Here is a 56,543-nt window from a genome sequence, read left to right as displayed (position 1 = left end):
TGCTTGTCCAGCGCCGGCGTTCGCGCGAACTGGGTGCGGCCGAAGCGGAGGCGGTCGGCGCCGGGCGCATCGGGTGCGAACCATTCCGGATTGACATAGAGCACGAAGAAGACCGCGCCGCCGTCGAGGTCGGTGGGAAGGAAATTATGCGGCTCCCATGGATTGACCGCGACGACGGAGCCTTCGGTGAGGTCGTAGCGTCCGTCGTTGACATCGATGCATGCGGAACGCCCGCCGACATGGAAGATCAAATGACCTTCGCGATGCGCGTGGATATTGAAGGGGCGGTTCAACTGATAGACCGTCGCCCGGCCGAAACGGCCATGGAAGACGGCGAGCGCCCGGCTCATGCCTTCCCTCCCGGAAGCCTTTGACTTTTTTTGATAGCGTTCAACAACCGGGGAGAGAATGCAAGGGCGTGCGTGTCGCGCGCTTTGCAAATCTCTCCCCGGTCAGTCATCACATCGCTGATGCGACTACGTCAGTACTTCTTACATTCCGGTACTGTACGACTGGGCAAACCGATCTTGGCGAACACGGCGGGGTCGTAGCCCAGCGTCTGGTTCACGTTCGGGATCACCTTCACGACCTTCGAGAACAGCGCACCCTTGCCGTCATCCACCACTTCGGTGACGAAATTGGTGCCGATCGCCTGACGGTTGGAGTCGAGCTTGATCTTGCCGTTGGGCGCATCGAGCTCGATCTTGGCGAGCGCAGCCTTGTACTTCGACTGATTGTCGCTGAGATCGCCATTGACCTGACGCAGCGCCAGGATCAGCGCCATGGTCGAGCCGTAATAGTTGGTGGCGAGCAGCGACGGGCTCGGGAAGCGCTTGGCCGGCGGGAAGGCGTCCTGATAGTCCTTCACGAATTTTTGCCAACCCGGATCCTCCCAGGTGTCGGCCTGGCCGCTGGCGGCCAGCGTGCCGACAAGCGCGTTCTTGGCGTTGCCCTTGGACGACAGGATGGTCTGGTCGATCATGATCGAGCCGCCCATCAGATGCGCCTTGCCGCCAGCCTGCTGGTACTGGTTGAGGAAGTTGACGGCGTCGGCACCGCCGAGGCCCAGATAAATCGCGTCGACATCGTCGGGCAGGGCGGCGATGACCGAGGCAAAATCCTTGGTGCCGAGCGGCACCCATTGCCGGTTGGTGACTTGCCCGCCGGCGCCGCAGAACTCGAGCACGAGGCCGAACACCTGGGTGTAGATGAAGGAATAGTCCTCGCCGACGGTCGCGATCTTGCGATAACCCTTGGTCTCATAGGCGTACTTGCCGAGGCCGACCTGCCACTGCGCGCCGTCCATGTTGTAACGGAAGAAGTTCGGGGCCGGATCGACATAGGTCGTTTCCTGCGCGCCGGAGGCTGCGTTGATGAAGGTCAGCTCCGGATGAGTCTTCGCGAAGTTCTTGACCGCGATGCCCTCGTCGCCCGAGAGCGGGGACAGCAGAATCTGCACCTTGTCCTGCTCGATCAGCTTCCGTACCGCGCGCACCGCGGAGTCCGGTGTCGCGTCGGTCGAGGCGATGACGAATTCGAGCTCCTTGTCGCCGACCTTCTTGCCGAGCACGTTCAACGCGGTCTGGAAGCCACGGATGCCGTCCTCGCCGAGCACGGTGTAGGTGCCTTCGAGGGTGGCGGTGACGCCGACCTTGATCTTCTCCTGTGCAAATGCGGTGCCCGACATTAGCAGGCTGCTCAATGCAATCAGTCCTAGACTGCCTTTCAACATTGCTCTCCTCCCTGTGCGTTTTGTCGCTGTTTTTTCACTGCGCCTCACGCGTCCGCCGCGCGGTGCGACGTTCTTGCAAAGCTCAACGGGTCTTCGACGATTTCTTGGGATGAAAGCTAGCCGAACTCGCATGCGGCGCACGCGTCGGAGCTGCGCGCGGCTTAACAGGCAGTCTCATTTTGAATGGTGCGTCGCAATTCGTCCCGCGGTGCAATAGGCGCGGGCCCACGCGCCGTGGTTGTCGCTGAAACCCGGCCTCGGGATAGCGCGAGGTCGTGAAGTTCCCAGCTTGACACTGTCTGGCGAAAAGAACAGAAGTCGAACATGGACTCCAGGGAATCACGGGAAACTTCGACCAGAGCGGGGTCGCGCTGCGTCGAGGGCGACGCACGGATGACGCTGCCTGTCCTGCCGGTCTACTATTATCACGACCACTTCACGGAGATGCTGAGCTTCGTTTGCGAGACCTACGGTCCGGTGCTGGCCGAGAGGCATCATGGCTTTGTCGCTCGCTTCTCGTCGCTGTCGAAGGACGCCCAGTGCCTGTTCATCCGGATGGTCAACCGGAACGGCACGGTCTTCAATCCCTCCACGTTCAAATACGCTGAGATCGCTGACCCCGTCGGTGCGCTGGGGGAGCTTGGCATCGCCGGTTACGTCCGAGGCCTGACCGAACAGGACTACGCTGCGTTCCTGGCGTGCCTTGCAAAGCCTGACCTGTTCGACGGCGCCAAGGCAGCCGGCATGAGCGATGTCAGGGCGTCGTGGCCCAAGGCCAAGCTATCGGAGTACTATCTCGCCAATCTGTCGTTCGGCACGGCCTTCCGGCTTTGCGGTGGTGATGCCTTCATCGCGCTGGGCGACACCGAGCCGCTGGAGTTCCTGCTCTATCTTTATTTCGGCAAGACCGAGAACAACCTCAAGAATTTCGCGCTACGCGATCTCGGCATCCTGCGCACCAACGACCAGGCGGATTTCAGCGCCCGGTTTGCCGATGCGGACGAGGCGAGGGCCTGCTTCCACTACGCGCGCCTGCTGCGCCGCCTCGAGGCCAAATCTGACGAGGTGTATCGCAGGTCCGTTGCCGACATTCTCGGCGGTCCTGTCTGCCCGACGGATTACGCCATCGATCTGCGCAGCCGCGCGGCCCACAAAGCGGGTCTGCACTTCGAGAAGAAGGGCGAAGCCGCACTCGCGGTGCAGCTCTATGGCGCCGGCTCCTCGGCCGAATGCCGCGAACGGCTCGCACGGCTTCTCTATGCCGAAGGCGACAAGGACGCCGCCGAGGAACTGCTGCGGCGTATGATCGACGATCCCGCCAGCGACGACGAGTTCGTCTTCGCGAGCGACTTTTATGCCCGGAAGTTCGACGGGCGCCGGACGGGATTATGCACCGAGCTGCTGCGGGCCGGACGAACGCTTCGGGTCGACGATACCTGGCGCGGCAGCCCGGAGGCCGGGATCGCGGGCGTCCTGCGCCGGCAGGGCCTTGAGGTCTTCCACGCCGAAAACACGCTCTGGCACTGCCTGTTCGGATTGCTGTTCTGGGACGAGCTGTTCGAATCCGGACAGCTGCACAGCGGCTTCGACTGGATGCCGCATTGCCTGAAGGACAGAACCTTTGCGCAGATGTTCTCGTCCCAGATCGAGACGAAGCTGGCGGCCGTCGCCTCCAGCTCCGCGCTGCCCCAGATCCTGCGGATCGTTGCCGCGAAATGGGGCAAGCCGAACGGCGTGTTCGCCTGGGACCATGTCGATATCGACGCGATCCGCGCGCTGCTTGCGGGCGCAAGTGCCGATGGTCTCGCCACGATCCTCCGCCTGATGTGTGAGGACTATCGCGCGATGCGCGATGGCTTCCCCGATCTCATGCTTGTGGCTGATGGCGCCGTCTCGTTCATGGAAGTGAAGGCCGAGGGCGACGTCATCAGGCGCAACCAGCTGACGCGGCTTCGCCAGCTCGGCAACGCCGGCATCCCTTCGGAGATCGGCCGCGCCGATTTCCGCTTCGATCCGGACCAGGATTATGTGGTCGTGGACATCGAGACCACCGGCGGCTGGACCGGCGGGGATCGCATCACCGAGATTGGCGCGGTCAAGATCCGCAACCACGAGGTCGTGGCGGAGTGGCATTCGCTGATCAACCCGCAGCGGTCGATCCCCGCCAAGATCGTCGCGTTGACCGGCATCACCAACGAGATGGTGCGCAACGCGCCGTTGTTCGCGGAGGTCGCGGACAGCTTCATGCAGTTCATGGGTGACGGCGTCTTCGTCGCTCACAACGTCAATTTCGACTACGGCTTCATCACTGCGGAATACGAGCGCCTCGAACGCCGTTTCCGCTTTCCAAAACTCTGCACCTGCGCGAGCATGCGCCGGCATTACCCAGGTCACAAGTCTTACGGGCTCGGCAATCTCACCCGGGCCTACAATATCGAGCTGAAGGACCACCACCGCGCCCTGTGCGACGCCCGCGCCGCCGCGCATCTGCTCAATTTGATCAACGCGAAGCGCGACGAGCTCGAGAGCAGGGCGGAAGAGATCGCGGCGTAATCCTTCGAATCCTGGCGACTGGATCAAATTTCGAAAGTGAGTTGCGGCTCCGCATCGTCTCCGACCTGGAGCGATGACAGCGAGACGCCCAGAAGCCTGACCCGTTTGGGCAGGGGCATCTCGAGCTCGAGCAGGCCGCAGGCGAGGCGAACGAGCTCGTCCCGGCCTGCGACCGGTGTGGCCACGGACCTGCTCCGCGTGATGATCTCGAAGTCGGCAAACTTGATCTTCAAGGTCACGGTGCGGCCCCGGCTGCCTGATGTCTCGCAATGGCGCCAGACCTTGTCGACGAGCGGGCGCAGCTCGACGGCCAGCGCCTCGAAATCGGAAAGGTCGGTCGAGAACGTGGTCTCGGCGCCGATCGACTTGCGGATCCGGTTGGCCCGCACCGGCCTTTCGTCGACGCCGCGCGAGATCCAGTAATAATAGGCGCCCGACTTGCCGAAATTCACGTTCATGAACTCGAGCGTCTGGTTGCGGATGTCGAGACCGGTGAACAGGCCGAGCGCATTCATCTTTGCACTCGTTGCCGGTCCGATCCCGTGGAACTTGCCGACGGGCAGCGTCTCCACGAAGGCGGCCCCCATCTCGGGCGAGATCACGAACTGGCCGTTCGGCTTGCGGTGATCGGAAGCGAGCTTCGCTAGGAACTTGTTGTAGGAGATGCCCGCCGACGCATTGAGGCCGGTCTCGGCCTTGATCTTCTCACGGATCCGCAGCGCGACATCACGGGCAAGCGGGATGCCTTGCAGGTTTTCCGTCACGTCGAGATAGGCCTCGTCGAGGGACAGGGGCTCGATGATCTCGGTGTGCTCGGCAAAAATCTCGCGGATCTGCCGGCTGATCGCCTTGTAGACCTCAAAGCGGGGCTTCACGAAAATCAGGTCGGGACATTGCCGCTTCGCGGTCACAGACGCCATCGCGGACCGAACGCCGAATTTGCGCGCCTCATAGCTCGCCGCCGCGACCACGCCGCGCTCGGCCGAACCACCGACAGCAACGGGCTTGCCGCGCAGGTCGGGATTGTCGCGCTGTTCCACGGATGCGTAGAAGGCATCCATGTCGATATGGATGATCTTGCGAACGCGCGGCGCGTCGCCGTCCACGGCATCGGACTCGCTCATGCCTCGATGATACAATCGGCCCGCAGGAATCGCGAGGGAGTATGCGGATACGAGACCGTCACCGAACGAGAGCAATATATTGTTGGGCGAATGACAGCCTGATCGCGGCACCTTCAGCCGGAATCTCATCGGTTTGCCGGCTGACGACAAAAAGCTCGCCGATCGGCGTCGAGACGATCATCTCGACGTGATCGCCGAGGTAGGAGGATTTTCTGACGGTTCCGGCGAGGTCATCGCCGAGCATGATGCCGTGGGGCCGGATGGCGGCTTTTGCCGGCCCAGGCGTGAGGCCGCGCGCCGGAAGCGTCAGGCGGAGAGGCCCCAGCATGACCTGTGCCTGCCCGTCATGCACCGCTTCGATCATCACTTCCACGAGATTGGCATCGCCGATGAAATCGGCAACGAAGCCGTTCGCAGGGGCCTCATAAAGCTCGCGCGGCGAACCCTGCTGCGCGATCTTCGCATTCGACATCACGATGATGCGGTCGGAGACCGCAAGGGCCTCCTCCTGGTCATGCGTGACATAGGCGACGGTGAGCTTCAGCGACTGCTGGAGTTCGCGGATCTCCTGCCGCACCCGGCGCCTGAGCTTGGCGTCGAGATTGGACAGCGGCTCGTCGAACAGCAGCACCTGCGGCTCCAGCACGAGGGCGCGTGCCACGGCAACGCGCTGCTGCTGACCGCCGGACAGCTCGGCCGGATAGCGCTTCTCGAAGCCTTTCAGCCCGACCAGGGCGAGCTTCTCCTGCGCCATCGCCTCGGCCCGCGCCTTGCCCAGCCCCTTCACCGTCGGCCCATACGCCGCGTTCTCCAGCACATTCATGTGCGGGAACAGCGCGTAGGACTGGAACACCATGCTGACGTCGCGATCCGCCGCCGAGAGCCGCGTCACATCCTTGCCGCCGATCAGGATCTGCCCTTCGCTCGCGATCTCGAGTCCGGCGATCATGCGCAAGGTCGTCGTCTTGCCGCAACCGGAGGGGCCGAGCAACGTCACGAGCTCGCCGGCGTGAATCGTGAAGCTGACATCGTCCACCGCCGTCACATTGCCGTAGCGCATGCTGACATGTCTGAACTCGACGGAGGCGGGACCTGATTTGAGCATGGGAGATCCTATTTGGCGGGCTCGGCGGCCGAGGTCGCGAGCGCGACGGGCCTGCGGCCGAGCTTGCGCTCGCCGACGCCGAATTGGATGAGCGCGATGCCTGCTGCCATGACGACGATCAGCACCGAGGAATAGGCGATGGCGAGGCCAAACTCGCCGGCCTCGACCCGTCCGACGATGTAGGCGGTGGAGAGGTTGTACTCGGCCGACACGAGAAAGATCACGGCGCTGACCGAGGTGATGCTGCGCACGAAGCTGTAGATCAGCGCCGCGGCGAGCGCGGGCTTGAGCAACGGCAGCACCACACGGCGCAGCGTCGTGAAGCTGCGCGCCCGCAGGGTCGTCGAGGCCTCGTCGAGGCTCTTGTCGATCTGGGCCAGTCCCGCTATGCCCGAGCGTATGCCGACTGGCATGTTGCGGAAGACGAAGGCGAGCACGAGGATGAGGCCGGTCCCGGTGATCTCGATCGGTGGTACGTTGAAGGCTAGGATGTAGGCGACCCCGAGCACGGTGCCGGGAATGGCGAAGCTCAGCATGGTCGTGAACTCGAGCAGCTGCCGGCCGACGAAGCGTTGCCGCGTGAGCAGATAGGCGGTGAGCAGGCCGATCAGCGCCGTCAGAGGTGCGGAGATCGCGGCGACCTTCAGTGTCGTGAACAAAGAGGGCCACGCTGCGCCCTCGAAGAACAGGCCGTGGCTGAAATCGACGGCGAAGCCGGTGCGGTAATGCTCCAGCGTCGGCGTATGGTCGCGGCCCATCGTCTTGACGAAGCCGCCGATCAGGATCACCGCGTAGATCACCGCCGTCAGCACGACCCAGGGTATGATGACCGCGGCGGAGAGCACGGTGACGGAGGTCGGCAGCTTCGCCGGAATGCCGGCGTCGCCTTTGCCGGAGACCGTGGTGTAGCTCTTGCCGCCGAGCCAGCTCTGCTGCAGCCAGAACGCGCCGAGCGTGAAGACGAGCAGCACGATCGCGAGCACGGCCGCCAGACCCTGATTGTGTGCGGCACCGACCACGGCGAAGAAGATCTTGGTCGAGAGCACCTCGAAATTGCCGCCGAGCACGAGCGGGTTGCCGAAATCGGCCAGGCTCTCGACAAAGCCGAGCAGAAAGGCGTTGGCGAGCCCCGGTCGCAGCAGCGGCCATGTCACGGAGCGGAACGTCTGCCAATGCCTGGCACCAAGCGTCTGGGACGCCTCTTCGAGGCTCGGTGCGATGCCCTGGACCATACCCATCAGCACGAGGAAGGCGATCGGCGCGAAGGCCAGTACCTGCGCCAACAGCACGCCCGGCAGACCGTAGATCCAGCGCGAGCGTGGGATGCCGAACCAGTCGGACATCAAGCCGGTGACGACGCCGGCACGGCCGAACAGCAGGATGAGCGCAAGGCCGATGACGAAGGGCGGCGTGATGATCGGCAGCACCGTCATCGCGCGCATCAGCCGCTTGCCCGGCATCGCCGTGCGCAACACCAGCAGCGCGCAAGCGAGGCCCAGCAGCGTGGTGATGAGGCCGGTCAGCACGCCGAGGATCAGCGTATTCCAGGCGACGCCGCAGGCGATGCCGCCGCCGACGCAGCCGAGGCCCCAGATCGTCGAGGACAGCAGGCGGTCCGCGAATTCGCCCAGCGCCCAGCCGCCGGTGGCATCGACCAGCGCGCTGCGCAGGATCGTCGCCACCGGCAGGAAGATGAAGAGGCCGATCAGCAGCACCACGACGCCGATGGTGGACGTGGTGAAGAGATCGCCCCGACAGAACCCGCGATAGGCGAGGCCGTGGCAGAGCAGCAGGAGAAGCGAGAACAGGGTCAGCAGCGCGCCGAAACCCATGCCCGGTTGCGCGGCACCTGCGCCGCCCAGCAGCGCGGCGAGCCAGGGAATGCCCTGGCCAGGCAGCGTCACCGCAAAGCCTTGTGCGAAGAACGCGACCAGGCCGAACAGCCCGGCGACGATCAACGCCGGGCTGCTAAGGCTGGACTCGGCGCGGACGGCGAGGAACGTCGGCGCGAGGAGTGCGATGCCGATCGGCCAGAGCCAAGGCGCTGCGCCTGATGTCGCAAGCACCAGCGCGGTGCCGGCCCGCCCGAACGGATAGCCAGCAAGGTCCCAACCTTCCGGCAGGTACCAGGGCACGAGCATGTAGCCCAACCAGCCGAGCAGCAGGGCAAGCCGTGTCGAAGGGCGCATCCGATATCTCCGCAGCCTTGCTGCTATTTCGGCAGCGCCTTGACCTCCTTGTCCCACTTTGTCAGCAGCCGCGTTCGCTCGGCCGACGAGCCGTATTTGACGAAGTCGTAGTTGATCAGCTTCATCTCGCTCATCTTCGGCGCCTGCGGCGGCACCGTCGCGTTCTTGTTGGATGGCACCTGATACGACTTCGCGGGGGCGGCGAGGGCCTGTGCGGCGGGGCTCAGCGCCCAATCGTAGAACTTCTTGGCGTTCTCCAGATTGCGTGCGCCCTTGATGATCGACATCGAGCCGATCTCGTAGCCTGTGCCCTCGCACGGCGCGACCGGCTTGATCGGATCGCCTTGAACCGCGAAGACGACGGCATCGTGGATGAAGACGATGCCGACGGCGGTCTCGCCGAGGCTCGCTGCCTTGGCTGGTGCTGCGCCTGATTTGGTGTACTGGCTGACATTCTTGTGCAGGGCCTTGAGATAATCGAAGCCCTTGTCCTCGCCCATCAGCTGCACGACCGTGGCAAGCAGGGTATAGGCGGTGCCGGACGAATTCGGGTCGGCGACCTGCACGTCATCCCTGAGCTTGGGGTTGAGCAGGTCGGCCCAGCATTTCGGCTCCGGGATACCCTTGGCCTTGATCTGCTCGGTGTTGTAGCCGAAGCCGAGCGCGCCGGCATAGATGCCGATCGAGCGCTGCTTCGCCGCTTTCCACTGGTTCAGCGCCCAGTCGTGCAAATCCTTGTTGGCGGGAGATTCGTATTCGAGCGTCAGCCCCTCGTCGGCCGCCTGAAGATGTGGATCGCCGGTGCCGCCCCACCAGATGTCGCCGCGCGGGTTCGAGGCCTCCGCCCTGAGCTGCGCATAGGTCTCGCCGGCGGATTTCCGCGTCATCGAAACCTTGATGCCGGTCTCTTTCTCGAAAGTGGTGGACATCGCGCGGCACCATTCTTCCTGCACGCCGCAATACATGACGAGCGAGCCCTCGGCCGACGCCGGCGCCGCGCCCGCGATCAGGATACCGGCACCGAACAGCGCCCTGACAGTCAGGGATCTCGAAACCATGGTCCACCTCCCCAGAACGAGAACTTGATGTTCTCTGTAATTGGCTGTGACGGTGGCGTCTCTTCAGCTCCAAAGCAACAACTATTAAGTCGACTAGGTAATCCCGGTGATGTCGCTGAGCTGCGATGCCAGCGCCGGTACGCAGCACAGGATCGGGTTGCCCTTGCTGATGCCGTCGCCCGCGAAGAAGTCGCTGACCCAGCCGCCGGCTTCGCTAACAATCACAATGCCGGCTGCAACGTCCCAGGCGTTGATGTGCAGTTCGGCGTAGCCCTCGGTGCGCCCGTTGGCGACATTGCAGAGGCCCAAAGTGCCGGAGCCCGCGCGCTTGATGGAGCAGCCGGCGGCATAACCGCGGCTGATCATGTCGAGATAGCGCTGCGAGGGAATACGGGGCGACCAGCCCAGTTCGATACAGGCGCGGCTGATGTCGTCGGCACCAGAGACGACAATGTGCTGCCCGTTCAGCGTCGCGCCCTCGTCGCGCTGCGCGACATAGAGCTCGCCCAGTGAGGGCGCGCTGACGATGCCGATCGTCGGCTGGCGGTCGAGCAGGAAGCCGATGGAGATGCACCAGTTGCGATCGCCATGGGCGAAGTTCGCAGTGCCGTCGATCGGATCGAGGATCCAGACCGCATCGCTGGCCTCACCGCCGCCTTCCTCGCCGATGACAGTGTCACCAGGGAAAAGCGCCGACAGCCGCGCACGCAGAAAATCCTCCACCGCGCCGTCGGCGACGGTGAGCCAGTCCTGCGTGCCCTTCATCGTGACGCCGAGGCTTTCCCTGCGGCCGAAATAGTCGAGCGCGATGCGTCCCGCCTCGGCGGCGAGGCCCTGGGCCGCATAGCGGCGCAGCATGAGTTCGGCTGGCGTCATGGTCAGGCGGACTTGATGGTGACAGGGCGGCCGGTGCGCGCCGACTCGGTCGCCGCGTCGGCGAGCATCTGGGCGCGGAGCCCGTCGAGACCGGTCGGAGAGGGCGCCGCCTTGCCGGTGCAGGCATCGATGAAGGCCGCGAGCTCGGCACGATAGGCGGCGGCATAGCGTTCGAGGAAGAAGTTCTGCACCGGGTCGGCACGGAAGCCCTGGCCGGTCGCGATCTCGACGGTCGTTTCGTGGATGTTGCCGGCCCTCAGCATGCCCTTCGAGCCGTGCACCTCGATGCGCTGATCGTAGCCGTAAGTGGCGCGGCGCGAATTCGAGATCTGCGCGATGCGCCCGCTCGCCGTCTTCATCAGCACGGCGGCGGTGTCGACATCGCCGGCTTCGCCGATGGCCTTGTCCACCAGCGCCGAGCCGAGTGCGAAGATTTCGACCGGCTCCTCCGCCAGCAGGAAGCGCGCCAGGTCGAAATCATGGATCATCATGTCGCGGAACAGGCCGCCCGAGCGCTTCACATAATCGACCGGCGGCGGTCCGGGATCGCGCGAGATGACGCTGACGATCTCGATCTCGCCGGCCTCGCCGCCGCGCAGCCGCTTCTCCAGCGCCGCAAAATTCGGATCGAAGCGGCGGTTGAAGCCGATCATCAGAGCCTTGCCCGACCTCTCGACCGCGGCCAGGCAGCGGCGAATGCGGTCCGAATCGAGATCGACCGGCTTCTCGCAGAACACCGCCTTGCCGGCCGAGACGGCGGCCTCGATCAGGTCGGCGTGCGTGTCGGTCGGCGTGCAGATCAGGATGGCGTCGATGCCGGCATCGCCGATGATCGCATCCGCATCGGCCACCTTCGCGCCTGTCGCCTGCGCCAGCGAGGCCGCGGCCTCGCTCGAGGCGTCGGCCACCGCGACGAGCCGCGCATCGCCGCGCGCCGCAACATTGAGACCGTGAATGCGCCCGATCCTGCCGGCGCCAAGAAGTCCAAACCGCATTGTCATCATCACTGCTTGACTATTCGAATAAGCATTCCATTCTCTGCGCCGCCCAGTCAAGGTCGGAGCCTGCACTTCTCGATGTCATCAACCGCCTCGCAATATCGTATCGGATCGAGCGACGACACATTCGCGACACAGTTGCGCGAGCATGCGCGCACGGTCAGCGCAATGATGGAACATCTTGACAGGCCGGTCTGCGCCGGGCGGTTCAGCGGGAGCGAGTGATGGCGACGATCAGGCTCACGATGGCGCAGGCGCTCGTCGCCGCGATGGCCGCGCAAAGGACTGTCATCGACGGGAAGACCCAGCCGCTGTTCGCCGGTGTCTGGGCGATCTTCGGGCATGGCAACGTCGCAGGCCTCGGCGAGGCGCTGTATGCCGCGCGTGACCGCCTGCCAACCTTGCGCGCGCATAATGAGCAGGCGATGGCGCATGCCGCGATCGCTTTCGCGAAGACCTCGCGTCGCCGGCGCATGATGGCGGTGACGAGCTCGATCGGCCCCGGTGCGACCAATATGGTGACGGCCGCAGCCGTTGCTCACGTCAATCGCCTGCCGGTGCTGCTGCTACCGGGTGACGTCTTCGCCGGACGCCGTCCCGATCCGGTGTTGCAGCAGATCGAGGATTTCGGTGACGGCACTGTCTCCGCCAATGATTGCTTCCGGCCCGTCTCGCGCTATTTCGACCGCATCACAAGGCCTGAACAGATCATGCCCGCCTTCGAGCGGGCGATGCAGGTTTTGACCGACGCGGCCGAATGCGGACCCGTGACGCTCTCGCTCTGCCAGGACGTGCAGACGGAGGCCTTCGACTATCCCGAATGGTTCTTCGCCGAGCGCGTTTGGCAGCCCCGACGGGCGCGGCCCGACGAGGCGCAAATGGCGCAAGCCACAGCGCTGCTCAAGGCCGCGAAGCGCCCGCTCGTCGTCGCCGGTGGCGGCGTGCTCTACAGCGAGGCGGAAGCTGATCTCGCCGCCTTCTGCATGGCGCACGGCATTCCGGCGGCGGAAACGCAGGCCGGCAAGAGCGCGCTGCCTCATGATCATCCGCTTAACCTCGGCGCGATCGGCGTCACCGGCACGGGCGCGGCCAACGATGCGGCGCGACAGGCCGATGTCGTGCTCGCGATCGGCACCCGCTTGCAGGATTTCACCACCGGCTCGCGCTCGCTGTTCGCGGATCCCGCCTGCAGGATCGTCGGCCTCAATACGCAGAGCTTTGATGCCGGCAAGCATCGTGCGCAGCCGCTCGTGGCCGACGCCAAGGTCGGACTAGCGGAGCTCGGCGCCGCCCTTCAGGGTTGGACGGCGCCTGCCGTCTGGAGCGGGCAGGCCAAGGCTGGCCGCACGGCCTGGCTGGAAGCGGCCGCACGCTACACCGCGTCGGGCAACGAAGCCTTGCCAAGCGATGCCCAGGTCATCGGCGCCGTTCAGCGCCGCAGCCGGCCAAGCGATATCGTGCTTTGCGCCGCCGGCGGCTTGCCCGGCGAGCTGCACAAGCTCTGGCAGCCGGGCGCAGCCGGCGGCTACCACATGGAATACGGCTATTCCTGCATGGGCTACGAGATCGCCGGCGGGCTCGGCGTCAAGCTCGCTGATCCCAAGCGCGAAGTCATCGTGATGGTCGGCGACGGATCCTACCTGATGATGAATTCCGAGATCGCCACGTCGGTGATGTTGGGTGCGAAACTCATCATCGTGGTGCTCGACAACCGCGGCTTCGGCTGCATCAACCGGCTCCAGAACGCCACCGGTGGTGCCCCTTTCAACAACCTCTTGCGCGATGCTCGCCACGAGACCTTGCCCGAGATCGACTTCGCGGCCCATGCCGCTTCGATGGGGGCGATCGCGCGCAAGGTCGCTGGCATCGCCGAGCTGGAGGCGGCGTTCGAGGAGGCGCGAGGTCACGATCGGACCAGCGTCGTCGTGATCGACACCGACCCGCTGCGCTCGACCGATGCCGGTGGCCATTGGTGGGAGGTGGCGGTGCCGGAGGTCTCGGAGCGCACCGAAGTCGAGGCCGCAAGGCGCGGCTACATCGAGGCGCTCGCGCGTCGCAATATCTGATCGAGTGAGGACGACATGCCAATCCGTATCGGCGCCAACCCCATCGGCTGGTCGAACGACGATCTCCAGGAGATTGGCGGCGACACACCGCTCGAAACGTGCCTCGCCGAGGCACGCGAGGCGGGCTTTGTGGGCATGGAGCTCGGCCACAAATTTCCGCGCGAGCCGCAGGCCCTGAAGGCTGCGCTCGCGCCTTTCGGGATGGCCTGCATCTCCGGCTGGTATTCGGCTGAACTCCTGAGGCGCGATGCCGACGAGGAGATGCGGCATCTGCGCCCGCATCTCGATCTCCTGAAGGCGATGGGATCATCAGTCCTCGTTTTCGCCGAGACCTCGAATGCGATCCATGGCGATCGCAGCAAGCCGTTATCGCAGCGGCCGGTGATGAAGGCAGGCGACTGGGCGGAGTTCGGTCGCCGCATCACTGAAGTCGCGGAGCGTACGCTCGCCGAAGGCGTCAGGCTGGTCTACCATCATCACATTGGCACCATCGTCGAAAGCGCCGATGATATCGATGCCTTCATGGCGTCGACGGGCGAGGCCGCACATCTCCTGCTCGACACCGGCCATGCCACCTGGGGCGGTGCCGATCCGGCCGCGCTGGCTCGAAAATATCGCGCCCGCATCAGCCATGTCCACGCCAAGGACGTGCGCCGGGCGGTGATGGAGCAGGCGCGGCGCGAGGATTGGAGTTTCCTCGATGCAGTGCTGGGGCAGGGCAGCGCGCTCGGTGTCTACACCGTGCCCGGCGACGGCATGGTCGACTACCCCGCCGTCTTCCGCGAACTCAAGGGCTATTCCGGTTGGATCGTCGTCGAAGCGGAGCAGGACCCGCAGAAGGCACACCCGCTGACCTATGCCAAAAAGGGTGTTGCCCATCTGAAGCAGAGCCTGACGGCGGCGGGGCTGGCCTGATACGCGGACGCTGTTGAGTTCTGAAACGTCCGGAGCGGCACGACATGGCCATGGTTTTCATCACCGGCAGCACGGACGGGCTTGGCCGCGCGGCGGCACAATCGCTCCTTGATCAGGGCCACCGTGTGGTGCTGCACGCGCGCTCAGTCGATCGCGCTGCGGCGCTCGAGGACCTCGCCTCGCGCGCCGAGGGCGTTGCAATCGGCGATCTCCAGAGCGGCGCCGAGACGAAGGGCGTCGCGGATCAAGTGAACGCGATCGGGCGCATGGATGCGGTCATCCACAACGCCGGTGTCTATGCACAGCGGAGTCGCGGCTCCACTCCGGAAGGCCATGCGACGACATTCGCGATCAACACCCTTGCGCCCTATATGTTGACCGCGCTGATCGAGCGCCCCGCCAGATTGATCTATCTCAGCAGCGGCTTGCATCGCGGCGGAGAGCGGTCGCTGAATGACCTCGACTGGGCGAAGAGGCCGTGGGATTCGGCAACCGCTTACGCCGAGAGCAAGCTTCAAATCGTCGCACTCGCGTTCGCGTTGGCGCGACGCTGGCCGCAGGTCCTGAGCAACGCGGTCGATCCCGGCTGGGCGCGGACAAGGATGGGCGGCTCTGGCGCCCCGGTCGATATCGCGACGGGGCAGAAGACGCAAACCTGGCTCGCCGTCAGCGACGATCCCGCGGCGCTCGTCAGCGGCCGCTACTGGCATCATATGCAGCAGCAGGAGCCGGCCCGCGAATCCATGGACCCCGCCTTTCAGGACGCTCTGGTCGACAGGCTGCGCGAGCTGACGGGCGTCGCGCTGCCCCGGTCCTAGCGGCCTTTTCGCCGGAGTGCGCAGGGCGCGGCAAGCGTCTCAGACCCAGCCGCCGTCGACGATGTAGTGCTGGGCGGTGCAGGCAGAGGCTTCGTCGGAGGCGAGGAAGAGGGTGAATTTCGCGACCTCGTCAGGCACCAGCCGGCGCTTCAGGCACTGGCGCTGCTGCAGTTCGGCCTCGCCGGCCGGCGTCATCCATTTCTCGAGCTGGCGCTCGGTCATGATCCATCCCGGTGCAATCGCGTTCACGCGGATGTTGTAGGGACCGTAGTCGCGCGCCAGCGAGCGCGTCAGCCCAATCACGCCGGATTTGCTGGCGGTGTAGGCTGCCATGCCGCCTTGTCCGGCGATCCATGACACCGAGCCGAAATTGATGATGGCGCCCGCGTTGGCCGCCTTCATGTCCGGCAACACCGCCTGCGACGCGAAGAACTGGTGCTTCAGGTTCACCGCGATGCGGTCGTCCCAATATTCAGGAGTCATCTCCTCGGTCGCGTGCCGCTCGTCATGGGCGGCGTTGTTGACCAAAATGTTGATCGCGCCGTGTGCCTTGCGCGCCTCCTCGACGCCGGCGCGCAGGGCCGGGATGTCGGTCAGGTCGACGCGCTGGAAATGCGCGGCCAGCCCTTGATCCGACAGCTCGCGCGCCAGGCGCTGGCCCTCCTCGACCTTGATGTCAAAGAACACGACCTTGGATTTCTGCTCCGCGAAGCGCCGCACGATCGCAGCGCCAATTCCCGCGGCACCTCCGGTGACGAGCACAACCTTGCCGGAGAGGTCGGAATAGATGGCGGCCATGGGGGAACCTTTCAGTTTGTTATGGGCGGCGAAGGCCGCCCCGATTCTTTCGCAGGAACTTAGCCGTTCCTCTCGTGAGGTCCATATGTCAGAATTTTAGTTGCGTACCTCAAAAACTGAAGGCAGGATTGCGCCCAAAGAATAAAAGCCGTTGGGAGGTTGTGATGAGACTGCTCGGGAAGCTGAGATTCGCCTTCGCTGCATGCCTGCTAGGCGCAAATGTCGCGGCAGCCGACACCACCGTGAAATGGCTCCACATCGAGGTCAATCCGGCCCAGGTGAAAATCTGGGAGGAGGTCGCGCGCAGCTATGAGGCCTCGCATCCCGGCGTGAAGGTCGAGATGCAGTTCCTCGAGAACGAGGCCTACAAGGCCAAGCTGCCGACCATCCTGCAATCCAAGGATCGGCCGAACATCATCTACAGCTGGGCCGGTGGCGTGTTGAAGACGCAGATCGACGCCGGCGTTCTTGAAGACATCACGGACCAGGTGAAGGGCTATAGCGACAGCATCACGCCCGCGGCGCTCGCCGCCTTCACCAGCAATGGCCACGTCTATGGCCTGCCCATTTCGCTGTCGCAGGTCGGCTTCATCTGCAACAAGGATCTGATGGCCAAGGCGAAGGTCGATCCCGCTTCCATCAAGACGTGGGACGATCTGCTCGCCGCAGTGAAGACACTCAAGGCAGCCGGCGTGACGCCGATCGTGGTCGGCGGCGCCGACAAATGGCCGCTGCACTTCTACTGGACCCACCTTGCGGTGCGGATCGGTGGCAAGGCAGCCTTCGACGCTGCATTGCGCGGCGAGAATGGCGGCTTCGCCGGCGAAACCTTCCAGAAATCCGGCGAGCTGTTCAAGCAGCTCGTTGATCTCCAGCCGTTCCAGAACGGCTTCCTCGGCTTCAAGAACCCTCAGGCGGTAGGCTATTTCGGCGATGGCAAGGCTGCGATGTCGCTCGCAATTAGCTCGGTCTATAATTTGCAGCGCGCGCTGGCCGCCGACAAGGTCGGATTGAGCGAGGACAAGATCTGTTGGTTCGATTTCCCTGTCGTGCCCGGCGGCAAGGGCGCGCCGACGGACACGCTCGGCGGCATCACAGGCTGGCTGGTCACCAAGGACTCGCCGAAGGAGGCGGTCGATTTCCTCAAATACTTCATCTCCAAGGACGTGCAGACGAAACTTGCCGCGGGCAGCTACATCATCCCCGTGGTGCAGGGTGCGGACGCCGGTCTCAACAATTCTTTCATGAAGCTGATCGCGTCCAATCTCGCAAAGTCGAACTACCATCAGAACTTCTATGACCAGAGCCTCGGCCCCTCGGTCGGCCGCGTCGTCAACGACGTCTCGGCGGAGATTGCCGGCGGCAGCATGAGCCCGCAGGACGCGGCGAAAGCGATCGAAGCGGCGTTCAAGCAGGGTAACTGACGGTGGCGCGACGGATGGCGATCACCTCGCCGGTCGGCGTTGCCGGCGAGGCGGCTCCTCAGGCCGCGGTCCGCGGCCCGCATTGGGACAGTCGTTTCACCGTTCTGATCCTGTTCCTGCCGCCGGCATTGCTGCTGTTCACGCTGTTCGTGGTGCTGCCGATCGGCGAGGCGGCATGGTACTCGGGCTTCAACTGGAACGGTTTCGGCAGGCCGACCCACTGGATCGGCTTCGATAACTATCGCTTCGTCTTGGAAACGCGCGCGTTCTGGCTCGCGCTGCGCAACAACGGGCTGATCATCGCAGTCTCGCTCGCGGTCCAGCTGCCGCTGGCGCTGACATTGGCCCTGATGCTGGCCGAGAAGTTTCGCGGCGCGGTGGCGCTGCGCATGCTGTTCTTCATGCCCTACATTCTGGCGGAGATCGCGACCGGGTTGATCTTCTCCTTCGTCTACGACGGCGACTACGGACTTGTCGCATCGATCTGGCGCACCTTCGGTGCCGAGCCGCCGCATCTGTTGGCCTCGACCGACACGGCGATGCTGGCGGTGCTGATCGTGATCGTGTGGAAGTATTTCGGCTTCCACATGATGCTGTTCATCGCGGCGCTGCAGAGCCTCGACAAGACCCTGGTCGAGGCGGCGCGGATCGACGGCGCAACGCGATCGCAAACCTTGCGCCATGTCGTGATCCCCTTGCTCTACCCGACCATCCGGCTCTCGGTGTTCTTCGCCATCGTCGGCTCGCTGCAGCTGTTCGATCTCGTGATGCCGCTGACGCGCGGGGGGCCGGCGGATTCCTCGAACACCATGGTCAGCTTCCTCTACAACAACGGCATCTCGCGCATGCGGGTCGGCTATGGCAGCGCCATCGGCGTTATCCTGTTCGCGATCTGCGTGACCTTTGCCTTCACCTACAAGCGATGGTTCATGCGCGATGAATAGTGCCGAGACTGCCCGCGCCCCGTTCGACCCCGCCGTGCTGTTCAAGGCGGCATTTCTCGGGATCGTTGCCATCTTCGTGCTGGTGCCGCTGCTTGCGACCTTGCTCGGCGGCTTCAAATCGCTCGGCGAATTACGCGTCAATCCGTTCGGCCTGCCGCAGCATTGGGAGTGGCAGAACTATGCGGACATCCTGTTCTCGGGGCGCTACTGGCAGCTCCTGCGCAATTCGCTGATCATCTCGACCCTCACGGTGACATTGACGCTGATCGTCGCCTCGATGGCGGCGTTCACCTTCGCCCACGTCAGGTTCTTCGGCTCGTCGATGCTGCTGAGCTATCTGACGCTCGGCCTGTTGTTTCCGGCGGCGACCGCCGTGCTGCCGCTGTTCATCAAGGTGCGCGATCTCGGCCTGCTCGATACCTATTTCGGCGTTGCGCTGCCGCAGGTGGCCTTCAGCCTTGCCATGAGCGTGCTGCTGCTGCGCCGCTTCTTCAAGGACATTCCCTATGAACTGCTGGAGGCCGCGCTGGTCGATGGCTGCAGCTACATCAAGTTCTTTCGTTACGTGACGCTGCCGCTGTCGCGGCCGATCCTGGCGACCGTCGGCACCATCACCTTCGTCAACAGCTGGAACGCCTACCTGCTGCCGCTGGTAATGCTCAACACCGATGCGCTCTATCCCTGGCCGCTCGGCATCATGGTTTACCAGGGCGAATATTCGTCCGAGTGGCACCTGATCCTCGCCTTCATCACGCTCACCATCCTGCCGACGATCATTCTGTTCCTGCTGGCGCAGAAGCATATCGTCGCCGGCCTCACGGCAGGCGCAGTCAAGGGATGAACAAGACTTCACGGAGACAAAAATGAGAAAAGTCGGCGTCGGAATCATCGGCTGCGGTGTCATCAGCACCGCTTACCTCAAGGCAGCACAGCGCTTTCCGGTCATGGAGGTGAGGGCGCTCGCCGACATGCGGAGCGATGTCGCGGAGCGCCAGGGGGCCGCCTTCAACCTGCCGGCGATGCGGGTCGACCAGCTGCTCAAGCGCGACGACGTCGAGATCGTCGTCAATCTCACCGTGCCGCTCGCCCATACCGATGTCAGCCTCGCGGTGCTGAACGCCGGCAAGCACGTCCATTCCGAGAAGCCGCTCGGCATCAACGTCGCGGAAGCCCGCAAGGTGATGGATCTCGCCGCGCAGAAGAACCTTCGCGTCGGCTGTGCGCCCGACACGTTCCTCGGCGGTGGGCACCAGACCGCGCGCAAGCTCATCGACGACGGCGCGATCGGCACGCCCGTGGCGGGCAGCGCCTTCTTCGGCTGCCCCGGCCACGAGCGCTGGCATCCGGCGCCCGGCTTTTACTATTTGCGCGGCGGCGGGCCGATGCTCGACATGGGACCGTATTACATCACCGATCTCGTGCAGCTGCTTGGGCCTGTCGCCAGTGTGATGGGCTCGACCGCGCGCCCGAGATCCGAGCGTTTGGTCACCAGCCAGCCGATGAACGGGGCCTTGATTCCGGTCGAGGTGGCGACCCACGTCGCGGGCACACTCGAATTCGAGAGCGGGGCCGTCGTCTCGATCACCATGAGCTTCGATGTGCCGAAGCACCGCCACGCGCCGATCGAGATTTATGGCGACAAGGGCAGCATGCTGGTGCCCGACCCGAACCGCTTCGGCGGCGAAGTGCAGGTCGCCAAGACCGGCGGCGAATTCGAGACGATGCCGTTGACGCACGGTCATGTCGAAGGCGAATTCCGCTCGATCGGCGTCGCCGACATGGCTTCCGCGATCCTGAACAACCGGCCGCACCGCGCCAGCGGCGCGCTGGCCTTCCATGTGCTCGAGGTGATGGAGGCGTTCCAGATCTCGGCGGACGAGGGACGGCGGGTCAAGATCGAAAACCGCGTCGAGCGGCCGGCGATGCTGCCGGCCGGACGTGAAACCGGACAGATCGACTGAGGGAATGAGCATGCGCAAGGCATTGATTGTATGGGGCGGCTGGCCGGGACACGATCCGGATTTGTGCGCCTCGATGATCCGCGGCTGGCTGAAGGCGGAAGGCTTCGAAGTCCAGATCGAGACGACGACCGAGGCATTCGGCGATCCCGGGATTCATGATCTCTCGCTGATCATCCCGATCTACACCATGTCGAAGATCGAGAAGGCGGACGCTCTCAATCTCTGCGCCGCGGTGCGAAGCGGCGTCGGGCTCGCCGGTCATCATGGCGGCATGTGCGACGCGTTCCGTGACTCCGTCGACTACCAGTTCATGTGCGGCGGGCAATGGGTCGCGCATCCCGGCAACATCATCGACTACAAGGTCGACGTGACCAAGCCTGATGATCCCATCATGAAGGGCCTGAAGAGCTTCGAGCATCGTTCCGAGCAGTATTACATGCATGTCGACCCCGCGATTGAGGTGCTGGCGACGACGACGTTTACCGGCGAGCACGCATCCTGGATCGATGGCGTGGTGATGCCGGTGGTCTGGAAGAAGCAATATGGCGTGGGCAGGGTGTTCTATTCCTCGCTCGGTCATCGCGCCTACGAGCTCGACGTGCCGGAGATCCGGACGTTGATGACCCGCGGCATGCTGTGGGCGGCGCGCGAATGACTGAAGGCGCGACCCAGCCCATGGTTCGCGCCACGCTCGAGGATGTCGCGCGCGCCGCGGGGGTTTCGCTCGCCACCGTCGATCGCGTCGTCAACCGGCGGGAGGGCGTGCGCGCCAAGACCGTCGCGCGTGTCGAGGCGGCGGTGGCAAAACTCGGCTATCGTGCCGACGTCGCTGCTGCGCGCCTCGCCCGCGGACAGTCGTTTCGTTTCGCCTTCGTGCTGCCGACCGGCAGCAACAGCTTCATGACCAATTTGTCCGAGCAGGTCCAGCGCGCCGCCGACTGGCTTGCCGGCCAGCGCGGCTTCATCGACATCCTCCACGTCGACGTGTTCGATCCTGATGTCCTCGCCGGCGCGCTGGATGATTTGTCGCCGGTCTATCAGGGGGTCGCCGTGGTCGCACTCGACCATCCGAAGGTACGCGACGCGATCGACGAACTCACCGCGCGCGGGGTCGCCGTAGTGACCCTCGTGTCGGACGCGCCGAGCTCGCGCCGTCTGCACTATGTCGGCATCGACAATCCGGCCGCAGGCCGAACCGCGGCAACGCTGATGGGGCGCTTTCTTGCCGCCCGCGAGGGCAAGGTTGCCGTCATCGCGGGATCGTTGTCGCTGCGCGATCACACCGAGCGGCAGTTCGGCTTCCACCAGATATTGACGAGCGAGTATCCAAACCTCGCGACATTGCCGGTCATCGAGGGCCGCGATGACAGCGCGCGCACGCGCGAGCTCACCGCCGCGCTGCTGAAACGCCATACCGACCTGCGCGGCATCTACTGCTGCGGCGCCGGCAATCGCGGCATTGCCGAGGCACTCGAGGCGTCCGGCCGCGCGCGTGACGTGGTCTGGATCACCCATGAGCTGACCCAGCATACGCGGCGCTTCCTGGTGCGCGGCACGCTCGATGCGATCATCAACCAGGATCCCGGCCACGAGGCGCGCTCCGCCGCGCGGGTGCTGCTGGCGCATTGCATGGAAGAGCCGATCAGCCCCGATCAGGAGCGCATCCGGATCGACATCTTCCTTCGCGACAATCTGCCGTAACGGCCTGATGGTGTCGGGGAAGTGCGCGGGGCTGTTCAGGCCGGCACACGCGCAACGCACCAAGAGCTCCATCTTCCCAGATAGTTAGAGGCGCAATGTGCGCCCTGCCGGGCCTGTCCCGCGCCGACGATTGACAGCCAATTATTACATGTCTAAAAATATGCAAATTCATATAATTCACGAGACGCCTGAATGGACGCTCATCCGCTCAAGCTCAAGGTCAGGTCGTATGTCGCGGAGACGCCGTTCGTACGGAGCCTTGTGTTTGGCGTGGAGGACGGCGTGGTGCCGCGTTGGCAGGCCGGCGCACATCTGCGCGTGGCGCTTCCTGATGGAGGGGACCGGCCGTACTCGCTGATGGCGTTGCCGGGTCTGGCCGAGGATGCGCTGGCGCTCGGTGTGCTGCGCGAGGAGGCTTCGACCGGCGGCTCGCAATTCATGCACGCGCTGAAGGTTGGCGATGTCGTGAAGGCGAGCGCGCCGGTCAACAATTTTCACCTGCACGAGGGCAGCGCGCCGGCGCTGTTGTTTGCCGGCGGCATCGGCATCACGCCTGTCCTGTCGATGGCCGCGGAGCTCGCGGCGCGAGGGAGCCCGTATCGCCTGCACTATGCGGGTCGCACCCAAGGACTGCTGGCGTTCCTGCCGCAATTGCAGGAGATCTGCGCCAAGGGCCTGTCCGTCCACTACGACAGCGACGAGTCTCGCCTCGACATTGCAGCAGCGCTCGCCGATGCCGCCGCAGACGCCCACGTCTACGCCTGCGGGCCCTCAGGCATGATCGATGCCGTGAAGGTCGCCGCGCTTGCCGCCGGCGTGTCGGCTGGCCGCATTCATTATGAACTCTTCAAAGCCGAGCAGCCGTCATCGCCCGATCGGCCGTTCGAGGTCGAGCTGAAATCGACCGGGCGGGTCATCGGCGTTGCCGCCGGCCAGACCATCATCCAGGCGCTGCAAGCGGCCGGGCTCGACGTCCTCTACGACTGCCAGCGTGGCGATTGCGGCATCTGCCAATGCGGGGTGATCGAAGGGGTGCCTGATCATCGCGACGTCATCCTCAGTGACGACGAGAAGGCGTCCAACAAGGTCATGCAGATCTGCGTGTCACGCGCCAAGTCGGAACGTCTGGTGCTGGATCTCTAGGGGGAGGCGAAGGACGCCATGAACAAATACGGAGGCAATGCCGGGGCGATTGCGGCGCTGGTGCGCGAGGCCGAGGTGCACCGCGACGTCTATGTCGATCCCGAGATTTTCGAGCTCGAGATGGAGCATCTGTTCCCGAACAGCTGGATCTATGTCGGGCATGCGAGCCAGCTGGCAAAGCCAGGCGACTTCATCACCGCCAATATCGGCCGGCAGCCCGTCATGGCCAGCCGCCACACCGACGGCTCCATCCACGTCTTCTACAACCGCTGCCCGCACAAGGGCGTGAAGATTGCCTCGGAACCCTGCGGCAACACCGGAAAGTTCTTCCGCTGCCCCTATCACGCCTGGTCGTTCAAGACCGACGGCTCGCTGCTCGCGATCCCCTTGAAGAAGGGCTATGAGGGCACCGGCTTCGGCGACACCCAGGCGAATGAGGGGCTGTCGAAGGTCAGGAACGTCGTCATCTACCGCGATTTCATCTTCGCCCGCCTCAGCGATTCAGGCGTGTCCTTCGAGGATTATTTCGGCGAAAGCCTTTCGACCATCGACAACATGGTCGACCGCTCGCCGGAGGGGAAACTCGCAGTCCAGGCGACGCCGATCCGCTACATGCACACCTGCAATTGGAAGATGCTGGTCGAGAACCAGACCGACACCTGCCATCCCATGGTCGCGCATGAGAGCTCGGCCGGCACCGCCGTCAAGGTCTGGAAGCGCGAGCAGGGCGATGCCACGGAGACGCCGATGGCGGTGCAGCTCTACGGTCCCTTCATGAGCCCGTACGAGTTCTACGAGCAGAGCGGCATCAGGATCTGGCCGAACGGCCACGGCCACACCGGCGTCGCCAACTCGATCCATTCGAACTATCAGGATATCCCTGGATATCTCGACCAGATGGTCGCGGCCTATGGCGAGCAGCGGGCCCACGAGATCCTCGGCGAGGTCAGACACAACACGGTGTACTTCCCGAACATCATGGTGAAGGGCGCGGTGCAGATCCTGCGCAATTTCATCCCTGTAGCGGTCGACAAGACGCTGGTCGAAAGCTGGGTCTATCGCCTGGTTGGCGCGCCCGACAAGCTCTACGAGCGCGCCTTGATGTACAACCGCTTCATCAATGCGCCGACCTCGATCGTCGGGCACGACGATCTCGAAATGTACGAGCGGGCCCAGGAAGGGCTGAAGTCAAACGGCAATCAATGGGTCAATCTGCGGCGGCTCTACGACGGCCATGAAGAGCAGGACGTGACGGCCGTGATCAACGGCACGTCCGAACGGCAGATGCGAAACCAGTTCCACGCCTGGGCGAAATTCATGACCATGGACATGGACAAGCGCATCGAGGCGGCGGAATGATCAGCGAGAAGACCATCACGGACTTCATTTACGAAGAGGCCGAGCTGCTTGACACGATGCAGTGGCAGGCTTGGCTCGATCTGTTTCACCCGGAGGGGCGCTACTGGATGCCGCTGGAATGGCAGCAGCAGGACCCGGTGCTGCAGCCGTCCTTGATGTATGAGGACCTGCTGCTGTTGAAGGTCCGGGTCGAGCGGCTCGCCGGCGAGCGCACCTTCAGCCAGAAGCCGAAGAGCCGCTGCCATCATCTGCTCCAGTCGCCCCGGATCGTGGCGTGCGACCCGGCTGCCGGCGTGTTCAAGGCGCGGACGTCCTATATCTACACCGAGACGCGCGGCGATAATCTGGAGCGGTATTCGGGCTGGGCCTCGCATGATCTTGTCCGGGTCGGCGATGCCCTGAAGATCAAGCTCAAGCGCGTCGATCTCGTCAATTTCGACGCGCCGTTCGGCAATATCCAGCTTTTCATGTGAGACTGCTTTGACTACTGCGACCACAGTCTACGACCGCTTTCGCGAGACCGCTCTCCGCCGGGGCGAGGCGGGTTTCCTCAACGTGCTGCCGGAAACCGCCGGGATCTACGGCATCGCCGCCGGAGAGATCACCTACCGCGCCATGCTGGATCGGGTCGAACGCTGGCGCGCGGCGTTCGCAGAGCGCGGATACGGCGAGGGCCACCGGGTCGGATCGCTGCTCCAGAACAGGCCCGTCTTCGTCGAGCTGTGGTTCGCGCTCAACGCGCTCGGCGTCTCCGTGGTGCCGATCAATCCGGATTTGCGACTCAGCGAGCTCGAATACATCATCGCGCATTCTGAGATGAATGCGGCCTTTGTCCTTGCCGATCGGCGCGAGGAAGTCGAGACGGCGGCGCGTCGGGCCGACCGGCCGATCCCGGTCGTGACGGACGAGAGCGACGTTCCCGCGCCCTTCGGCGGCGTGCGGCCGGCGACGGCCGGAACCGAGGCGAGCGAATGCGCGCTGCTCTATACCTCGGGGACGACGGGGCAGCCCAAGGGCTGCGTGCTCACCAACAGCTATTTCCTGCATTCCGGCAACTGGTATCGCGATGTCGGCGGGCTGATCGATCTCAAGGGCGACGGCGAGCGCATGATCACGCCGCTGCCGCTGTTCCACATGAATGCGATGGCGGTATCGCTGATGGCGATGCTGTCGGTCGGCGGCTGCCTGACCATGCTTGATCGCTTCCATCCGCGCAGCTGGTGGGCGTCGGTGCGCGACAGCCGCGCGACCTGCCTGCACTATCTCGGCGTGATGCCCTCGATGCTGATGAGCGCACCGCCTTCGGCGCAAGATCGCGCGCACAGCGTTCGCTTCGGCTTCGGCGCGGGTGTCGACAAGCTGCTCCATGCACCGTTCGAGGCGCGCTTCGGTTTTCCGCTGCTCGAGGCCTGGGCGATGACAGAAACGGGCAGCGGCGGCGTCATCGCCGCCAATGTCGAGCCGCGCAAGGTCGGCACGTCTTGTTTCGGCCGCCCGGCCACCGAGGTCGAGGTGCGTATTGTTGATGATGCCGGCAATGACGCCCCCAGCGACACGCCCGGCGAGCTGCTGGTGCGGCGCGCCGGCGCGGACCCGCGATACGGCTTCTTCCGCGAGTATCTCAAGAACGAGGCCGCCACCGCCGAGGCGTGGGCCGGTGGCTGGCTGCACACCGGCGATATCGTCTCGCGCGATGCCGATGGCGACCTGCATTTCGTCGACCGCAAGAAGAACGTGATCCGTCGCTCCGGCGAGAACATCGCCGCGGTCGAGGTCGAATCCGTCCTCAACCGCCATCCTGCGATCCGGCAGGCCGCGGTTGCGGCGACGCCCGATCAGGTGCGCGGCGACGAGGTCGCGGCCGTGATCATCGCCGAACAAGCTGGCGCCGACCGCGCGCTGGCCGAAGGCATCGTGCGCTGGAGCCTGGAGCAGATGGCATATTACAAGGCGCCGGGCTGGATCGCTTTCGTCGACAGCCTGCCGCTGACGGCAACCGAGAAGATCCAGCGCGGCGGCCTGAAAGACTTCGTCATCAAGCTGATGCATGACGGCGCGTTCTTCGACCTGCGCGACCTCAAGAAGCGGCAAGTCTGATCGAGGAGTCTGATCATGGTCGAGATCCGCACCACACTCATCACCGGCGGCAATTCGGGGATCGGCGAGGCACTGGCGAAGAAGCTCGTCGCGCGCGGGGAGCGCGTGGTCTCGGTCGGGCTGGAGAAGCCGAGCTGGACGCACGAACTGCTCGCAGCCTATTGCGCCGATCTCTCCAACCTTGAGGAGACACGCGCCATCTCGCAGGAGATTTGCCGCGACCATGCCATCGATCGCCTCGTGCACAATGCCGGCGTGATCCTGCCGAACCTGCTGCCCGATGCCAGGCCGGAAGACATCCTGATGTTGGCGCAGCTGCATCTGGGCGCCCCGATGCTGCTGACCCAGGCGGCGCTGGAGGGGATGCTCGCGCGTCGCTTCGGGCGTATCGTGTTCGTCTCGTCGCGTGCCGCGATGGGGGCGGCGACGCGATCGGCCTATTCGGCCACCAAGGCCGGCGTGCACGGCATGGCGCGGACCTGGGCGCTGGAGCTCGCCGCGAGCGGCATCACCGTGAACGTCGTCGCGCCCGGGCCGATCCTGACCGACAATTTTTGGGGCATCATCCCGAAAGGCTCCGAGCAGCAGGAGCGGATGGCGCGCAACGTCCCGGTCGGCCGGCTCGGCTCGCGCGAGGATGTCGCGCACGCGATCTCGTTCTTCCTCGACGAGCGCTCGGACTTCGTCACCGGCCAGGTGCTCTATGTCTGCGGCGGCACCAGCCTCGTCGGCCTTGGCCCCTAAATCTGGTTCTGCCTGATATTCTCGACCATCTTGGCCAGCACGCGCGCGCAGACCTCGATGTCGTCAGGGTCGATGCCTTCGATCAGTCTGTCGTAATTGTTCGCCATGATCGGCCAGATCTTGCGCAGCAGCGCCTCTCCGTCAGGCGTCAGCCCGACGACGCGGCGGCGCTGGTCCTCCTCGGCGATCTCGCGCTTGACGAGGCCCGATGACACCATGGACTCGACCATGCGGCTTGCCGTCGACTGCTCGGTCACCGCGAGCACGGCGACCTCGTTGACTGTCAGGGTCTTGTAGATGAACAGCACCGACAGTGTCCGGAACACGACATTGTTGATGCCGTGCTCGCTGAGGTCGCGGTTCTGATCGAGGTTCCAGCGATTGGCGAGCCGGTTGAACAGATACGGTATGTAGGTTTGCAACTGGTCCCGCGTCCGCGGCGGACCCGATTTCCATCTGCTCTTGGATTCTCTGGCCATTATCTCTTGCGACTTTGCTTCTTGCTCTCGGTATGATCATTTGAGGACAGCGATTTCAGCACGGACAGCGCGCTGTCCAGATCCCGGGCCGGGACGTTCTCGAACCGTTTGGCGAGATGTTTCTTGTGGATTTCGGCCGCCTTCCTGAAAAGTGCTTCGCCCTTCGGCGTCAGGCGGACGATGAAGGACCGCCGGTCCTCGCTCGACATCTCCCGGCTGATGAGATCGTCGGCGAGCAGGCGCTGCACTAGGCCGGAGACATTGCCGCCGGTGACCTTCAGGTTTTGCGACAATTGGCCGAGCGCGAGACCATCCCTGTAACGATCGAGCTGGGCCAGCACGTCGAATTTTGCCAGCGACAGGCCGAACTCGGAGTTCAGCATCGAATTGAGCGAGGCGAACAGCTCGCCATGCAACGACAGCAATTGCAGCCAGAGCCGGGTTTCGATCTGCCCGGGCACGGGAACAACGTTCTCTTTGAGTGCTGCCGGCATCGCCCGGTCCGTTTGAATCATGCGAAAGTCTTGATGGTCTGGATTACGCCGTCGAGTGCCGTGCCAGCGCTGTCCTTCAGCGCGGCCTCGCGCAATCGGCGCGCCCAGTCGGCGGCATCCTCGCGGCGTTCGACCAGCTTGATCGCAGCGAGCGTCCTGTCGAATTTCGACAAGCCGCGGCTGTGGGTATCGGAATAGCCTTTGACGAGGCGGCGGCATTGCAGGATTTCGACGCCGAGCTGGTAATTGTTGGCGACAGCGTCGGTCGCGGCCTTGAGCCAGGCATCCCGGTGCGCCGTCTCGACGGCGTGACGGAGCGAGCGGCGGCGCAAGCCGCGCATCCCGCCGACGACATAGAGCGCCAGGAACCAGGGCAGCGAATAGGTCTTCACTCGGCGCCCTTTGTTGACACGCCGATCGAGCCAGCCGAGCAGGCGCGGTCGCGCGCCAAGCCAGCGGCTGACGCCCACGGGCAGCATGCCCATCACTTCCTCCATGCGCGGATGCATGAATTCCGTGGTCTGCAGCACCTGTCCGTCCGACATCTCGAGCTCGTTCTCGATGCGCGTGCGGCGACCGGCGCGGGTCTTGAGGTCGGCGACGCGGATCACGTCGTCATAGCTCATGGCGTTGGCGAGGTACTTTGCCGCGACCTCCGTGAAGGCATAGGCGTGCGCGCCGCCGCCAGCGCTTCGGTCGGCCGCGTGCAGGACCTTGAGGATATCGAGATATTCGCCGCCATAGGCGACGTCCTGGAAGTCGACAACCTTGCGCAAGCCCGCGCGCGCCATGGCAAGCGCAGGCGCGGGCAGTTCCTGGTTCAATCTTGCGATCAGTGCGCCGAGCTGCGGATCTGAGATTGCGGACGAGGGGATCTTGCTGACCGGTTTCGCTTGCGTCGGGGCTGCAACCTCGGCCGGACCGGATTTGACCCGCGCGAAGGCAGCCTCGAACGTCTCGACGCTGGCCTTGGCGCCTTTGCCGCCGGCGCGAATCACGTCGAGATAGCTGTCGCGGCTGAACGGCAGCACACCGGCCGCGGCGAGCGCGCCGAACATCGCGGCCGAGATGACGCTGCCATGCGCGATCGCGAGCGCATTCAGATCGAAGATAATCTCGGTCTTCGCCGCAATGCCAATGGCGCCGGTGACGGCGCCGCTGTCGGCGATACCGTTGCCCGGCGCGATCTTCTCGCCAACCGCGAACGAGCGGTGATTGGACGCGATCAGCGTGGTACGGTCAGGCGTCACCAGGCCGCGCAGGATCGAGCGGCCGGCCTCCATGAACTCCGCCGCCATCACCACGTCGACATCGCCGGGCGTCGGCATCAGCGACAGGATCGGCTTGCGGCCGTCAAGCGGCGGCATCGCCTCGATGTAATAGATCGTGGCGCCGGTACGCTGGGCAACGCCGGGCACGGAGGTCGATTGCGCGACCCAGCCATGGTTCTCGGCGAGCTGCACGATCCAGTCTGTCAGCACGCCGCCGCCCTGGCCGCCCATCGCGACGATCGCGATCGAGATCGGCCGCTCGGTCGCTTCGCCTGAAGCGGGCAGGGCCAGCCGGACCGTCTCGTCCCTCATGCCAGTGCCTCGAGCGCCGGCCGGCGGCGGTCGCGCCGCCGCTGCAGCCAGCCGATCACGTTCATCGCGATCTTCGATTTGAACTTGTCCCAGCCGGTCGGATTATGAATGACGTCGGCGCGATAGAACGAGGGGCAGAGCACGGCAGCCTCCGAGACCTCGCCGCAATTGCCGCAACCGACGCAGGAATTGTCGATCGCCGCGACGGGATCGTCGCGCAGGGGATCGTCGAGCTGCTTCACCGACAGCGACGGGCAGCCGGAGAGGCGGATGCAGGCGTGGTCGCCGGTGCAGACATCCTCGTCGACGCCAAAGCGCTCCTTGACGATGCGCACGCCGTCCTTGATCGCCTTGTTGATCTGCGGCTTCACGCGGCGCTGCTTGTTCAGCATGCATTCGGAGGAGGCGACAACGACCTTGGGGCCTTCGTCCTTGGTCGTCAGCGCCTCCTTCAGAATGTCGCGCATCTTGGCGACGTCGTAGGTGCGGTCGAGCTGACGCACCCATTGCCCGCCGATGCCCTTCACCGCCTTGACGATCGAATTGTTGGTGTCGCGCCGCTTGTTGATCGCGCGCGAGGACAGGATGTCCTGACCGCCGGTCGCCGAGGTGTAGAAATTATCGACGATGACGAACACGCCGTCATGCTTGTTGAACACGGCATTGCCGATGCCGCTGGTCAATCCGTTGTGCCAGAAGCCGCCATCGCCCATCACCGCGATCGAGCGCTTGTCGGCCTTGACGTTGAAGGCCGAGGTCGAGGCCGGGCCGAGGCCGAAGCCCATCGTGGTTGCTCCGATGTTGAACGGCGGCAGGATCGAGAACAGATGGCAGCCGATGTCGGCGGAGACGTGGTGCTGGCCGAGCTCTTCCTCGACCAGCTTCATGGCGGCGAAGATCGGCCGTTCCGGGCAGCCGGTGCAGAGCCCGGGCGGGCGCGCCGGCACCACCTGCTTGAGCTTCTCGACCGCGGGGTGATTGAGCACGGGCGCGGCATCCGGCGCCGGCGGCCGGTTGCCGAGCAGCCGCGGCTCGGTCTTCTCCAGAAATTCCCTGACGCCGCCGAGCAGCACCTGCGCGGTGTAGTCGCCGCCCATCGGCAGCACGTCCTTGCCGTGAACGCGCGCCTGGATATCCCTGCGGCGCAGCACGGTGTTGATGGCCTGCTCCAGATATTCCGGCTGGCCCTCTTCGACGACGAGCACCGCGTCCTTGCCGGCGCAGAACTCCGCGACCTCCGTGTCGATCACGGGGTAGGTGACGTTCATGACGTAGAGCGCCACTTGCGTGTTGCCGTAGGCGTCTGACAGCCCAAGATATTGCAGCGCGCGGATGACATTGTTGTACATGCCGCCCTGCATGATGATGCCGACCTTGCCCTGCGTCGGTCCCATCCATTCATTCAGCTTGTTGTCGCGGATGAATCCAACAGCCGCTGGCATCCGCGTTTTGATCTTCTCCTGCTCGTGCTCATAGGCCGCCGGCGGCAGCACGATACGATTGACGTCGCGCCTGGGATTGTTCAGCGCGTCCTTGATGGTGTGCGCCGGTTTGCGGTTGTCCTTGCAGGCAAAGCTGCCGTGCATGTGACAGGCGCGCACGCGCACCTCGAGCATGACGGGCGTGTTGGAGAACTCGGAGAGCTCAAAGCCCTTCTCGATGAGATTGACGATGCATTCATGCTCGGGACGAGGATCGAGCAGCCACATCTGCGACTTCATCGCAAACGCATGCGTGCGCTCCTGCATGATGGAGGAGCCCTCGCCATAATCCTCGCCGACGATGATCATGGTGCCGCCGGTGACGCCGCCCGAGGCGAGATTGGCGAGCGCGTCGGAGGCGACGTTGGTGCCGACGGTGGATTTCCACGCCACCGCGCCGCGCAGGGGATACATCACCGAGGCCGACAGCATCGCCGCGGCGGCCGCTTCGTTGGCCGAGCTCTGGAACACGACGCCGAGATCGTCGAGCACGTCCTTGGCGTCGGCGAGCACGTCCATCAGATGCGAGATCGGCGAGCCCTGGTAGCCGCCGACATAGGCGACGCCGGATTGCAGCAGCGCCTTGGTGATGGCGAGGATGCCTTCGCCGCGGAAGGTGTCGCCGTCGCCGAGCCGGAGATCCTCGACTTCGCGAGCAAAGGAACGTTCAGCCATTGCACCCTCCAGAAATATGCGATAGCATACGTTTACATGTGAAGTAAGTCAACGCCGCGCCATGCTATCACGCCTGCGGATGGTCTCTTTCGGCAAGGCGGTCATGAGCGAGCCGACAGGGTAGGGCCGATGCTGAAGCTGCCTCGCTTTAGAGCCGCCGCCGTCCAGGCTTCACCAGTCTATCTCAACGCGAGCGCGACCGCCGACAAAGCCGCCTCACTGGTGCGTGAGGCCGCGGCCAACGGCGCGAAACTCGTCGCGTTCCCCGAAGTATTCGTGCCCGGTTACCCCTATTGGAACTGGATCACCGATCCCGTCACCGGCAGCGCGTGGTTCGAGAAGCTCGCAAAGGTCTCGGTGCTGGTGCCGGGCCCGGAGGTCGACGTCGTCAGGAAGGCCGCGCGCGATTGCAGTTGCTATGTTGTGCTCGGCGTGAACGAGCGCAGCCCGGTCTCGCTCGGCGCGATCTACAATACGCTTGTTTTCATCGGGCCGGATGGCGCACTGCTCGGCAAGCACCGCAAGCTGGTGCCGACCTGGGCAGAGAAGCTGACCTGGACCGGCGGTGACGGCTCGAGCCTGCGCGTCTATGATACCGAGATCGGGCGTCTGGGCGGCCTTGCCTGCGGCGAGAACACCAACACGCTCGCGCGCTTTGCGCTCTTGGGCCAGGGTGAACTCGTGCACGTCGCCAGCTACATCTCGCTTCCCGTCGCCCCGCCTGACTATGACATGGCGGAGGCGATCAAGCTGCGCGCGATCGCCCATTCCTTCGAAGGCAAGATCTTTACCGTCGTCTCCTGCTCGACCGTGTCGGAGGAGATCATCGCGGCGATGGAGACCATCGTCCCCGACGCGCGTGCGCGTTTGCAGCGCAAATCGAGCGCGTTCTCCGGCATCATCGGGCCCGATGGCCGTGTGGTCGGCACGTCGCTGATCGACGACGAAGGCATCGTCTATGCCGACATCGACCTCGAGCGCTGCATCCAGCCGAAGCAGATGCACGACATCGTCGGTCACTACAACCGGTTCGACGTGTTTGATTTGCGGGTCAACAGGCGTCCCCTGGCGCCGCTGGGCATCGCAGGCGAGGGCGACGCCGCGGAGCAGAGCTTTACGCCGATCCCGCTGAGATCGGAATAGACTTTGGAGGACAGCATGCGCGAGAACGTGATCGGTCGGGCCAATGTCGAGGATACGCCCGAGCTCAAGGCCTACTACAAGGATCTCGAAAAGTACGAGGCCGGCGCGCTCTGGACTGTCGCCAACAAGATCGAGCCGTGGGCGCCGCAATCTGCCTCAGTCCCCGTGCTCTGGCGCTACAAGGATCTGCGCGAGCATGTGCTGCGCTCGGTCGATCTGGTCTCGCCGGAGAAGGCCGGGCGGCGGGTGATCTATCTCAACAATCCTGGAAGGCGCGATGTGTCCGCCGCGGTCGGCTGGCTCTATTCGGGATTGCAGGTCATGCATCCCGGCGAGGTCGCCACGGCCCATGCCCACTCGGCCTCGGCGCTGCGCTTCATCATGGAAGGCGCGGGCGCCTACACCGTCGTCGACGGCCACAAGATGACGCTGGGCGCGCGAGATTTCGTGCTGACGCCGAACGGCACCTGGCACGAGCACGGCGTCGAGGGCAACGGCTCGGTGTGCATCTGGCAGGATGGCCTCGACATCCCGCTGGTCAATGCGCTGGAAGCCAATTTCTTCGTCGTGCATCCAAAGCTCCAGCAGGAGCCGTCAGGCTATCCCGTCGACGACATGACCAAGACCTGGGGCAATCCCGGTCTTCGTCCAGCCGGCTCGAAATGGGCGAAGGGCTATTCCCCCATGTTCAAATATGAGTGGGAGCCGACCTACGAGTCCTTGCAGAAATACGCCGCGGCGACGGACGGCTCGCCTTACGACGGCACGCTCATGAACTACGTCAATCCGATCACCGGCGGTCACGTCATGCAGACGATCGGCGCCAGCATGCAATTGCTGCGGCCCGGCGAAAAAACAAAATCGCACCGGCATACCGGCAGCTTTCTCTACCAGGTCGCCAAGGGGCGCGGCTATTCGATCATTGGCGGCAAGCGGCTCGAATGGGAGGAGCGCGACATCTTCTGCGTTCCCTCCTGGGCCTGGCACGAGCACGGCAATGCCTCCGCGAGCGAGGACGCCTGCCTGTTCTGCTTCAACGATCTGCCTGTTATCGAAGGCCTCGGGCTCTACCGGGAAGAGGCCTATGGCGACAACGGCGGCTATCAATCGGTCGCGGCCTGATATCTCTTTGCAAAATTCAACCAGAACAGCCGGGTAAAGCCTTTCATGCGTCTCGTCACCTACACCTTGGGCAACAGCGGTGCCCGTCTTGGAGCTCTTGCGGGCGGACTGGTCGTCGATGTCGAGCACCTCGGTGCGTCCAGCGGCGTGACATGGCCCGATGATATGCTGTCGTTCATCGACAACAGCGTGACCCTGCTGCCTGCGCTTAAGGAGGCACTGGAGGACGCCAACGGCCGTTTCCCGGCTGGCTCTGCCGTCGCAGTCGAGGACGTCAGGCTGCAAGCTCCGATCCCGCGTCCGCGCAAAAACATCTTCGGCATCGGGCTGAACTACCGCGCGCACGTGGCGGAGTCCGCTGAGAGTCTCGACACCGACAAGGACCTGCCGAAGCAGCCGGTCGTCTTCTCCAAGCCGCCGACATCGGTCGTCGGCCCGGGCGGTGCGATCCATCACAATGCCAAGATGACGCAGCAGCTCGACTGGGAGGTCGAGCTCGCAGTCATCATCGGCAAGACCGCAACGCGCATCTCCACCGACAAGGCGATGGACCACGTGTTCGGCTATTCCGTGATGATCGACATTTCCGCGCGCGACAACCGCCGCGCCGGGCAATGGATCTTTTCCAAGGGCATGGACACCTATGCGCCTTTCGGCCCCTGCATCGTCACCGCGGACGAGATTCCCGATCCGCACGATCTCAGGCTGTGGCTGACCAAGAACGGCGTCATGAAGCAGGACTCCAACACCAAATACATGATCTTCGACATCCCGGTGCTGATCTCGGACATTTCGTCGGGCATGACGCTCGAGCCGGGCGACATCATCGCGACAGGAACGCCTGAAGGCGTCGGCGCCGGCATGAGCCCGCAGGAATGGCTGTGGCCGGGCGACGTGGTCGAGGCCGGGGTCGACGGCGTTGGCGTCCTCAGGCATCCCGTCGTTGCGATCTGATGACGGTCTTCTCGTTCGATCGCGAGCTCAGGTTCGGAGACTGCGACCCCTCGGGCATCGCGTACTTCCCGTCCTATCTGAACATCCTCAACGGTGTCGTCGAGGACTTCTGGGTTGAAGTCGGCTTTCCATGGCCGGAGCTGATCACCATCAGGAAGATCGGGACGCCGACGGTGCATCTCGCCTGCGACTTTTCGCGTCCGTCGATGTTCGGCGATCTCTTGATCTTCAATCTGCGTATCATCAAGGTCGGCGGTTCCTCGCTCCATCTGGATCATGTCATATCAGGCGCGAACGGCCCGCGTTGGCGCGCGCGCCAGATCCTGGCCGCGACCTCGCTGGTCGATCATCATGCGATCCCATGGCCCGACGACATCAGAGCTGCGCTCATGGCCCATGTGACCGCGGGTGAGGGGACCGAGGCAACACTGGCATGATCTCGCTGTTCATGACATTCTCCGATTCCACGGGTCAACGGCGAGTACGCCCTGACGAGGTGGACGCCGCGGCGGACTTGGTCGGATCGATCCCTGACATGACCGAGGCCCTGCTGTTCACGCCGCTCGAACAGTCGGTCGATCATCCCTACAAGGCCGACGGCTCAGGCCCCGTGTTTGCGCTTCAACTGCGCTTTCCCGACCTGTTCGCCTGCGAGGCGGCGATGGACGGCGGCAGCATCCTTGCCAGCCTCGCGATAGGGGCCGGACACGCCGGCCTCACCGGGCTCGACGTTACGCACCAGGTGATGCTGACACGCGCATTCCCCGTCGATGTCGCGGACCATCCGGCAGGGACGACAACGCCGTGCAGCTACCTCGTCCACTATCCCGGCCCGGCCGAGGACATGAACGCCTGGAACCTGCATTATCTCGAGCATCACCCATCGATCATGCGGACCTTCCCTGATGTCCGCCAGATCGAGATCTACACCCGCATTGATTGGATCGACCGCCTGCCGTCGCAGCGCGTCGAGCACATGCAGCGCAACAAGCTGGTGTTCGACAGCCCGCAGGCCCTCGCGCACGCGCTCGGCTCCGACGTGATCAAGCACATGCGCGCCGACTTCGTGAAATTCCCGCCATTCGCAGGCGGCAACAAGCATTTTCCGATGCTGACGCGGGTGGTGAGGAAAGACAGGATATGAGGCGGTCGCCTAATCGATGAAGGCGGCGAGTTCCTCAGGCGTACCCGAGGGGAAGGCTGCCTTGAGGAAATCCAGGAAGGCCGATACCCGGGCACTCAGCAATCTGCGCGATGGATAGAGTGCCCAGAGCGCGATCGGCGGCCCGTCGACATCGCCCCAATGGACGAGCTTGCCGGCACTGAGATCGTGACTGACGAGCGACACTGGAAGGCGCGCGGCACCCACGCCGGCGCGGACGGCGTCGCGGACCATGATGAGCGACGACAGGCGAAGCACCGGATCGGTCGGGATCCGAATTTTCCGGCCGCGTGCAGTCACGTCCCAGCCAGGGCCCAGATCGCCCGCGCCCCGTACCACGGTCGGAACGGCGCGATCGCTTTTCGGACGCTTCAGGTCGGGGCTCGCCACCACCACCAGCCGATCGCGCATCAGAATTCGTCCGACCAGCGTTTCATCCGGATCCGGATTGACCCTGATCACGAGATCATAGCCTTCCTCGATCATGTCGACGGAACGGTCTTCCGTCGTGATCTCGAGGCGGACCTCAGGATATTTCAGCGCGAAGCCGGCAGCCAGCTTTCCCATCGCGGTCTGCGAAAACAATAGCGGTGCGCTGACCCGCAACCTTCCGCGCGGCTTGTCGCCGCCGGACGCAATCGCCACTGCTGTCTGTTCGAGATCAGTGAGGAGTGCCGCCGTCCGCTCGTGAAGCGCTCGTCCTTCCTGGGTGAGCTTGACGGTCCGCGCGCCGCGCTCGAACAGGCGCAGATCAAGGCTGCTCTCCAACTCGGAGACCCGGCGAGAGAGCGTTGCCTTCGGCCGTCCAGAGGCTCGGGCGGCTTTCCCGAAGCCTCCATGTCGTGCAACCAGGTTGAAATCGGTGAGGGCAAGCAAATCCATACGGTCCACCTGTGATTTGGTGAGCGACCCGGCCGCGCCGCCGGGCTGATCGCGGTTGACTGCGCGTTCGTCTTGTCTTGCTCAGGAGTCAAGAAGTCCGCGCACCACCAACGCTATTCGCTGATCTCGCGCACTCTTCCTGATCCGACCGGAGCGCTCGAGCTCGGCCAATCCGTGAAGAGCCGCCCAGAATGTCTCGGTCGCGACCTCGACGTCGCCTCTCGACGGTGCGACCACGGAAGCCAGCGCCGCAAAACCGTCCTTCAACTCCGGCTTGGTGTCGGCTTCCGCGAAGCGGAGGCTGGTCGGCAGAGTGAACATCGCCTCATAGAGCGCCGGGTGCTGGCGCGCAAAGGTGAGATACGCCATTGCGACGTTCTCGATCGCTTTTCCTCGATCTCCCGATCGGTGCGCGGCCTTTCGAAGCGCTTTGGCGAGTTCGCCGAATCCTTCGAGCGCGACCGCTGTCACGATCGCGTCCCTGTTCTCGAAGTGAGAATAGACCACAGGCTGGCTGTATTCGATCTCGTCGGCAAGCCGCCGGATCGTGACGGCAGGCCATCCCTCCCGCTCGGCAATCAGCCGAGCTGCCGCCGTGATGCGGTGCTCCCGGTCGGCCCGCTCCCTGGTTTTCCTCTCGGCGACACCCAAGACCTGATCTCCAAACCGTGATGGCGCGACATAATAGCGGTACTTGATAGTCTAGCAATGCTAGAATAGTTAGCAACGAAAGAAGGAGGCGTCTATGTCCTGGTTTTCAATCGCTGTGGCGTGGCTAGCGGCCCTCGGCATCATCGCCATCGGAGTCATGTACCTGACCAACCCGCGGGCCGCGACGCAGAGCTTTGGCCTGCCGCTTCCCGAGCAGGGGCCGAACGTCGCCTGGTGGCTGCGGCTCAAGGGCGTGCGCGACGTCGTCTCGGGACTGGTCGTGCTCGCCTTGATGGCGTGGGGCGGCCCGCGGATGCTCGGCGTGGTGCTGCTGATCGAAGCGATCATCCCCGTGGGTGACATGTCGCTCATCCTCGCCGCGAAGGGCTCGACGGCGAGGGCGTTGGGTGTCCATGGCCTCACCGCGGCGCTGATGATCCTGGCGGCGATCCCTCTGATCGCGAACGCGGGTTGATCAGACGAGGATACGAGGCGCCGCGGTGGCCTTGTCACCCGAATTCGGCGTCCCCGTCGGTTCGATCAAGAGGATGTGCACTTCGCCCCGCGCCACGGGCCTGTGCTCAACGCCCTTGGGGACGACAAAAACCTCGCCCGGGTTGAGTGTGACCGTGCGATCCCGCAGTTCGATGTCGAGCGTCCCGCTGAGCACGAGAAAAAAGTCGTCCGTATCCTCGTGCTTGTGCCAATGAAAGGGCCCCTCGAGCTTGGCCACCATAATGTCATTGTCGTTGTAAGTCGCGACCGTGCGCGGAGAGAAACGGTCGGTGAATGTTGCGAGCTTCTCGGCGAGATTTGCGGGTGCTTTCATGGCGTTTCCTTGAGCGAGCGGTCTGGTCCACGTTTGCAAGACGGGGGCGTGCTGGTTAGCACGAGCTCAATCACGGAACGAGACTGCTGCGACTTAGGCATGGCCGAGAGGCGCACGAGTTCCGCATCGCCATAGCCGGAACCATGACGAGCCTGCCGGTGCTCAGGCGATTGCGGGCGCCCGGCCTGACGGCCGCTCCCGGAAGCGATCGTTCCACCAGTGAGACGAACTGTCCAAAATAGTCGGCTATCGTGATTGATTTGGATCGCTAGTTTCGTGGCTACGAACTCGGTCGACACCGCTGACGCGGCCGAACGTCAACCACAGCGACAAGGACGATCGTCATGATCTATTCGACCGCCACCGTCCCCGCGAACCCTGAGGGCGAAGCCACGCTGACCCGCGAGCAGGTCTGGAAAGGGCTGGAGCTCAAGGCGCGCGACGCCCGCCTTTTCCTGCCGCCCGGCCTCTGCACGCGCTGCGACGTCGTCGAGGAGAGCGCAACGCACCTGGTGCGCGAAGCCACGATCGCCGGCGCGGATCTGCGCGAGATCATCACGCTCGAAGCTCAGAGCAAGGTCACGTTCTTCCAGGCCACCGGCCCGCGCGAAGGCGTCATCGTCAACGAGATCGTCGAGAACGACGCCGGCGAGCTGCAACTCAGATTCTACTGCTACGTCGGCCTGCGCGGAAAGCGGCCTGATGGTCCCGAGGAGCGGGCCGAGCAGGCGCAGTCCGACAGCGACAAGGGCTACAGGGCCGCGCTGCTGTCGACGCTCAAGCGCACCCGCGAGCTGCTGGCCGACGGCACGCTCTGACCAATCCCATTACGCCGAGCAATCTGGTCCCCGATCACTCTCATTCATGGAGGCAACAATGAACACGCTCACGGACAACAACGCGAAGACATCCGCAACGAAGATCCTGGTTCTTGGCGCAACCGGCGGCACCGGTCGCCAGATCGTTCAGCAAGCGCTCGCCCGCGGCCATCAGGTCACCGCGCTGGTGCGGTCACCGGAAAAGACCGGCGATCTGAACGGCGCCCGGCTCGTTGTCGGCGACGTGCGCGACGAGAAGGTGCTTCGCGAAGTGCTCAGGGGACAGGACGCCGTCGTCAGCGCGCTTGGCACGCCGGCAAGCCCCTTCCGCGAGGTGACGCTGCTCTCGACCGCGACGCGCGTGCTCGTCCAGGCGATGAAGGCCGAGCACGTATCTCGTCTGGTGGCCATCACGGGGATGGGCGCCGGCGACAGCCGCGGGCACGGCGGCTTCGTCTTCGATCGCGTGATCTTCCCGCTGCTTCTGAAGAACGTGTATGCCGACAAGGACCGGCAGGAAGCCATCGTGAGGGAGAGCGGGCTCGACTGGGTCGTCATTCGTCCCACTGTTCTGAACGACAAGCCGGGTCGTGGCTCGGCGCGGGCCCTGACGGATCTCTCGGATTTCCACGGCGGCAGCATCTCCCGACAGGACGTCGCGACATTCGTCCTGGATCAACTGCGCAGCGACGATTGGCTGCATCGTGCTCCGTTGATCACGGGATGAGGGGCGAGGCCTCTGCTTCCTCCCGTGAGGGCGATGGTGGATGGAAACGGCGCGAGAATCTCGCCGGGTGTGTTTGCCAATTGGAAAGATGACTCCAAAATCATAGGGCCGAGCCCGCGCTTTCAACCGTGCCCGTGGAGCTTGGATATCGCATCCATTGCAACGCTCCAGAAGAAGCCATTTTGAAATGCTACTAACCACTTAGCCAAAGTGAGCTGCCCGCGGTTGAGACCAGCCTTCTCGTATAGGTAAGGAAAGGCAACGAGCCCGGCAATCGCCGCCACAGCAAAAGATGACCAACTGAGCGAAGCGGATGCCTGAGAAGTCAGCCAGTCGTAGACGACCTTGGCCAACGCGCCGAGCAAGACACCCAAGAGGATCAAGGGTTGTCGCACACGGCTTTGACCGCTCGAACCGCCGAGTTCGGGGACCGTAGTCCAAAGTGAAAAGTAGTTGATGATGTTAGCCAAGCCACGTCTCCATACTGTAATTGCCGGTAGCATTTTCAGCGTCACGAAGACCCGTAATTGGGGGCTGTCCCGAGGCCAGCGCAAGGAAGTTGGAGAACAACGGTCGCGATAGATCCGGTCGAATGGTTTCCTGAGGGGCCACTACGGCCGCCGCACCACACCGCAACAGGGTTTGAGAAATGGACTCCACCATTGAGTATTGTGCCGTCTCGCAACAAAAGAGATAGACAACCGGCTTGTTGCGATCGATCTCGTCGCGCATCGCTTCGATATCGGCAGGCCGCACTTGCGATCCGTCCGGGAAATAGAGACAGTCGCTCTCTGCGTGAGCAACCAGGACGATCACGTTCTCCTTGCTCCGCAGCGCGCGGGAGAACTCTGACGCTGTCGCATGTGTGGTAGAGGCAGGCGAGAAACCGCGGTCAGCTATCGTTTGCCCGTAGGCTTGAGGTAATGCTTCCCAAAGATCAAAATCCGCAGAATCGAGACCTAAACGGGCGAGATCCTCCGCCGATGCTGGCATTGCCGAAAGAATTGACGTGTTCTCTGGTGTGAGTGGAGCCCTGTCATAGAGCATCCCTATCCGTTGCATTATCGGCTCGGCCTGATCGGATCGCGATCTCACGACAACTCGCCCGGATATTATTTCCTTCATGTTTATTTCTGGGAACGCACCATTTAGAACGACCACCGGATCCGATGGATTAAGTCCATCGGCCAGCGCGCCTCGCATTGCCTCCAAGACCTGTCTTGCGACGTCTGTCGGATCGAGAAGGCCCGGCAAGGTAACGAAAACACTGCCCGCTTGTCCCGATGCGAATTGAATAATTGTCTGGCCCTCTTCAGTGTCCTGGTAGACAGAGAATACGCCTTGATCTTCTACACGTATCTTGTCCGACCAATCCGAAGCGAGAAGGCGCGCAGCCTGGTTGATCTTTTGTCTTGTAGCTTTACCAATCGGGTCCGGGTCAAAACTGACCTTCGCTTGGCCCAATTTTGTCCAGGCAGCACCCCGCACGTTGAGCTCGTCGAGGAGCAACAGCTCACGGCTCTTCCTTCTCTTTCGCTTCAGTCCAGACGAAGAGATCGCCAGTGCGCGCCAAGGCAATGTACCGAGCTTTCCCTTGACGGCATCTAACCGCCATTGATGTTCGGCAATCGTGCTCTCCAATCTCCTTCGTTCCCCTGATAGTGCCAACTGGATTTTGCCTGGCGATTGCGGTTGCTGTTCCTTTTCGAAGTCCTTGAAGAGGCGTAGCGCATCGAATGCGAGGGGAGTAGGAGGGTTGAAGTTCGCCTTTTTGCAAAATTCGTCAAAAGTCGCGACCACGTTACATGAAAACGGAGATTGAAATGGATCCGGGTCAGCGCTTGCGGCATCCGTTTCAGCCTCCGGGCTGGCCGTGATTTCTGCGCCGCTTCTCAAGGCGCGATCGCGAATGAGTCTCCCCAAGGCTTTGATGGCGCCGCCAGTTGCTCCATTTGTTGAACGATTCTCGGACGTTGTTCGGGGACGCGCCCCAGCGGCGCGATTGGACGTCACTCGACCGGTTGGTTCAGCAGAACTATCCTGTGCATTGACGCGCGTCTCCGCAGCGGCGCGATTATGTGCACGACTGCCTTCTGAACGGACCTGGATCTTTGTTGCCAGGTCAGAAAGTTCGCGCGTCAAGTCCCGCAAGGACTCAACAGAAGGCTCATAGTCCGGAGGCTTGGAAGTGGTGGTGGTGACGCCCTCTAAAAATTTCTGTCGTTCTTGGTCGTCGGATAAGGCGTGGTATCGCTCTAGCTCTTGAGGAGATAAATCTGCGTAGATTGGTTCCTCGCGAACGAGTCGCGCGGGACCGACCGCGGCGCCGGACTCGTCAACTGGTGTCTCATAATATTTCTTCCAACCGATCAGTAGCCACACCATGGAGTTAGCCTCCCTCGGCAGGACATGGCTTAGCTCGCGAGCCTTTGGTGTCGACGAGCATGGGCTTCATTTCGAATTGATCGTCGTGCAGTCGAATATTCGCTAAGTAGAGCACTGCACGCAGGGGTTTAATATGATGTACTTCACACTATGCTAGGTAAAGCAGTGAGGTGAATTGCCGTCGGTTCAATCCGCTATCAAAACCGGATTCGGCATGCCTCTGGCTTGAACGACGCCGGCCCCCGGGGGGGCGCGCATAACGCTTTGGCTGACCTTGAGACTTCCGCGTGGCCATACGAACCCGGCATTCGCCTTTGCGTGCGCGCCCGGGACGCAAGTGTTAGCGCTTGGGTCACGAGCGGGATGATGACACTATGCCACTGTTTTGCCCGACGGAACAAGCGAATTTCGCAAAATCCGCAAGAGAGGACTAAGCCATTGACGTCGATGCTACCGGCTACTGTGCATGGGGTTGTTTTCGGCTGTTCTGGTCGGACCGGCCTCAATGCCCGCCGAGATAGGCCGTGATCAGCCTCTTATCGTGGATCAGATCCTTCGCAGGGCCGGACTGCACGATCTCGCCGGTCTCGAGCACATAGCCGTAGTCGGCCGTCTCCAGCGCGGCGCGGGCGTTCTGCTCGACCAGCAGGATCGAGACGCCGAGATCGCGCAGCGATGCGATGGTGCGGAAGATCTCGCGCACGATCAGCGGCGCAAGGCCGAGGCTCGGCTCGTCCAGCATCAGCAGCTTGGGCTTCGCCATCAGCGCGCGGCCGAGCGCGAGCATCTGGCGCTCGCCGCCGGAGAGGGTGCCGGCGGCCTGGCGCTGCCGCTCCTTCAGGCGCGGGAAGCGGTCGTAGACCTCGTCGAGCGTCTTCTGCACGCCGGAGCGATCGCGCAGGCTGTAGGAGCCGAGCAGGAGGTTGTCGGCGACCGACATGTCGGAGAACAGCTCGCGCTTTTCCGGCACGAGGCAGAGCCGGTGCTCGACGCGATCCTCGACCGACATCCTGCCGATGTCGTTGCCCTGAAAGACGAGGCGGCCGCGCGAAGCGAGCAGGCCGATCGCTGCCATCAAGAGCGTGGTCTTGCCGGCACCGTTCGGGCCGATCACGGTGACAATCTGCCCTTCCTCGACCGACAGCGAAACGTTGCGCACCGCTTCGACATTGTCGTAGCAGACGGTGACGTCAGTCATCGAAAACATCTCGGTCACGCGACGCCTCCGAGATAGGCCTCTTGCACGCGCTCGTCGCTGCGGATCGCGGCGGGCGCGCCTTCGCAAAGCTTAGAGCCGAAATCGAGCACGACGATGCGATCGACCAGCGACATCACGAACTCCATGTCATGCTCGACGATCAGGATGGTGAGATGGTCCGATCGCAGTGACCGTAGCAGCTCGGCCAGCCGCAGCTTCTCCTGGCGGCGCAGGCCGGCCGCCGGCTCGTCGAGCACCAGCAGCGCCGGATCCGCGGCGAGCGCGCGGGCGATCTCGAGGATCCGCTGGTTGCCGAGCGGAAGATTGCCGGCGAGCTCGAACGGCTTGTCGCCGAGCCCGACGCGTTCGAGCTGCATCAAGGCCTCGTGCCGGATGCTCGCCTCCTCGCGCCGGTTGAGGCGGAAGGCGCCGGCGAACAGGCCGGCGCGGGTGCGCGCATAGGTGCCGAGCATGACGTTCTCGAGCAGGCTCATGCGCGGCCGCAGTTTGACATGCTGGAACGTCCTGGCGACGCCGGCCTTGGCGATGCGGGACTGCGGATCGCGCGTGATCGGGCGCCCGGCAAAGACGATCTCGCCCTTGTTCACGCGAAGCGCGCCGGTCAGGCAATTGAACATCGTGCTCTTGCCGGCGCCGTTCGGGCCGATGACGGCGAGGATCTCGCCGGAGCGGACTTCGAAGCTGACATTGTTCACCGCGACGAGGCCGCCGAACCGGCGCTCGGCACCGTCGACTTTCAGAAGCAACTCGCCCGGTGTCGGCTGCGGGCGGCGGGGCAGGGGTGGCGCGGCCGGCGGCCGCTCGCGCTTGATCTTCGGCAGATAGCGCGCGACGAACGGCACGATGCCTTGGCGGGCCCATTGCAGGAACAGGATGAACAGCGCGGAGAAGGCGACGATCTCGAGCTGGCCGGATGCGCCCTTGGCGATCAGTGGCAGATAGTCCTGCACGCTGTTCTTCAGAAGCGTGACGATGGCAGCCCCCACGACGCCGCCAAGCAAGCTGCCGGCGCCGCCGACCATCGACATCATCAGATATTCTATGCCCATGCCGGCGTCGAACGGCCCCGGGCTGATGAAGCGGCTCATATGGGCGTAAAGCCAGCCGGAGAGCGAGGCGAGGAACGCCGCGATCACGAAGGTGACGAGCTTGATCCGGAAGGCATTGATGCCGAGGCTCTCGACCAGGATGTTGCCGCCGCGCAGCGCGCGCATGGCGCGGCCGAGCCGGGAGTCCAAGAGGTTGTAGCCGAGGAAGAGGACCACGGCGACGATGCCCCAGATCAGGAAATAGATATGGACGCTGGACACAAGCGCGAATGATCCGACGCTGATCGGCGGGATCGACGAGATGCCGTTGAAGCGGCCGAGCCCGTCGACATTGCCGAACAGGAAGCCGATGGCGAGGCCCCAGGCGACAGTCGAGAGCGACAGGAAATGGCCCTGCAGCCGCAAGGTGACTACACCGAGGATGCCAGCGACGCAGCAGGTCAGCGCCACGCCGAAGACGAGGCCGAGCCACGGCGAGTATCCGTTCAGCGCGGAGACCCAGGCGGTGGCATAGGCGGCGACACCGACGAAGGCGGCCTGTCCAAACGACACGATGCCGCCGACGCCGGTGAGGAGCGCAAGGCCGATCGCGACCAGCGAATAGATGCCGATATAGTTCATCAGCGTGATGCTGAACGGGCTGAGCACCAGCGGCGCGAGCGCGAGACACACAACGGCCGCCACAGCCGCGAGCTGAACGTGAAGGCGCGTCATTCCTCGATCTCCTCCTCGGAATGCAGCGAGGCGAGCGATCGCCAGATCAGGATCGGGATCAGCAGCGAGAATACGATGACATCCTTCAGCGCGCTGCTCTGGAAGGAGGCGAAGCTTTCGAGGATGCCGACGCCGACGGCGCCGATTGCGGCTCCGGGATAGCTGGTCATACCGCCGACGATGGCGCCGACAAAGGCCTTGAGGCCGATCAGGAAGCCGGAATCATAGAATACCGTGTTGACAGGTGCGATCAGGATGCCGGAGACGCCGGCCATCAGCGAGCCCAGGAGATAAGCGATGGTGCCGGCGCGGGCGGGGCGGATGCCCATCAGGCGCGAGCCGGTCCGGTTCACCGCGGTGGCGCGCAACGATTTGCCGACCAGCGTGAAGTCGAAGAAGAGATAGAGCAGGCCGGAGAAGACGAGTGCAGCAATCACGATCAGCATGGTCTGGCCCGAGATCAACACGCCGGCGAATTCGGTGGAGAACGAGGTCAGCGGTTCGGTTCGTACACCTTCGGGGCCGAAGAAGAGGAGCCCGAGGCCGACCAGGGCGAAGTGCAGCGCGACCGAGACGGTTAGCAGCAACAGCACCGTTCCGTCCGCGATGGGACGAAAGACGATCCGGTCCAAGAGCGGGGCAATCGGCGTGATCAGCATCAAGGCGAGCACGAGTCTGACGGCGAGAGGAGGATCGGCGCGCATCGTCAGCCAGGCAATGCCAACCACGGCCAGCGGCAGAACGAGATAGAAGAACAGCGCCCGCGGAAGCAGCCGAAGCTCGCCCGTGCGCACCAGCGAGATGATCTCGATCAGGGTCGCGAGGCACGCCAGGATCACGACCAACGCGCCCGTGCCCGGAAAGCGCTTCGCATCGAGGGCGGCCAGCGTCAGCGCCGTAAAGGCGGCGATGTCGCCAAAGGGGATGAAGATGACCCGTGTCACCGTGAAGATGAGGACGGTTCCGATTGCCACCAGCGCATAGACCGCGCCGGTGGCGATCCCGTCGATCGCAAGAATGGCTGCGATGTCGCTCGTCATTGAGAACGCCGTCCCCTTGTTGTGCTGGCCAGCCGCCGTCCGGCTACGGCGCGTACTTCCAGGCGCCGCCGTTCAGGCGCACCACGACGAGCGAACGCTCGTCGACGCCGGTCACCGAACCTGGCTTGAAGTTATAGACGGCATGCACGCCGGCCAGCTCCTTGGTGCTGAGGATCGCGTCTCGCAGCGCCGCGCGGAATTCCACTGTGCCCGGTTTCGCGGTCTTCAGCGCGCGCTCCGCGGCGTTGGCGAAGATCAGCCAGGCGTCGAAGGAATAGGCGGAAAAGCCGTCGGTGGTCGGGATGTTGTGGACCTTCTGGTAGACACTGCGGAATTCCAGCGCGATCTTCTTGGCGAAGTGGTCGTCAGGCAGCTGCTCGGCGACGATCACGGGACCTGCGGAAACCTGGATGCCGTCGGCCGCCTTGCCGCCGACATTCACGAAGTCCGGATTGACCAGAGCCACCGTGCCGTAGGTGTTTCCCTTGAAGCCGCGGTCGGCGAGGCTGAGGAGAGGCAGCGCGCCCTGCGTTCCCGAGCCGCCGTCCAGCACGGCGTCCGGCCGCGCGGCCAGGACCTTGAGGATCTGCGCGGTCACCGAGGTGTCGGTACGGGCATAGCGCTCGTTGCTTTGGATCTTGATGTCGCCAGCGGCTTCGGCCGCCTTGGCACCGTTATAGACGAGATCGCCCCAGGCGTCGGAGAAGCCGATATAGCCGATGTTCTTCATGCCGTCGCGCTTCATGCGATCGGCGACGATCTTGACGAGGAGGGAGGCCGGCTGCGGCACCGACACCACCCACTGCTCGGGCGTATCAGGAAGCTTGCCGATCGGCGAGACCGCGATCATCGGCACCTTCAATTCGCTCGCCACCGCCGCCATGGCGATGGTCGAGGGCGCAGTGGCCGTGCCGATCAGGAGGTCCACCTTCTCTTCTTCCACCAGCTTGCGTGCGTTGCGGGTCGCGGCCGATGGGTCGGAGCCGTCATCCAGCTGGATCAGGCGGATGGTCTCGCCGTTGATGGTCTTCTTGTATTCATAGGCCGCATTGATGCCGCGCCCGTAGGGGATGCCGATCGACGAGCCGTTGCCGCTGAGCGAGGTGACGAAACCGATCGTGATGTCGGCATGCGCAGCCGGGGCGGCGACGATGCCGACGGCGAATGCAAGGAAGCTCAGAGTCTTGCGCATATGCGTTCTCCTCCGTTGATGCTGGATAGGAATGCCGTGAAGCTGCCGCGCGGGGACCCCGAACGACGAACTATCGATTGAAAACATTGCTGCGGCGCCAAATCCCGGGCGCGACCGAAGAGAGTTTGTTCGCCCCGGCGCTCAGCAGTCATGGTGATGCTTGTCGCGTGAACGTCGAACCCACCGGCGGATGCAAGCGGGCCTTTTGCGGAGCGATGAAAGGTCGTCGGTGCGGCCGCGATGCGCGGCCGGCGATGCTGCTGCTACGGCCGGCTGTTCGAGCCCGGCGACTGTCCACACGATCGAGTCTCTCAAAATCGGTGCCCTGCAACATTCATTGTCATGGCCGCCGGTCTCTAGCCGGCGATGAATTACTTAAAGCCTAAAGTATCGTCTGTGGCGCCGTCAACACGTGTCATGGGGCTGTCAGGAAAAAATGTTGTTGCATACAATTTCGTCAGTGTGCGGCGCTTCTTGACGGTCCGGTTGAGCAAAAAGGTCGTGCGGCCTGGTTCTGAAAGGCGAGCCTTGAGGTCGCCGTCGCGCGCATTTGACGCGCGAATTAGTTTATGATTGAAATATATTCATCGGCAGCCGACGACCGATCCTCCGATCAACGTTTGAGGAGAAGGACGATGCGCATCTTCTGGCAGAGCTTCGTTGATGCGAGCGCGAACGCGCCCTACATGGCGCGGCTGTCGGAATACCTCAACAACATCGCTGCACCAGGCACGACGGTTCACGTCGAGGGCATCAGCCCGCCGGACCGCGAGTTCGGCCGGCTTGCGGAACTACGCTGCGCAGTCCAGGCGATCGACAACGGCATCGCGGCGGAGGAGGGCGGCTTCGATGCCTTCGTCATGGGGCATTTTCAGGATCCGGGCCTCTACGAGCTGCGCTCAGCGCTCGACATTCCCGTGATCGGGACCGGCGAGGCGACGTTGCTGGCGGCCTCGCAGCTCGGCCGGCGTCTCGGTCTTGTGACGCTCGATCCCGTCTTCGAGGTCTGGCATTATGAGCAAGCCGAGCGCTACGGCCTCGGAGATCGCATCGTCCACGTGACCGGCCTCGGCTGCAAGCCGGAGGATTTTGCCGATGCATTCGCTGGCGACGCCGCCGCGCAAGCCCGCATGATCAAGGATTTCGTCGCCTGCGCCCTTCCGCTGGTCGAGCGCGGCGCAGATGTCGTGATCCCGGCCGGCGTGCTGCCGGGCCTTCTGGTCGGGAAGGAGCATGGCCTGAAGGTCGGTCATGCGCCGGTGGTCAACTGTGCGGCCGTGGCGCTGAAGAGCGCCGAGATGTGGGTGCAGCTCCGCAGGCTCAACGGCACCGAGCCCAGCCGCGGGCCGAGCTTCAAGCGTGCCAGCGCCCAGGCGCGCATCGATTTCCGCGCAATGCTGGCCCGTGACAGCCGCTAAATCCTGGAGAACCCATCGTGATGACTCCCGAAAAGATCCTGTACGAGACCGAGGTGACGGCGACCGGAGGTCGGGATGGCAAGGCCGCCAGCACCGACGGTCTGTTGTCGGTGTCGCTGTCGGTGCCGAAAGGGCTAGGTGGCCCCGGGGGCGAAGGCACCAATCCCGAGCAGCTTTTTGCTGCCGGCTATGCCGCCTGCTTTCTCGGTGCGGTCAAGCTCGTCGCGCGTACGCGGAAGGTGGTGCCCTCTGCCGAGCCGTCAGTGACTGCGAAGGTTGCGATGGGGCCCGTGCCGGTCGGATACGCGCTGGCTGTCGAGCTGAAGGTCAATCTGCCCGGCGTCGAGAAAGCGGTGGCGGAACAGGTCGTTGCCGGCGCGCATGAGCGCTGCCCCTATTCGAACGCAACCCGCGGCAATATTGCCGTGAAACTGACGGTGGTCTGAGGCGGATGAACGAGGGCGGTCGGTGACCAATTCCTTGCGCGCACCGTATGACGGCGTCGTAATTGCGGCTCCCGTCACAATCCCCTATGTGCGCTACTCCATCGAGAGCGCGCAATGGTGGATCGGCCGTGCCCTGAATGCGCTCGTTGCGCAGGCCGGCATCAAGGCCTCCGACATCGACGGCTTGTGCGTCTCCAGCTTCACCATGGGGACTGACAGCGGAGTTGGATTGACGCAGCATTTCGGACTGTGCGTCCGGTGGCTCGACACGATCCCGCTCGGCGGCGCGAGCGCCATCGCAGGCCTGCGCAAGGCGGCGCGCGCGGTTCAGGCGCGCGACGCCGACATCGTGGCGTGCGTCGCCGGCGACACCAATCACGTCGATTCGTTCAGGCTGACGCTCGAGAACTTCTCGCGCTTCAACCAGGATGCCGTCTATCCCTATGGCGCAGGCGGGGCCAATTCGAGTTTTGCGCTAATTGCACGCAACTACATGCGGACCTTTGGGGTCACGCGTGAGGATGTCGGCAAGATCGCCGTCGCCCAGCGCGCCAATGCCTTGCGCAATCCGCACGCGCTGATGAAGGCGCCGCTGACGATGGAGCAATATCTGGCCGCCCGCCCGATCTCCGATCCCATTCATCTGTTCGATTGCGTGATGCCATGCGCCGGCGCGGAAGCGTTCCTCGTGATGCGCGACGAGACTGCGGCATCGCTGGGTTTGCCTGCGGCGCGGTTGCTGTCGACGATCGAGCGGCACAATGCCTTTGCCGACGATCCGATGCAGGTGCGCGGTGGCTGGGCGATGGACGTGGGCGAACTCTACGCGATGGCCGGCGTGAAGCCTGACGATCTGGATATCGTGCAGACTTATGACGATTATCCCATCATCACCATGATGCAGTTCGAGGATCTGGGCTTCTGCAGGAAGGGCGAGGGTGCCGCATTCGTGCGCCAGCACGATCTCACCATTGACGGCGACTTCCCCCACAACACGTCGGGCGGACAGCTCTCGGTTGGGCAGGCCGGCGCCGCCGGCGCTTATCTGGGTCTCGTCGAGGGGCTGCGGCAGGTTCTGGGCACTGCGGGTACCACGCAGGTCAGGAATGCGAGCCTCGCTCTGGCCTCGGGGTTCGGTATGATCAACTATGATCGTGGTCTCGCCTCTGGCGCCGCGATTCTTGCAGGGCCTTCGCGATGATTGACCCGATCAAGCCGCCCCGACGCAAAAACCCGCTGCTGCGGACGCGGCTGCCCGCGTCGCCCCCGCGAGCGCGCAGCAGGACGTCGCACGGGTTCACGCGGGCCGCCGCCGAAGGCCGCTTCATGCTGCAACGCTGCGACGCCTGCGGCTCTTTTGCTTATCCAGCGCGTGAGGCATGTCCGTCCTGCTTGTCGTCAGACCTTCCCTTCGTCGATGCGCCGCGCCGAGGCCTGCTGCTCGCCGAGACGACGGCACGCGTGCCGAGCGATGTCTATTTCCGCGAACGTGCGCCGTGGCGTATCGGCCTCGTCAAGATGGACTGCGGTCCGACAATTGTCGCGCATCTTCATGGCGATTGCGTAGAGGGCGCAGCCGTCCGCATGTCGTTGCAACTCGACAAGAGCGGGCAGGCGGTGGCCTTTGCCCATCCCGAGGGGGAGACTCCGAACATGTCGGACGACAAACAGTACCGGGAAATGACGGCCGATCCGAAATTCCGGCGGGTGCTCGTGACCAATGGCCGCACTGTGATCGGCCAGGAAGCCGTCGCGGCCTTGAAGGCGGCAGGCGCCAAGACCGTGTTCGTCGGCGTCGCCGAACCGTGGCGGCCGTTCGCCGGCGAGAATCTGTTGCGCGGTCAGGATGGGATCGAGATCGTGACCCTCGATGCCGCCGACGAGAAATCGGCCACCGACCTTGCCGCCGATGTCGGCGGCAAGGTCGATATCCTCGTCAACACGACGGAATATGTGCGGCCGGGCGGTCTGCTCGATCGCAGGGGCACGAGCATTGCACGCGATGAGATCGACCAGGCCTATCTCGGCTTCATCAATCTCGCGCAGGCCTTTGGGCCTGCGATGCGAATGCGAGGTGCCGACGGCATCAATAGCAGTAGCGCATGGGTCAATATTCTCTCGGTCTATGCACTGGCGAACTGGCCTGCGTTTGGCGCCTACTCGGCCTCGCAAGCAGCGTGCCTGTCGTTTTCGCATTGTCTGCGCGCCGAGCTGCGGCCGGGCGGCGTCAAGGTGATGAATCTGTTCACTGGGCCCGTCGACACCGAATGGTTCCAGACCGTCCCACCGCCGAAGGTCGCGCCGCGCGCGATCGCACAGGCGATCGTATCCGGGCTTAAGGCTGGGCTCGAGGAGATGTATGTCGGAGACGTCGCCGAAGAGATTCGGCAGCGTCTCGCGGCCAATCCAAAAGCGCTGGAGCGCGAACTCGACAGGTAAGAAGCGGCAATTCAACCAAGCTGGAGGACGTGACAATGCAAAGCAAGAATCTCCTGGAGCTGGCGAGTGCGATTTCTTCCGGCGCGGTGCGCGTCGTCGACCTGACCTTTACGCTCAGTCCGGATTTTCCGGTCATCGTCCTTCCGCCCGAATTCGGCCAGGCAGCTCCTGTCCGTATCCAGGAAATCTCGCGATATGACAGTCGCGGTCCGGCCTGGTACTGGAACAACGTCACCTTCGGCGAGCACACCGGCACGCATTTCGACGCGCCGATTCATTGGTTCACCGGCAAGGATCTGCCAAACAATGCCGTCGACACGATGCCGCCGAAAGACATGATCGCGCCGGCTTGCGTCATCGATTGCTCAGCACAGGCCGCGCAGGATCCGGACTTCGTCCTGACCGTCCCGCTCGTCGAAGCATGGGAGACGAAGCACGGACGGATCCCCGCTCGTCACTGGGTTCTGTTGCGCACCGATTGGTCGAAGAAGGGGTGGCGCGACTACGCGAATCTCAGGGATGACGGCGCGCATACGCCGGGCCCGAATCCGGCCGTGATGAAATGGCTGGTGGAGGAGCGCGGCGTCATCGGGTTTGGCACCGAGACCATCGGAACCGATGCGGGGCAGGCCGGGCATTTCGATCCGCCTTATCCGGCGCATCACTTCCTGCACGGCGCAGGGCGCTATGGTCTGCAATGCCTGTGCAACCTGGATCAGTTGCCACCCACCGGCGCCGTCATTGTGGCCTCGCCACTTAAGATTCAGAACGGCTCCGGCAGTCCGCTTCGCGTCATCGCGCTGGTTGCGTCGACCTGAGCCCTATTCATGGCACTTGCCAATCAGAACAAGAAATTCTCACGAAAGACAGGTGCCATGAACTTGATCAAGAGTTTGCTCGCTTCCGCTGCAGTGCTGCTTGCCATCCCGCAAGCAGCGCAGGCCGAGATTCTCGTCGGATTCGTCACCGGCCTCAGCGGGCCGGTGTCGTCGATTGGAATTCCCAACGCGAAGGGGATTGCGGCGGGCCAAGCCTATCTCGGCGAGATCGGCGGCGAGAAGGTCCGGGTCATCCAGCTGGATGATGGCTCTGATCCAACCGCGTCCGCTCGCAATGCGCGCAAGCTGGTCGAGCAGGAGAAAGTCGATGTCCTGATGGGCACGTCCGGCGCACCCCAGACGCTCGCGATGGCGACGGCGGCGATCGAGATGAAGATTCCGATGATCGCAGTGTCGCCGATCGCGCCGGTGCCATCAGGCGATGGTGGCCCATGGGTCGTCCAGACGCCCCAACCGACACCGCTGCTGGTGCAAGGGATCGTTGACAATATGAAGGCGAAAGGTCTGAAGACCGTTGCCTTCATCGGGTTCTCCGATGCGTTCGGCGACCTCATGTACAACGCGCTCGAACAAAGTGCGAAGACGGTCGACATCAAGATCATTGCCAATGAGCGCTTCGCGCGCTCGGACTCTTCCGTCACAGCGCAGGTGCTACGCGTCGTCGCCGCGCATCCCGATGCGATCATGCTGGGTGGAACGGGAACGCCCGGTGCCCTGCCGGTGATCGCGCTGTCCGAGCGCGGCTACAAGGGGCCGCTCTACGGCAATCACGGCATGATCAGCGCCGACTTCCTGCGCCTCGCCGGCAAGGCGGCCAACGGCATCATCTGCCCGACCGGACCCGTGACCGCGGCGGAGCAGCTTCCGGCCAGCAATCCGATCCAGAAGGTGGCGCTGGATTTCCGCGCGGCTTTCGAGAAGGCGAACGGCGAGGCGCCGACGGATTCGTTTTCGTCCTACTCCTTCGACGGCTGGCTGGTGCTCGCCGATGCCGCCAAGCGTGCGATGGCATCAGGCGCCAAGCCCGGCTCGCCGGAATTCCGTATCGCGCTTCGCCGGGCGCTGTTCGCCACCAAGGAGGTTGTGGGGACCCAGGGCGTTTACACCTATACGCCGGCGGATCGACATGGCGTCGACGACCGCTCGCGCATCATGGTCCAGATCGAGGACGGCAAATACAAGCTGTTGCCCTGAGCGAGGCAAGAGCGATGGAGAGCAGCGTGCATGCGCAGAGCGGTGGCGCGGTCGGGGACGGTATTCCCACGCCGGCCTGGGCGCGCGTGGTAACGTTGTTTCCGCCGTCGGACCGGATTCTGTCCACCATCCTCACGCGACAGGCCGAGCGCTATGGCGACCGTGTCCTGCTGGTCGCGGGCGAGACGCGCTGGACCTTTGCGCAGGCCGCGGCGATCGCGGCTGCCTCGGCCCAGGCGCTTGTCGATGCCGGCATCAAGCCGGGCGATCGGGTCGCGTTGATGTGCTCGAACCGTCCGGAGTTCTTGCAGGTCTATCTCGGCTGTGCCTGGCTCGGCGCCATCGCGGTCCCGATCAACACGGCGCTGCGTGGCTTCCAGCTCTCCCACATCTTCCGCAACTCGCGTCCCGCGCTTCTTGTCGTTGAGGCTCAGTTCGCTGGCGCGATCGACAGCGTCGAGGCCGGTGTCGAGCTGCCGCCCCGAACCTGGATCATCGGAGCAGCCGACGAAGCATTCGATGCCAGGCTGTCCGCGGTGCCGTTGCCGGCGTTTGGCGCTTCCGCGCCGGCCGGCGCCGTGCGTCCCGGCGACACCGTTGCGATCCTCTACACGTCAGGCACTACGGGGCCGGCAAAGGGGGTGTGCTGTCCGCAGGCGCAATTGTTCTGGTGGGGCATCTATTCGGCGCGGGCGCTGGGCATCCGCGAAGGCGATGTGCTGTTCACGACACTGCCCTTGTTCCACACCAACGCGCTGAACGCGTTCTATCAGGCGCTGCTGAACGGCTGCACCTACGTGCTGGAGCCGAAATTCTCCGCCTCTGGCTTCTGGACCGCCGCGCAACGGCATAAGGCAACGGTCGGCTATCTACTCGGTGCGATGGCATCGATGCTTCTGGCGCAGCCGGAGACGACGAACGACAAGACGCATCGGCTTCGTGTCGCGCTTGGCGGCGGCGTGCCGCCGCAGATCCACGCTCCGTTCCTGCAGCGGTTTGGCGTGCCGCTGGTCGACGGCTACGGGTCGACCGAGACTAATTTCGTGTTCGCCGGCACCATCCCGTCCGATCGTCCGGGGACGATGGGCTATCTGGCCGACGGCATCGAAGCGCGGATCGTCGACGAGAATGATTCCGCACTTCCTGATGGCGAGGCCGGCGAGCTCGTGCTTCGCGCCAGCGAGCCCTTTGCTTTCGCCACCGGCTATTTCGGCATGCCGGAGAAGACGGTCGAGGCCTGGCGCAACCTGTGGTTCCACTCTGGCGATCGGGTGGTCCGGGATGCTGACGGACACTATCGCTTCATCGATCGCATGAAGGATTCGATCCGCAGGCGTGGCGAGAACGTATCTTCATGGGAGGTCGAGCAGACCATCCAGTCCCATCCCGCGGTCGCCGCTTGCGCGATCTACCCGCTGCCGTCGGAATTGGGAGAGGACGAAGTTGCGGCGGCGATCCTGCTCGAGCCGGGCCGATCGCTGGAGCCCGTCGATATTGTCAGGCACTGCGAAGGCCATATCGCCTATTTCGCCATCCCGCGCTATGTGCGCATTCTGAGCCAGCTGCCGCTGACGGAAAACGGCAAGATCAAGAAGGGCGTGCTGCGCGATGAGGGCGTCACCGCGGATACATGGGATCGCGAGGCGGCCGGCGTGAAGTTGCGGCGTTGAGCATCGGCCGACTCAGGGCTTCTGTAGCGCGTCCCTGACGGCGCTCTTGAGCTCGTCGAGCTCGCCGATCAATCCGTCGAACCGGTCCGCCGGGAAATCCGCCAGCAGTTCGGCAAGCCATGCGCCGTGGCTCTTGGCCATTCGCCTGAAGGTCTTGCGGCCTTCGACCGTCATGCAGACAATCTGTACGCGGCGGTCGAGGTTTGACGGCGTGCGGGTGATGTATCCATCCGCGACCAGTCGGTCCACGATCGGCGTCAGGTTCCCGGCCGAGACCATCAGGCGCTTGGGCAGCTCTCCCAGCACAAGCCCGCTCGGCTCACGGTCGAGTTG

Annotated in this window: 53 protein-coding genes (2 of these 53 cut by a window edge); 30 read left to right on the top strand and 23 right to left on the bottom strand. The window is 63.9% G+C overall.

Annotated elements, in window-relative coordinates; genetic code table 11:
- Both L6639_RS03825 and L6639_RS03820 read right to left on the bottom strand, forming a co-directional pair.
- Positions 1-350 carry the 5' portion of a helix-turn-helix transcriptional regulator gene (locus L6639_RS03825; protein ID WP_237859025.1) on the bottom strand. Its footprint begins 478 nt before the window's first position, so only the first 350 of its 828 coding nucleotides appear in the window; the start codon lies at positions 348-350; its stop codon lies off the left edge, out of view.
- A gap of 131 nt (positions 351-481) precedes the next feature.
- The gene (locus L6639_RS03820; RefSeq protein ID WP_237859024.1) at positions 482-1,732 is read right to left on the bottom strand and encodes an ABC transporter substrate-binding protein; all 1,251 of its coding nucleotides are present in this window, start codon (positions 1,730-1,732) and stop codon (positions 482-484) included.
- Between the two features lie 393 nt (positions 1,733-2,125).
- On the opposite strand from L6639_RS03820, the gene L6639_RS03815 reads away from it, so the two are divergent.
- Positions 2,126-4,285: an exonuclease domain-containing protein gene (locus L6639_RS03815; RefSeq protein WP_237859023.1), complete on the top strand. Its 2,160-nt coding sequence runs from the start codon at positions 2,126-2,128 to the stop codon at positions 4,283-4,285.
- 23 nt (positions 4,286-4,308) lie between these two features.
- On the opposite strand, the gene dinB is transcribed toward L6639_RS03815, so the two are convergent.
- The 6 genes from dinB to iolG all read right to left on the bottom strand — a co-directional run bounded on the left by dinB (position 4,309) and on the right by iolG (position 11,632).
- On the bottom strand, positions 4,309-5,409 hold the full coding sequence (gene dinB, locus L6639_RS03810; protein WP_237859021.1) for a DNA polymerase IV: 1,101 nt from the start codon (positions 5,407-5,409) through the stop codon (positions 4,309-4,311).
- 58 nt (positions 5,410-5,467) lie between these two features.
- Positions 5,468-6,514: an ABC transporter ATP-binding protein gene (locus tag L6639_RS03805; RefSeq protein ID WP_237859019.1), complete on the bottom strand. Its 1,047-nt coding sequence runs from the start codon at positions 6,512-6,514 to the stop codon at positions 5,468-5,470.
- Between the two features lie 8 nt (positions 6,515-6,522).
- Positions 6,523-8,703, bottom strand: a complete 2,181-nt coding sequence (locus L6639_RS03800) for an ABC transporter permease (RefSeq protein WP_237859017.1) — start codon at positions 8,701-8,703, stop codon at positions 6,523-6,525.
- 23 nt (positions 8,704-8,726) lie between these two features.
- Positions 8,727-9,761 (bottom strand): ABC transporter substrate-binding protein, encoded by a 1,035-nt coding sequence (locus L6639_RS03795; protein ID WP_377802676.1) that lies wholly within the window; start codon positions 9,759-9,761, stop codon positions 8,727-8,729.
- A gap of 93 nt (positions 9,762-9,854) precedes the next feature.
- The gene (locus L6639_RS03790; RefSeq protein WP_237859015.1) at positions 9,855-10,637 is read right to left on the bottom strand and encodes an inositol monophosphatase family protein; all 783 of its coding nucleotides are present in this window, start codon (positions 10,635-10,637) and stop codon (positions 9,855-9,857) included.
- A 2-nt stretch (positions 10,638-10,639) separates the two neighbouring features.
- Complete coding sequence (gene iolG / locus L6639_RS03785) at positions 10,640-11,632, bottom strand: inositol 2-dehydrogenase (protein WP_237859013.1); 993 nt, start codon at positions 11,630-11,632, stop codon at positions 10,640-10,642.
- A gap of 227 nt (positions 11,633-11,859) precedes the next feature.
- On the opposite strand from iolG, the gene iolD reads away from it, so the two are divergent.
- Genes iolD through L6639_RS03770 form a run of 3 tightly spaced genes read left to right on the top strand, consistent with a single transcriptional unit; the run spans position 11,860 to position 15,434 of the window.
- Positions 11,860-13,701: a 3D-(3,5/4)-trihydroxycyclohexane-1,2-dione acylhydrolase (decyclizing) gene (gene iolD, locus L6639_RS03780; protein ID WP_237859011.1), complete on the top strand. Its 1,842-nt coding sequence runs from the start codon at positions 11,860-11,862 to the stop codon at positions 13,699-13,701.
- 15 nt (positions 13,702-13,716) lie between these two features.
- On the top strand, positions 13,717-14,616 hold the full coding sequence (iolE, locus tag L6639_RS03775; RefSeq protein WP_237859010.1) for a myo-inosose-2 dehydratase: 900 nt from the start codon (positions 13,717-13,719) through the stop codon (positions 14,614-14,616).
- Between the two features lie 44 nt (positions 14,617-14,660).
- A complete protein-coding gene (locus L6639_RS03770) occupies positions 14,661-15,434 on the top strand; it encodes an SDR family NAD(P)-dependent oxidoreductase (protein WP_237859009.1) in 774 nt (257 codons plus the stop codon).
- A gap of 39 nt (positions 15,435-15,473) precedes the next feature.
- Here the strand turns inward: L6639_RS03770 and L6639_RS03765 are convergent, their stop codons facing one another.
- Positions 15,474-16,232, bottom strand: a complete 759-nt coding sequence (locus L6639_RS03765; RefSeq protein WP_237859008.1) for an SDR family NAD(P)-dependent oxidoreductase — start codon at positions 16,230-16,232, stop codon at positions 15,474-15,476.
- A gap of 164 nt (positions 16,233-16,396) precedes the next feature.
- On the opposite strand from L6639_RS03765, the gene L6639_RS03760 reads away from it, so the two are divergent.
- The 11 genes from L6639_RS03760 to L6639_RS03710 all read left to right on the top strand — a co-directional run bounded on the left by L6639_RS03760 (position 16,397) and on the right by L6639_RS03710 (position 27,605).
- A complete protein-coding gene (locus L6639_RS03760; protein ID WP_237859007.1) occupies positions 16,397-17,656 on the top strand; it encodes an ABC transporter substrate-binding protein in 1,260 nt (419 codons plus the stop codon).
- 14 nt (positions 17,657-17,670) lie between these two features.
- Complete coding sequence (locus L6639_RS03755) at positions 17,671-18,600, top strand: carbohydrate ABC transporter permease (RefSeq protein ID WP_249798035.1); 930 nt, start codon at positions 17,671-17,673, stop codon at positions 18,598-18,600.
- Positions 18,593-19,441 (top strand): carbohydrate ABC transporter permease, encoded by an 849-nt coding sequence (locus tag L6639_RS03750; RefSeq protein ID WP_237859005.1) that lies wholly within the window; start codon positions 18,593-18,595, stop codon positions 19,439-19,441. Before L6639_RS03755 ends, L6639_RS03750 begins: the two co-directional genes overlap by 8 nt.
- Before the next feature lie 22 nt (positions 19,442-19,463).
- Positions 19,464-20,561, top strand: a complete 1,098-nt coding sequence (locus L6639_RS03745) for a Gfo/Idh/MocA family protein (protein WP_237859004.1) — start codon at positions 19,464-19,466, stop codon at positions 20,559-20,561.
- Between the two features lie 10 nt (positions 20,562-20,571).
- Positions 20,572-21,216 (top strand): ThuA domain-containing protein, encoded by a 645-nt coding sequence (locus L6639_RS03740; RefSeq protein WP_237859003.1) that lies wholly within the window; start codon positions 20,572-20,574, stop codon positions 21,214-21,216.
- Positions 21,213-22,262, top strand: coding sequence for a LacI family DNA-binding transcriptional regulator (locus L6639_RS03735; RefSeq protein ID WP_237859001.1), 1,050 nt, complete (start codon positions 21,213-21,215; stop codon positions 22,260-22,262). Before L6639_RS03740 ends, L6639_RS03735 begins: the two co-directional genes overlap by 4 nt.
- A 192-nt stretch (positions 22,263-22,454) precedes the next feature.
- Positions 22,455-23,405, top strand: a complete 951-nt coding sequence (locus tag L6639_RS03730) for a PDR/VanB family oxidoreductase (RefSeq protein ID WP_237858999.1) — start codon at positions 22,455-22,457, stop codon at positions 23,403-23,405.
- A gap of 18 nt (positions 23,406-23,423) precedes the next feature.
- Positions 23,424-24,764, top strand: coding sequence for an aromatic ring-hydroxylating dioxygenase subunit alpha (locus L6639_RS03725; RefSeq protein ID WP_237858997.1), 1,341 nt, complete (start codon positions 23,424-23,426; stop codon positions 24,762-24,764).
- Positions 24,761-25,237 carry an aromatic-ring-hydroxylating dioxygenase subunit beta gene (locus L6639_RS03720; protein ID WP_237858995.1) on the top strand — a complete coding sequence of 159 codons (477 nt, stop codon included), beginning with the start codon at positions 24,761-24,763 and terminating at the stop codon, positions 25,235-25,237. Before L6639_RS03725 ends, L6639_RS03720 begins: the two co-directional genes overlap by 4 nt.
- A 7-nt stretch (positions 25,238-25,244) precedes the next feature.
- Complete coding sequence (locus L6639_RS03715) at positions 25,245-26,861, top strand: ATP-dependent acyl-CoA ligase (protein WP_237858993.1); 1,617 nt, start codon at positions 25,245-25,247, stop codon at positions 26,859-26,861.
- A 15-nt stretch (positions 26,862-26,876) separates the two neighbouring features.
- Positions 26,877-27,605, top strand: coding sequence for an SDR family NAD(P)-dependent oxidoreductase (locus tag L6639_RS03710; RefSeq protein WP_237858991.1), 729 nt, complete (start codon positions 26,877-26,879; stop codon positions 27,603-27,605).
- Here L6639_RS03710 and L6639_RS03705 read toward each other — a convergent pair.
- From L6639_RS03705 to L6639_RS03690, 4 genes are read right to left on the bottom strand one after another with little or no spacing between them, the layout of a single operon-like run.
- Positions 27,602-28,027: a MarR family winged helix-turn-helix transcriptional regulator gene (locus L6639_RS03705; RefSeq protein WP_237858988.1), complete on the bottom strand. Its 426-nt coding sequence runs from the start codon at positions 28,025-28,027 to the stop codon at positions 27,602-27,604. The genes L6639_RS03710 and L6639_RS03705 overlap by 4 nt on opposite strands.
- A 56-nt stretch (positions 28,028-28,083) precedes the next feature.
- Positions 28,084-28,578: a MarR family winged helix-turn-helix transcriptional regulator gene (locus tag L6639_RS03700; RefSeq protein ID WP_237858987.1), complete on the bottom strand. Its 495-nt coding sequence runs from the start codon at positions 28,576-28,578 to the stop codon at positions 28,084-28,086.
- A 17-nt stretch (positions 28,579-28,595) separates the two neighbouring features.
- Entirely contained in the window at positions 28,596-30,161 is a 1,566-nt protein-coding gene (locus L6639_RS03695) for an indolepyruvate oxidoreductase subunit beta family protein (RefSeq protein ID WP_237858985.1), read from the bottom strand.
- Entirely contained in the window at positions 30,158-32,317 is a 2,160-nt protein-coding gene (locus tag L6639_RS03690) for a thiamine pyrophosphate-dependent enzyme (protein WP_237858984.1), read from the bottom strand. The genes L6639_RS03695 and L6639_RS03690 overlap by 4 nt, the downstream gene beginning before the upstream one ends.
- Before the next feature lie 129 nt (positions 32,318-32,446).
- Between L6639_RS03690 and L6639_RS03685 the strand changes: the two genes are divergently transcribed.
- The 5 genes from L6639_RS03685 (at position 32,447) to L6639_RS03665 (ending at position 36,680) form a co-directional block, all read left to right on the top strand.
- Entirely contained in the window at positions 32,447-33,460 is a 1,014-nt protein-coding gene (locus L6639_RS03685; RefSeq protein ID WP_237858983.1) for a carbon-nitrogen hydrolase family protein, read from the top strand.
- Positions 33,461-33,475: 15 nt separating this feature from the next.
- Complete coding sequence (locus tag L6639_RS03680) at positions 33,476-34,582, top strand: cupin domain-containing protein (protein ID WP_237858982.1); 1,107 nt, start codon at positions 33,476-33,478, stop codon at positions 34,580-34,582.
- Between the two features lie 45 nt (positions 34,583-34,627).
- Positions 34,628-35,536, top strand: coding sequence for a fumarylacetoacetate hydrolase family protein (locus L6639_RS03675; RefSeq protein ID WP_237858981.1), 909 nt, complete (start codon positions 34,628-34,630; stop codon positions 35,534-35,536).
- Positions 35,536-35,973: an acyl-CoA thioesterase gene (locus L6639_RS03670; protein ID WP_237858980.1), complete on the top strand. Its 438-nt coding sequence runs from the start codon at positions 35,536-35,538 to the stop codon at positions 35,971-35,973. Before L6639_RS03675 ends, L6639_RS03670 begins: the two co-directional genes overlap by 1 nt.
- A 98-nt stretch (positions 35,974-36,071) precedes the next feature.
- The gene (locus tag L6639_RS03665) at positions 36,072-36,680 is read left to right on the top strand and encodes a hypothetical protein (RefSeq protein WP_237858979.1); all 609 of its coding nucleotides are present in this window, start codon (positions 36,072-36,074) and stop codon (positions 36,678-36,680) included.
- A 9-nt stretch (positions 36,681-36,689) separates the two neighbouring features.
- Here the strand turns inward: L6639_RS03665 and L6639_RS03660 are convergent, their stop codons facing one another.
- Positions 36,690-37,580, bottom strand: coding sequence for a LysR family transcriptional regulator (locus L6639_RS03660; RefSeq protein ID WP_237858978.1), 891 nt, complete (start codon positions 37,578-37,580; stop codon positions 36,690-36,692).
- A gap of 81 nt (positions 37,581-37,661) precedes the next feature.
- Positions 37,662-38,231 (bottom strand): TetR/AcrR family transcriptional regulator, encoded by a 570-nt coding sequence (locus tag L6639_RS03655; RefSeq protein ID WP_237858976.1) that lies wholly within the window; start codon positions 38,229-38,231, stop codon positions 37,662-37,664.
- A 94-nt stretch (positions 38,232-38,325) separates the two neighbouring features.
- Here L6639_RS03655 and L6639_RS03650 point away from each other — a divergent pair, with 94 nt between their 5' ends.
- On the top strand, positions 38,326-38,706 hold the full coding sequence (locus L6639_RS03650; protein ID WP_237858975.1) for a DUF4267 domain-containing protein: 381 nt from the start codon (positions 38,326-38,328) through the stop codon (positions 38,704-38,706).
- On the opposite strand, the gene L6639_RS03645 is transcribed toward L6639_RS03650, so the two are convergent.
- On the bottom strand, positions 38,707-39,060 hold the full coding sequence (locus L6639_RS03645) for a cupin domain-containing protein (RefSeq protein ID WP_036024830.1): 354 nt from the start codon (positions 39,058-39,060) through the stop codon (positions 38,707-38,709).
- 344 nt (positions 39,061-39,404) lie between these two features.
- Between L6639_RS03645 and L6639_RS03640 the strand changes: the two genes are divergently transcribed.
- Both L6639_RS03640 and L6639_RS03635 read left to right on the top strand, forming a co-directional pair.
- On the top strand, positions 39,405-39,878 hold the full coding sequence (locus L6639_RS03640) for an SRPBCC family protein (RefSeq protein ID WP_237858974.1): 474 nt from the start codon (positions 39,405-39,407) through the stop codon (positions 39,876-39,878).
- A gap of 58 nt (positions 39,879-39,936) precedes the next feature.
- Positions 39,937-40,605: an NAD(P)-dependent oxidoreductase gene (locus tag L6639_RS03635; RefSeq protein WP_237858973.1), complete on the top strand. Its 669-nt coding sequence runs from the start codon at positions 39,937-39,939 to the stop codon at positions 40,603-40,605.
- A 122-nt stretch (positions 40,606-40,727) separates the two neighbouring features.
- Here the strand turns inward: L6639_RS03635 and L6639_RS03630 are convergent, their stop codons facing one another.
- From L6639_RS03630 to L6639_RS03605, 6 genes are all read right to left on the bottom strand, one after another.
- On the bottom strand, positions 40,728-41,075 hold the full coding sequence (locus tag L6639_RS03630) for a hypothetical protein (protein WP_237858972.1): 348 nt from the start codon (positions 41,073-41,075) through the stop codon (positions 40,728-40,730).
- Positions 41,068-42,990 carry a hypothetical protein gene (locus L6639_RS03625; protein WP_237858971.1) on the bottom strand — a complete coding sequence of 641 codons (1,923 nt, stop codon included), beginning with the start codon at positions 42,988-42,990 and terminating at the stop codon, positions 41,068-41,070. Before L6639_RS03625 ends, L6639_RS03630 begins: the two co-directional genes overlap by 8 nt.
- A 502-nt stretch (positions 42,991-43,492) precedes the next feature.
- On the bottom strand, positions 43,493-44,206 hold the full coding sequence (locus L6639_RS03620; protein WP_237858970.1) for an ABC transporter ATP-binding protein: 714 nt from the start codon (positions 44,204-44,206) through the stop codon (positions 43,493-43,495).
- A complete protein-coding gene (locus L6639_RS03615) occupies positions 44,203-45,972 on the bottom strand; it encodes a branched-chain amino acid ABC transporter ATP-binding protein/permease (protein ID WP_237858968.1) in 1,770 nt (589 codons plus the stop codon). Before L6639_RS03615 ends, L6639_RS03620 begins: the two co-directional genes overlap by 4 nt.
- Complete coding sequence (locus tag L6639_RS03610) at positions 45,969-47,012, bottom strand: branched-chain amino acid ABC transporter permease (RefSeq protein WP_237858965.1); 1,044 nt, start codon at positions 47,010-47,012, stop codon at positions 45,969-45,971. Before L6639_RS03610 ends, L6639_RS03615 begins: the two co-directional genes overlap by 4 nt.
- 43 nt (positions 47,013-47,055) lie before the next feature.
- A complete protein-coding gene (locus L6639_RS03605; protein WP_237858963.1) occupies positions 47,056-48,204 on the bottom strand; it encodes an ABC transporter substrate-binding protein in 1,149 nt (382 codons plus the stop codon).
- A 635-nt stretch (positions 48,205-48,839) separates the two neighbouring features.
- Here L6639_RS03605 and L6639_RS03600 point away from each other — a divergent pair.
- From L6639_RS03600 to L6639_RS03570, 7 genes are read left to right on the top strand one after another with little or no spacing between them, the layout of a single operon-like run.
- A complete protein-coding gene (locus tag L6639_RS03600; protein WP_237858962.1) occupies positions 48,840-49,622 on the top strand; it encodes an aspartate/glutamate racemase family protein in 783 nt (260 codons plus the stop codon).
- A gap of 20 nt (positions 49,623-49,642) precedes the next feature.
- The gene (locus tag L6639_RS03595; RefSeq protein WP_237859433.1) at positions 49,643-50,068 is read left to right on the top strand and encodes an organic hydroperoxide resistance protein; all 426 of its coding nucleotides are present in this window, start codon (positions 49,643-49,645) and stop codon (positions 50,066-50,068) included.
- Positions 50,069-50,090: 22 nt separating this feature from the next.
- Entirely contained in the window at positions 50,091-51,269 is a 1,179-nt protein-coding gene (locus L6639_RS03590) for a thiolase family protein (RefSeq protein ID WP_237858961.1), read from the top strand.
- Entirely contained in the window at positions 51,266-52,507 is a 1,242-nt protein-coding gene (locus tag L6639_RS03585; RefSeq protein ID WP_237858960.1) for an SDR family NAD(P)-dependent oxidoreductase, read from the top strand. Before L6639_RS03590 ends, L6639_RS03585 begins: the two co-directional genes overlap by 4 nt.
- 35 nt (positions 52,508-52,542) lie before the next feature.
- Positions 52,543-53,325 (top strand): cyclase family protein, encoded by a 783-nt coding sequence (locus L6639_RS03580; protein WP_237858959.1) that lies wholly within the window; start codon positions 52,543-52,545, stop codon positions 53,323-53,325.
- 57 nt (positions 53,326-53,382) lie between these two features.
- Positions 53,383-54,540: an ABC transporter substrate-binding protein gene (locus L6639_RS03575; RefSeq protein ID WP_237858958.1), complete on the top strand. Its 1,158-nt coding sequence runs from the start codon at positions 53,383-53,385 to the stop codon at positions 54,538-54,540.
- Between the two features lie 26 nt (positions 54,541-54,566).
- Positions 54,567-56,210, top strand: coding sequence for an ATP-dependent acyl-CoA ligase (locus L6639_RS03570; RefSeq protein ID WP_237858957.1), 1,644 nt, complete (start codon positions 54,567-54,569; stop codon positions 56,208-56,210).
- Between the two features lie 12 nt (positions 56,211-56,222).
- Here the strand turns inward: L6639_RS03570 and L6639_RS03565 are convergent, their stop codons facing one another.
- Positions 56,223-56,543, bottom strand: the 3' portion of a protein-coding gene (locus L6639_RS03565) for a MarR family winged helix-turn-helix transcriptional regulator (protein ID WP_237858955.1). It continues 186 nt past the right edge of the window; 321 of the gene's 507 nt are visible here — the last part of the coding sequence; its start codon lies beyond the right edge, outside the window; it ends in the stop codon at positions 56,223-56,225.

It is taken from the genome of Bradyrhizobium zhengyangense, assembly GCF_022012555.1.
Taxonomy (GTDB): domain Bacteria; phylum Pseudomonadota; class Alphaproteobacteria; order Rhizobiales; family Xanthobacteraceae; genus Bradyrhizobium; species Bradyrhizobium zhengyangense.
The sequence above is the reverse complement of the archived record's forward strand: the minus strand, read 5'-3'. Positions and strand labels throughout refer to the sequence as shown.

Excerpts from the sequence above, each read along its gene's own strand:
- L6639_RS03725 (WP_237858997.1), top strand. The coding sequence starts at position 23,424 with ATGAACAAATACGGAGGCAATGCCGGGGCGATTGCGGCGCTGGTGCGC.
- L6639_RS03680 (WP_237858982.1), top strand. The coding sequence starts at position 33,476 with ATGCGCGAGAACGTGATCGGTCGGGCCAATGTCGAGGATACGCCCGAG.
- L6639_RS03685 (WP_237858983.1), top strand. The coding sequence starts at position 32,447 with ATGCTGAAGCTGCCTCGCTTTAGAGCCGCCGCCGTCCAGGCTTCACCA.
- L6639_RS03740 (WP_237859003.1), top strand. The coding sequence starts at position 20,572 with ATGCGCAAGGCATTGATTGTATGGGGCGGCTGGCCGGGACACGATCCG.
- L6639_RS03720 (WP_237858995.1), top strand. The coding sequence starts at position 24,761 with ATGATCAGCGAGAAGACCATCACGGACTTCATTTACGAAGAGGCCGAG.
- L6639_RS03580 (WP_237858959.1), top strand. The coding sequence starts at position 52,543 with ATGCAAAGCAAGAATCTCCTGGAGCTGGCGAGTGCGATTTCTTCCGGC.
- L6639_RS03635 (WP_237858973.1), top strand. The coding sequence starts at position 39,937 with ATGAACACGCTCACGGACAACAACGCGAAGACATCCGCAACGAAGATC.
- L6639_RS03765 (WP_237859008.1), bottom strand. The coding sequence starts at position 16,232 with ATGGCCGCCATCTATTCCGACCTCTCCGGCAAGGTTGTGCTCGTCACC.
- L6639_RS03690 (WP_237858984.1), bottom strand. The coding sequence starts at position 32,317 with ATGGCTGAACGTTCCTTTGCTCGCGAAGTCGAGGATCTCCGGCTCGGC.
- dinB (WP_237859021.1), bottom strand. The coding sequence starts at position 5,409 with ATGAGCGAGTCCGATGCCGTGGACGGCGACGCGCCGCGCGTTCGCAAG.
- L6639_RS03760 (WP_237859007.1), top strand. The coding sequence starts at position 16,397 with ATGAGACTGCTCGGGAAGCTGAGATTCGCCTTCGCTGCATGCCTGCTA.
- L6639_RS03695 (WP_237858985.1), bottom strand. The coding sequence starts at position 30,161 with ATGAGGGACGAGACGGTCCGGCTGGCCCTGCCCGCTTCAGGCGAAGCG.
- L6639_RS03605 (WP_237858963.1), bottom strand. The coding sequence starts at position 48,204 with ATGCGCAAGACTCTGAGCTTCCTTGCATTCGCCGTCGGCATCGTCGCC.
- L6639_RS03755 (WP_249798035.1), top strand. The coding sequence starts at position 17,671 with ATGGCGATCACCTCGCCGGTCGGCGTTGCCGGCGAGGCGGCTCCTCAG.
- L6639_RS03625 (WP_237858971.1), bottom strand. The coding sequence starts at position 42,990 with ATGGTGTGGCTACTGATCGGTTGGAAGAAATATTATGAGACACCAGTT.
- L6639_RS03800 (WP_237859017.1), bottom strand. The coding sequence starts at position 8,703 with ATGCGCCCTTCGACACGGCTTGCCCTGCTGCTCGGCTGGTTGGGCTAC.
- L6639_RS03710 (WP_237858991.1), top strand. The coding sequence starts at position 26,877 with ATGGTCGAGATCCGCACCACACTCATCACCGGCGGCAATTCGGGGATC.
- L6639_RS03795 (WP_377802676.1), bottom strand. The coding sequence starts at position 9,761 with ATGGTTTCGAGATCCCTGACTGTCAGGGCGCTGTTCGGTGCCGGTATC.
- L6639_RS03675 (WP_237858981.1), top strand. The coding sequence starts at position 34,628 with ATGCGTCTCGTCACCTACACCTTGGGCAACAGCGGTGCCCGTCTTGGA.
- L6639_RS03610 (WP_237858965.1), bottom strand. The coding sequence starts at position 47,012 with ATGACGAGCGACATCGCAGCCATTCTTGCGATCGACGGGATCGCCACC.
- L6639_RS03615 (WP_237858968.1), bottom strand. The coding sequence starts at position 45,972 with ATGACGCGCCTTCACGTTCAGCTCGCGGCTGTGGCGGCCGTTGTGTGT.
- L6639_RS03650 (WP_237858975.1), top strand. The coding sequence starts at position 38,326 with ATGTCCTGGTTTTCAATCGCTGTGGCGTGGCTAGCGGCCCTCGGCATC.
- L6639_RS03735 (WP_237859001.1), top strand. The coding sequence starts at position 21,213 with ATGACTGAAGGCGCGACCCAGCCCATGGTTCGCGCCACGCTCGAGGAT.
- iolG (WP_237859013.1), bottom strand. The coding sequence starts at position 11,632 with ATGCGGTTTGGACTTCTTGGCGCCGGCAGGATCGGGCGCATTCACGGT.
- L6639_RS03595 (WP_237859433.1), top strand. The coding sequence starts at position 49,643 with ATGACTCCCGAAAAGATCCTGTACGAGACCGAGGTGACGGCGACCGGA.
- L6639_RS03640 (WP_237858974.1), top strand. The coding sequence starts at position 39,405 with ATGATCTATTCGACCGCCACCGTCCCCGCGAACCCTGAGGGCGAAGCC.
- L6639_RS03700 (WP_237858987.1), bottom strand. The coding sequence starts at position 28,578 with ATGCCGGCAGCACTCAAAGAGAACGTTGTTCCCGTGCCCGGGCAGATC.
- L6639_RS03805 (WP_237859019.1), bottom strand. The coding sequence starts at position 6,514 with ATGCTCAAATCAGGTCCCGCCTCCGTCGAGTTCAGACATGTCAGCATG.
- L6639_RS03750 (WP_237859005.1), top strand. The coding sequence starts at position 18,593 with ATGAATAGTGCCGAGACTGCCCGCGCCCCGTTCGACCCCGCCGTGCTG.
- L6639_RS03730 (WP_237858999.1), top strand. The coding sequence starts at position 22,455 with ATGGACGCTCATCCGCTCAAGCTCAAGGTCAGGTCGTATGTCGCGGAG.
- L6639_RS03645 (WP_036024830.1), bottom strand. The coding sequence starts at position 39,060 with ATGAAAGCACCCGCAAATCTCGCCGAGAAGCTCGCAACATTCACCGAC.
- iolE (WP_237859010.1), top strand. The coding sequence starts at position 13,717 with ATGCCAATCCGTATCGGCGCCAACCCCATCGGCTGGTCGAACGACGAT.
- L6639_RS03790 (WP_237859015.1), bottom strand. The coding sequence starts at position 10,637 with ATGACGCCAGCCGAACTCATGCTGCGCCGCTATGCGGCCCAGGGCCTC.
- L6639_RS03820 (WP_237859024.1), bottom strand. The coding sequence starts at position 1,732 with ATGTTGAAAGGCAGTCTAGGACTGATTGCATTGAGCAGCCTGCTAATG.
- L6639_RS03815 (WP_237859023.1), top strand. The coding sequence starts at position 2,126 with ATGACGCTGCCTGTCCTGCCGGTCTACTATTATCACGACCACTTCACG.
- L6639_RS03745 (WP_237859004.1), top strand. The coding sequence starts at position 19,464 with ATGAGAAAAGTCGGCGTCGGAATCATCGGCTGCGGTGTCATCAGCACC.
- L6639_RS03585 (WP_237858960.1), top strand. The coding sequence starts at position 51,266 with ATGATTGACCCGATCAAGCCGCCCCGACGCAAAAACCCGCTGCTGCGG.
- L6639_RS03660 (WP_237858978.1), bottom strand. The coding sequence starts at position 37,580 with ATGGATTTGCTTGCCCTCACCGATTTCAACCTGGTTGCACGACATGGA.
- L6639_RS03600 (WP_237858962.1), top strand. The coding sequence starts at position 48,840 with ATGCGCATCTTCTGGCAGAGCTTCGTTGATGCGAGCGCGAACGCGCCC.
- L6639_RS03575 (WP_237858958.1), top strand. The coding sequence starts at position 53,383 with ATGAACTTGATCAAGAGTTTGCTCGCTTCCGCTGCAGTGCTGCTTGCC.
- L6639_RS03770 (WP_237859009.1), top strand. The coding sequence starts at position 14,661 with ATGGCCATGGTTTTCATCACCGGCAGCACGGACGGGCTTGGCCGCGCG.
- L6639_RS03670 (WP_237858980.1), top strand. The coding sequence starts at position 35,536 with ATGACGGTCTTCTCGTTCGATCGCGAGCTCAGGTTCGGAGACTGCGAC.
- L6639_RS03665 (WP_237858979.1), top strand. The coding sequence starts at position 36,072 with ATGACCGAGGCCCTGCTGTTCACGCCGCTCGAACAGTCGGTCGATCAT.
- iolD (WP_237859011.1), top strand. The coding sequence starts at position 11,860 with ATGGCGACGATCAGGCTCACGATGGCGCAGGCGCTCGTCGCCGCGATG.